Annotated in this window: 61 protein-coding genes (2 of these 61 only partly in view); 32 read left to right on the plus strand and 29 right to left on the minus strand. The window is 63.3% G+C overall.

From position 1 onward, the window contains the following. Positions 1–194 carry the end of a lysophospholipid acyltransferase gene (locus ABE528_RS05495; protein WP_346652397.1) on the plus strand. The gene continues 694 nt to the left of window position 1, outside the view, so 194 of the gene's 888 nt are visible here — the last part of the coding sequence; its start codon lies beyond the left edge, outside the window; the stop codon is at positions 192–194. A gap of 178 nt (positions 195–372) precedes the next feature. Here ABE528_RS05495 and ABE528_RS05500 read toward each other — a convergent pair whose 3' ends face one another. The 5 genes from ABE528_RS05500 to def form a co-directional block, all read right to left on the minus strand. Then, complete coding sequence (locus tag ABE528_RS05500; RefSeq protein ID WP_152959272.1) at positions 373–681, minus strand: tetratricopeptide repeat protein; 309 nt, start codon at positions 679–681, stop codon at positions 373–375. A gap of 11 nt (positions 682–692) precedes the next feature. Next, positions 693–2,066 carry a Trk system potassium transporter TrkA gene (trkA, locus tag ABE528_RS05505; RefSeq protein WP_152959273.1) on the minus strand — a complete coding sequence of 458 codons (1,374 nt, stop codon included), beginning with the start codon at positions 2,064–2,066 and terminating at the stop codon, positions 693–695. 23 nt (positions 2,067–2,089) lie between these two features. Then, a complete protein-coding gene (rsmB, locus tag ABE528_RS05510; protein ID WP_346652398.1) occupies positions 2,090–3,400 on the minus strand; it encodes a 16S rRNA (cytosine(967)-C(5))-methyltransferase RsmB in 1,311 nt (436 codons plus the stop codon). Then, complete coding sequence (gene fmt / locus ABE528_RS05515; RefSeq protein ID WP_152959275.1) at positions 3,397–4,329, minus strand: methionyl-tRNA formyltransferase; 933 nt, start codon at positions 4,327–4,329, stop codon at positions 3,397–3,399. Before fmt ends, rsmB begins: the two co-directional genes overlap by 4 nt. 61 nt (positions 4,330–4,390) lie before the next feature. Further along, entirely contained in the window at positions 4,391–4,897 is a 507-nt protein-coding gene (gene def, locus ABE528_RS05520; RefSeq protein WP_016712797.1) for a peptide deformylase, read from the minus strand. 207 nt (positions 4,898–5,104) lie between these two features. On the opposite strand from def, the gene dprA reads away from it, so the two are divergent. The 3 genes from dprA to ABE528_RS05535 all read left to right on the plus strand — a co-directional run bounded on the left by dprA (position 5,105) and on the right by ABE528_RS05535 (position 7,089). Continuing rightward, positions 5,105–6,202, plus strand: a complete 1,098-nt coding sequence (gene dprA, locus ABE528_RS05525) for a DNA-processing protein DprA (RefSeq protein WP_152959276.1) — start codon at positions 5,105–5,107, stop codon at positions 6,200–6,202. Between the two features lie 42 nt (positions 6,203–6,244). Further along, a complete protein-coding gene (locus ABE528_RS05530) occupies positions 6,245–6,802 on the plus strand; it encodes an L-threonylcarbamoyladenylate synthase (RefSeq protein WP_152959277.1) in 558 nt (185 codons plus the stop codon). 155 nt (positions 6,803–6,957) lie between these two features. Next, positions 6,958–7,089, plus strand: a complete 132-nt coding sequence (locus ABE528_RS05535; RefSeq protein WP_256669538.1) for a hypothetical protein — start codon at positions 6,958–6,960, stop codon at positions 7,087–7,089. Positions 7,090–7,235: 146 nt separating this feature from the next. Here the strand turns inward: ABE528_RS05535 and ABE528_RS05540 are convergent, their stop codons facing one another. Next, positions 7,236–8,213 carry an NADPH:quinone reductase gene (locus tag ABE528_RS05540; RefSeq protein ID WP_346652399.1) on the minus strand — a complete coding sequence of 326 codons (978 nt, stop codon included), beginning with the start codon at positions 8,211–8,213 and terminating at the stop codon, positions 7,236–7,238. Positions 8,214–8,348: 135 nt separating this feature from the next. Between ABE528_RS05540 and hemF the strand changes: the two genes are divergently transcribed. Together hemF and aroE are read left to right on the plus strand one after the other, a co-directional pair. Beyond that, complete coding sequence (hemF, locus tag ABE528_RS05545) at positions 8,349–9,260, plus strand: oxygen-dependent coproporphyrinogen oxidase (RefSeq protein WP_110638928.1); 912 nt, start codon at positions 8,349–8,351, stop codon at positions 9,258–9,260. Positions 9,261–9,285: 25 nt separating this feature from the next. Continuing rightward, complete coding sequence (aroE, locus tag ABE528_RS05550) at positions 9,286–10,110, plus strand: shikimate dehydrogenase (protein ID WP_346652400.1); 825 nt, start codon at positions 9,286–9,288, stop codon at positions 10,108–10,110. Positions 10,111–10,231: 121 nt separating this feature from the next. On the opposite strand, the gene choX is transcribed toward aroE, so the two are convergent. Both choX and betC read right to left on the minus strand, forming a co-directional pair. Then, positions 10,232–11,155, minus strand: a complete 924-nt coding sequence (gene choX, locus ABE528_RS05555; protein WP_346652401.1) for a choline ABC transporter substrate-binding protein — start codon at positions 11,153–11,155, stop codon at positions 10,232–10,234. A gap of 14 nt (positions 11,156–11,169) precedes the next feature. Next, positions 11,170–12,687, minus strand: a complete 1,518-nt coding sequence (gene betC / locus ABE528_RS05560) for a choline-sulfatase (protein ID WP_346652402.1) — start codon at positions 12,685–12,687, stop codon at positions 11,170–11,172. Positions 12,688–12,795: 108 nt separating this feature from the next. On the opposite strand from betC, the gene ABE528_RS05565 reads away from it, so the two are divergent. Then, positions 12,796–13,695, plus strand: a complete 900-nt coding sequence (locus ABE528_RS05565; protein WP_152959282.1) for a LysR family transcriptional regulator — start codon at positions 12,796–12,798, stop codon at positions 13,693–13,695. A gap of 32 nt (positions 13,696–13,727) precedes the next feature. Here the strand turns inward: ABE528_RS05565 and ABE528_RS05570 are convergent, their stop codons facing one another. Continuing rightward, positions 13,728–14,273: an NADH-flavin reductase gene (locus tag ABE528_RS05570; RefSeq protein WP_346652403.1), complete on the minus strand. Its 546-nt coding sequence runs from the start codon at positions 14,271–14,273 to the stop codon at positions 13,728–13,730. A gap of 55 nt (positions 14,274–14,328) precedes the next feature. Here ABE528_RS05570 and ABE528_RS05575 point away from each other — a divergent pair, with 55 nt between their 5' ends. Further along, entirely contained in the window at positions 14,329–14,661 is a 333-nt protein-coding gene (locus tag ABE528_RS05575) for a DOPA 4,5-dioxygenase family protein (RefSeq protein WP_346652404.1), read from the plus strand. A gap of 40 nt (positions 14,662–14,701) precedes the next feature. On the opposite strand, the gene trpA is transcribed toward ABE528_RS05575, so the two are convergent. Both trpA and trpB read right to left on the minus strand, forming a co-directional pair. Beyond that, positions 14,702–15,511, minus strand: coding sequence for a tryptophan synthase subunit alpha (trpA, locus tag ABE528_RS05580; protein WP_346652405.1), 810 nt, complete (start codon positions 15,509–15,511; stop codon positions 14,702–14,704). Beyond that, positions 15,508–16,725, minus strand: a complete 1,218-nt coding sequence (trpB, locus tag ABE528_RS05585; protein WP_346652406.1) for a tryptophan synthase subunit beta — start codon at positions 16,723–16,725, stop codon at positions 15,508–15,510. The genes trpA and trpB overlap by 4 nt, the downstream gene beginning before the upstream one ends. 110 nt (positions 16,726–16,835) lie before the next feature. On the opposite strand from trpB, the gene ABE528_RS05590 reads away from it, so the two are divergent. Continuing rightward, a complete protein-coding gene (locus tag ABE528_RS05590; RefSeq protein ID WP_152958478.1) occupies positions 16,836–17,732 on the plus strand; it encodes a LysR family transcriptional regulator in 897 nt (298 codons plus the stop codon). Here ABE528_RS05590 and ABE528_RS05595 read toward each other — a convergent pair. Further along, positions 17,729–18,052, minus strand: a complete 324-nt coding sequence (locus ABE528_RS05595; RefSeq protein WP_027917148.1) for a DUF883 family protein — start codon at positions 18,050–18,052, stop codon at positions 17,729–17,731. The two genes, ABE528_RS05590 and ABE528_RS05595, sit on opposite strands and share 4 nt — an antisense overlap. Before the next feature lie 150 nt (positions 18,053–18,202). On the opposite strand from ABE528_RS05595, the gene ABE528_RS05600 reads away from it, so the two are divergent. Next, entirely contained in the window at positions 18,203–18,418 is a 216-nt protein-coding gene (locus tag ABE528_RS05600; RefSeq protein WP_003253076.1) for a dodecin, read from the plus strand. A gap of 103 nt (positions 18,419–18,521) precedes the next feature. Continuing rightward, the gene (locus tag ABE528_RS05605; RefSeq protein ID WP_152958476.1) at positions 18,522–18,743 is read left to right on the plus strand and encodes a DUF1161 domain-containing protein; all 222 of its coding nucleotides are present in this window, start codon (positions 18,522–18,524) and stop codon (positions 18,741–18,743) included. Positions 18,744–18,780: 37 nt separating this feature from the next. Here ABE528_RS05605 and ABE528_RS05610 read toward each other — a convergent pair whose 3' ends face one another. Continuing rightward, positions 18,781–19,785, minus strand: a complete 1,005-nt coding sequence (locus tag ABE528_RS05610; protein ID WP_152958474.1) for an LLM class flavin-dependent oxidoreductase — start codon at positions 19,783–19,785, stop codon at positions 18,781–18,783. A 153-nt stretch (positions 19,786–19,938) separates the two neighbouring features. Between ABE528_RS05610 and ABE528_RS05615 the strand changes: the two genes are divergently transcribed. Further along, positions 19,939–20,364, plus strand: a complete 426-nt coding sequence (locus tag ABE528_RS05615) for an OsmC family protein (RefSeq protein WP_152958472.1) — start codon at positions 19,939–19,941, stop codon at positions 20,362–20,364. A 73-nt stretch (positions 20,365–20,437) separates the two neighbouring features. Next, a complete protein-coding gene (locus tag ABE528_RS05620; RefSeq protein WP_152958470.1) occupies positions 20,438–20,671 on the plus strand; it encodes a DUF1161 domain-containing protein in 234 nt (77 codons plus the stop codon). Between the two features lie 31 nt (positions 20,672–20,702). Here the strand turns inward: ABE528_RS05620 and ABE528_RS05625 are convergent, their stop codons facing one another. Next, a complete protein-coding gene (locus tag ABE528_RS05625) occupies positions 20,703–21,116 on the minus strand; it encodes a hypothetical protein (RefSeq protein WP_054884397.1) in 414 nt (137 codons plus the stop codon). Between the two features lie 55 nt (positions 21,117–21,171). Then, entirely contained in the window at positions 21,172–21,585 is a 414-nt protein-coding gene (locus ABE528_RS05630) for a hypothetical protein (protein WP_152958468.1), read from the minus strand. Between the two features lie 67 nt (positions 21,586–21,652). Between ABE528_RS05630 and ABE528_RS05635 the strand changes: the two genes are divergently transcribed. Continuing rightward, positions 21,653–22,735 carry an aminopeptidase gene (locus ABE528_RS05635; protein ID WP_346652407.1) on the plus strand — a complete coding sequence of 361 codons (1,083 nt, stop codon included), beginning with the start codon at positions 21,653–21,655 and terminating at the stop codon, positions 22,733–22,735. A 37-nt stretch (positions 22,736–22,772) separates the two neighbouring features. On the opposite strand, the gene ABE528_RS05640 is transcribed toward ABE528_RS05635, so the two are convergent. Together ABE528_RS05640 and ABE528_RS05645 are read right to left on the minus strand one after the other, a co-directional pair. Continuing rightward, entirely contained in the window at positions 22,773–23,423 is a 651-nt protein-coding gene (locus tag ABE528_RS05640; protein ID WP_152958464.1) for an HAD family hydrolase, read from the minus strand. Between the two features lie 20 nt (positions 23,424–23,443). Next, the gene (locus tag ABE528_RS05645) at positions 23,444–23,992 is read right to left on the minus strand and encodes a gamma carbonic anhydrase family protein (protein ID WP_346652408.1); all 549 of its coding nucleotides are present in this window, start codon (positions 23,990–23,992) and stop codon (positions 23,444–23,446) included. A 66-nt stretch (positions 23,993–24,058) separates the two neighbouring features. Between ABE528_RS05645 and prlC the strand changes: the two genes are divergently transcribed. The 6 genes from prlC (at position 24,059) to ABE528_RS05675 (ending at position 32,436) form a co-directional block, all read left to right on the plus strand. Next, complete coding sequence (gene prlC / locus ABE528_RS05650) at positions 24,059–26,146, plus strand: oligopeptidase A (protein ID WP_152958461.1); 2,088 nt, start codon at positions 24,059–24,061, stop codon at positions 26,144–26,146. Next, positions 26,143–26,424 (plus strand): YheV family putative zinc ribbon protein, encoded by a 282-nt coding sequence (locus tag ABE528_RS05655; RefSeq protein WP_054884391.1) that lies wholly within the window; start codon positions 26,143–26,145, stop codon positions 26,422–26,424. The genes prlC and ABE528_RS05655 overlap by 4 nt, the downstream gene beginning before the upstream one ends. 126 nt (positions 26,425–26,550) lie before the next feature. Further along, positions 26,551–28,572, plus strand: a complete 2,022-nt coding sequence (locus ABE528_RS05660; RefSeq protein WP_346652409.1) for a M3 family metallopeptidase — start codon at positions 26,551–26,553, stop codon at positions 28,570–28,572. A 79-nt stretch (positions 28,573–28,651) separates the two neighbouring features. Beyond that, a complete protein-coding gene (locus ABE528_RS05665; protein WP_346652410.1) occupies positions 28,652–29,710 on the plus strand; it encodes a PA0069 family radical SAM protein in 1,059 nt (352 codons plus the stop codon). Positions 29,711–30,003: 293 nt separating this feature from the next. Continuing rightward, complete coding sequence (locus ABE528_RS05670; protein WP_152958455.1) at positions 30,004–30,723, plus strand: carbonic anhydrase; 720 nt, start codon at positions 30,004–30,006, stop codon at positions 30,721–30,723. Positions 30,724–30,918: 195 nt separating this feature from the next. Further along, on the plus strand, positions 30,919–32,436 hold the full coding sequence (locus tag ABE528_RS05675) for a SulP family inorganic anion transporter (protein ID WP_346652411.1): 1,518 nt from the start codon (positions 30,919–30,921) through the stop codon (positions 32,434–32,436). Positions 32,437–32,438: 2 nt separating this feature from the next. Here ABE528_RS05675 and ABE528_RS05680 read toward each other — a convergent pair whose 3' ends face one another. Both ABE528_RS05680 and ABE528_RS05685 read right to left on the minus strand, forming a co-directional pair. After that, positions 32,439–33,527: a hypothetical protein gene (locus tag ABE528_RS05680; RefSeq protein ID WP_346652412.1), complete on the minus strand. Its 1,089-nt coding sequence runs from the start codon at positions 33,525–33,527 to the stop codon at positions 32,439–32,441. Between the two features lie 101 nt (positions 33,528–33,628). Next, positions 33,629–34,273 (minus strand): hypothetical protein, encoded by a 645-nt coding sequence (locus tag ABE528_RS05685; RefSeq protein WP_152958450.1) that lies wholly within the window; start codon positions 34,271–34,273, stop codon positions 33,629–33,631. Positions 34,274–34,641: 368 nt separating this feature from the next. Here ABE528_RS05685 and coxB point away from each other — a divergent pair, with 368 nt between their 5' ends. Genes coxB through ABE528_RS05705 form a run of 4 tightly spaced genes read left to right on the plus strand, consistent with a single transcriptional unit; the run spans position 34,642 to position 38,883 of the window. Beyond that, on the plus strand, positions 34,642–35,769 hold the full coding sequence (coxB, locus tag ABE528_RS05690; RefSeq protein ID WP_346652413.1) for a cytochrome c oxidase subunit II: 1,128 nt from the start codon (positions 34,642–34,644) through the stop codon (positions 35,767–35,769). Positions 35,770–35,812: 43 nt separating this feature from the next. Next, positions 35,813–37,402, plus strand: a complete 1,590-nt coding sequence (ctaD, locus tag ABE528_RS05695; RefSeq protein ID WP_110639500.1) for a cytochrome c oxidase subunit I — start codon at positions 35,813–35,815, stop codon at positions 37,400–37,402. Between the two features lie 10 nt (positions 37,403–37,412). Then, entirely contained in the window at positions 37,413–37,979 is a 567-nt protein-coding gene (locus tag ABE528_RS05700; protein WP_152958447.1) for a cytochrome c oxidase assembly protein, read from the plus strand. Positions 37,980–37,995: 16 nt separating this feature from the next. After that, positions 37,996–38,883: a cytochrome c oxidase subunit 3 gene (locus ABE528_RS05705; RefSeq protein WP_294325991.1), complete on the plus strand. Its 888-nt coding sequence runs from the start codon at positions 37,996–37,998 to the stop codon at positions 38,881–38,883. Here the strand turns inward: ABE528_RS05705 and ABE528_RS05710 are convergent, their stop codons facing one another. Beyond that, positions 38,884–39,087: a twin transmembrane helix small protein gene (locus ABE528_RS05710; RefSeq protein WP_060507818.1), complete on the minus strand. Its 204-nt coding sequence runs from the start codon at positions 39,085–39,087 to the stop codon at positions 38,884–38,886. A gap of 63 nt (positions 39,088–39,150) precedes the next feature. Here ABE528_RS05710 and ABE528_RS05715 point away from each other — a divergent pair, with 63 nt between their 5' ends. The 5 genes from ABE528_RS05715 to ABE528_RS05735 are packed head-to-tail and all read left to right on the plus strand — an operon-like array spanning position 39,151 to position 43,034. Continuing rightward, positions 39,151–39,888 (plus strand): SURF1 family protein, encoded by a 738-nt coding sequence (locus tag ABE528_RS05715; protein WP_152958444.1) that lies wholly within the window; start codon positions 39,151–39,153, stop codon positions 39,886–39,888. Continuing rightward, positions 39,857–40,438: a hypothetical protein gene (locus tag ABE528_RS05720; RefSeq protein WP_152958442.1), complete on the plus strand. Its 582-nt coding sequence runs from the start codon at positions 39,857–39,859 to the stop codon at positions 40,436–40,438. The genes ABE528_RS05715 and ABE528_RS05720 overlap by 32 nt, the downstream gene beginning before the upstream one ends. A gap of 9 nt (positions 40,439–40,447) precedes the next feature. Then, positions 40,448–41,527 carry a COX15/CtaA family protein gene (locus ABE528_RS05725; RefSeq protein ID WP_152958440.1) on the plus strand — a complete coding sequence of 360 codons (1,080 nt, stop codon included), beginning with the start codon at positions 40,448–40,450 and terminating at the stop codon, positions 41,525–41,527. Next, complete coding sequence (gene cyoE / locus ABE528_RS05730; protein ID WP_346652414.1) at positions 41,512–42,405, plus strand: heme o synthase; 894 nt, start codon at positions 41,512–41,514, stop codon at positions 42,403–42,405. The genes ABE528_RS05725 and cyoE overlap by 16 nt, the downstream gene beginning before the upstream one ends. Beyond that, positions 42,402–43,034 (plus strand): SCO family protein, encoded by a 633-nt coding sequence (locus tag ABE528_RS05735; RefSeq protein WP_346652415.1) that lies wholly within the window; start codon positions 42,402–42,404, stop codon positions 43,032–43,034. Before cyoE ends, ABE528_RS05735 begins: the two co-directional genes overlap by 4 nt. Positions 43,035–43,097: 63 nt before the next feature. Here ABE528_RS05735 and ABE528_RS05740 read toward each other — a convergent pair whose 3' ends face one another. The 3 genes from ABE528_RS05740 to ABE528_RS05750 form a co-directional block, all read right to left on the minus strand. Next, positions 43,098–43,871, minus strand: a complete 774-nt coding sequence (locus ABE528_RS05740; protein ID WP_152958436.1) for a MetQ/NlpA family ABC transporter substrate-binding protein — start codon at positions 43,869–43,871, stop codon at positions 43,098–43,100. A 64-nt stretch (positions 43,872–43,935) separates the two neighbouring features. Then, complete coding sequence (locus tag ABE528_RS05745; RefSeq protein WP_152958434.1) at positions 43,936–44,607, minus strand: methionine ABC transporter permease; 672 nt, start codon at positions 44,605–44,607, stop codon at positions 43,936–43,938. Beyond that, positions 44,607–45,614, minus strand: a complete 1,008-nt coding sequence (locus ABE528_RS05750; protein WP_346652416.1) for a methionine ABC transporter ATP-binding protein — start codon at positions 45,612–45,614, stop codon at positions 44,607–44,609. The genes ABE528_RS05745 and ABE528_RS05750 overlap by 1 nt, the downstream gene beginning before the upstream one ends. A gap of 225 nt (positions 45,615–45,839) precedes the next feature. On the opposite strand from ABE528_RS05750, the gene katE reads away from it, so the two are divergent. Beyond that, entirely contained in the window at positions 45,840–47,969 is a 2,130-nt protein-coding gene (gene katE / locus ABE528_RS05755) for a catalase HPII (protein WP_346652417.1), read from the plus strand. Between the two features lie 42 nt (positions 47,970–48,011). Here katE and ABE528_RS05760 read toward each other — a convergent pair whose 3' ends face one another. From ABE528_RS05760 to zur, 4 genes are all read right to left on the minus strand, one after another. Further along, positions 48,012–48,719, minus strand: a complete 708-nt coding sequence (locus ABE528_RS05760) for a PA5502 family lipoprotein (protein WP_346652418.1) — start codon at positions 48,717–48,719, stop codon at positions 48,012–48,014. Positions 48,720–48,846: 127 nt separating this feature from the next. Next, positions 48,847–49,629: a zinc ABC transporter permease subunit ZnuB gene (gene znuB, locus ABE528_RS05765; protein WP_152958429.1), complete on the minus strand. Its 783-nt coding sequence runs from the start codon at positions 49,627–49,629 to the stop codon at positions 48,847–48,849. Beyond that, entirely contained in the window at positions 49,622–50,395 is a 774-nt protein-coding gene (gene znuC / locus ABE528_RS05770) for a zinc ABC transporter ATP-binding protein ZnuC (RefSeq protein ID WP_152958427.1), read from the minus strand. Before znuC ends, znuB begins: the two co-directional genes overlap by 8 nt. Next, positions 50,392–50,877: a zinc uptake transcriptional repressor Zur gene (zur, locus tag ABE528_RS05775; RefSeq protein WP_152958426.1), complete on the minus strand. Its 486-nt coding sequence runs from the start codon at positions 50,875–50,877 to the stop codon at positions 50,392–50,394. The genes znuC and zur overlap by 4 nt, the downstream gene beginning before the upstream one ends. A gap of 18 nt (positions 50,878–50,895) precedes the next feature. Here zur and ABE528_RS05780 point away from each other — a divergent pair, with 18 nt between their 5' ends. Beyond that, positions 50,896–51,852, plus strand: a complete 957-nt coding sequence (locus tag ABE528_RS05780) for a zinc ABC transporter substrate-binding protein (RefSeq protein WP_152958425.1) — start codon at positions 50,896–50,898, stop codon at positions 51,850–51,852. A 50-nt stretch (positions 51,853–51,902) separates the two neighbouring features. On the opposite strand, the gene ABE528_RS05785 is transcribed toward ABE528_RS05780, so the two are convergent. After that, complete coding sequence (locus tag ABE528_RS05785) at positions 51,903–52,853, minus strand: homoserine kinase (RefSeq protein ID WP_152958424.1); 951 nt, start codon at positions 52,851–52,853, stop codon at positions 51,903–51,905. Between the two features lie 71 nt (positions 52,854–52,924). Continuing rightward, positions 52,925–53,212, minus strand: a complete 288-nt coding sequence (locus ABE528_RS05790; protein WP_152958423.1) for a DUF2782 domain-containing protein — start codon at positions 53,210–53,212, stop codon at positions 52,925–52,927. A gap of 74 nt (positions 53,213–53,286) precedes the next feature. On the opposite strand from ABE528_RS05790, the gene polA reads away from it, so the two are divergent. Beyond that, positions 53,287–53,929, plus strand: partial view of a DNA polymerase I gene (polA, locus tag ABE528_RS05795; RefSeq protein ID WP_152958422.1) — the 5' end (the start) only. It continues 2,105 nt past the right edge of the window; only the first 643 of its 2,748 coding nucleotides appear in the window; it begins with the start codon at positions 53,287–53,289; the stop codon falls past the right edge of the window.

The raw sequence follows: 53,929 nt of genomic DNA on the forward strand, positions 1-53,929 counted from the left end.
GGCTGCCGGACGGATCGGGCTTCAAGGTGTTCCTGGAAGCTGCCCCTGAAGAGATGTACAGCACCGACGTGAACGTGTCGGCGGCGGCCATGAGCAAGGTGGTCGAGCGCTATGTGCGCGAGTACCCGAGCCAATACATGTGGAGCATGAAGCGCTTCAAGAAGCGCCCGCCTGGCGAGCCGCGCTGGTACTGAGATTGTTGGGGGCGCTTTGCGCCCCTTTCGCCGGCAAGCCAGCTCCCACACCGACCGCATCGACCTGAGGTTATGCTTTAACCTCAGGAAGCCAGGGTTTGCCCAGAATCCAAGAGCCTGCTCGGTCCCTGTGGGAGCTGGCTTGCCTGCGATGGGCTGCAAAGCAGCCCCGGCGATCTCAAGCCTTGTTCAGTTTCTTCAGGAAAACAGCCATCTCTTTCTCGGCCTGCTTGTCCCCATGGGCCTGCGCCGCAACGATCCCATCTTCCCAAGCCTTGCGCGCCGCGGCCAGGTCACCGACCAGCTGATAAGCCTTCCCCAGCAGCTTCCAAGCCGCCGAATACTTGGGATCCTGCTCCACGCACCGTGCCAGGTGTATCGCCGCCTCAGCGCCATTGCCCTCATCCAGCCAGGCCTTGCCCAGGCCAAACCTGAGCAGCGGGTTATCCACACCCTTGGCCAGCATCTTCTCCAGCGATTCGCGCATGCCCTCTTCTCCTAGAAGAAACTCAAGCCGACGTGGAACAGCTTCTCCACATCCCGAATGTGCTTTTTATCCACAACGAACAGGATTACATGGTCACCCGACTCGATCACCGTGTCGTCGTGGGCGATCAGCACTTCCTCATCGCGGATGATGGCGCCGATGGTGGTACCCGGTGGCAGCGCAATGTGCTCGACGGCCTTGCCGACCACCTTGCTCGACTTCGAATCACCGTGCGCCACCGCCTCGATGGCCTCGGCCGCGCCGCGGCGCAGCGAGTGCACGCTGACGATATCGCCACGGCGCACGTGCGCCAGCAAAGTGCCGATGGTGGCCAGCTGCGGGCTGATGGCGATGTCGATTTCGCCGCCCTGCACCAGGTCGACATAGGCCGGGTTGTTGATGATGGTCATGACCTTGCCCGCGCCAAGGCGCTTGGCCAGCAGCGACGACATGATGTTGGCCTCGTCGTCGTTGGTCAGGGCCAGGAAGATGTCGGCGTCGGCGATGTTCTCTTCGAGCATCAGGTCCTTGTCCGAGGCACTGCCCTGCAGCACCACTGTGCTTTCAAGGGTATCGGAGAGGTGCCGGCAGCGGGCCGCGCTCATCTCGATGATCTTCACCTGGTAGCGGCTTTCGATGGCTTCGGCCAGACGCTCGCCGATCTGCCCGCCCCCGGCGATGACAATGCGCTTGTTGGTCTCGTCGATACGGCGCAGCTCGCCCATCACGGCGCGGATGTCCTTCTTGGCGGCGATGAAGAACACTTCGTCGTCAGCTTCGATCACGGTGTCGCCACGCGGGGTGATCGGCCGGTCGCGGCGGAAGATGGCCGCCACGCGGGTATCGACGTTAGGCATGTGCGCGCGGATCTGGCGCAACTGCTGGCCCACCAGCGGGCCGCCGTAATAGGCCTTCACCGCCACCAGCTGGGCTTTGCCCTCGGCGAAGTCGATGACCTGCAGCGAGCCTGGGTGTTCGATCAGGCGCTTGATGTAGTTGGTCACTACCTGCTCGGGGCTGATCAGCACGTCTACCGGGATATGGTCGTTGTCGAACAACTCTTCGCGGGTCAGGTAGGCCGACTCGCGCACCCGGGCGATCTTGGTCGGAGTGTGGAACAGCGTGTAGGCCACCTGGCAGGCGACCATGTTGGTTTCGTCGCTGTTGGTGACCGCCACCAGCATGTCGGCGTCGTCGGCACCGGCCTGGCGCAGCACCGTCGGCAGCGAGCCGCGGCCCTGCACGGTGCGGATGTCCAGGCGGTCGCCGAGGTCGCGCAGGCGGTCGCCATCGGTGTCGACCACGGTGATGTCGTTGGCTTCGCTGGCCAGGTGTTCCGCCAGCGTACCGCCTACCTGCCCTGCGCCGAGGATGATGATCTTCATCCGCTACTCCCTACCCTGTGTGCTTACCCGCGCGAGGCGGCGATCTTGATCAGCTTGGCATAGTAGAACCCGTCGTGGCCGCCTTCCTGGGCCAGCAGTTGGCGGCCGTGGGGCTGGCGCAGGCCGGCCTCGGTGGCCAGGTCCAGCTCACGGGCGCCCGGGGTGCGGGCGAGGAAGGCGTCGATCACTTCGGTGTTCTCGGTGGGCAGGCTGGAGCAGGTGGCGTACAGCAGCATGCCGCCCACTTCCAGGGTCGGCCACAGGGCATCGAGCAGTTCGCCTTGCAGCGCGGCCAAGGCCGGAATGTCCTCGGCCTGGCGGGTCAGCTTGATGTCCGGGTGGCGGCGGATCACGCCGGTGGCCGAGCACGGTGCATCGAGCAGGATGCGCTGGAACGGCTTGCCGTCCCACCAGTTGGCAGTGTCGCGGGCATCGCAGGCGATCAGCTCGGCGTCCAGTTGCAGGCGGTCGAGGTTTTCGCGCACGCGGGTCAGGCGCTTGGCTTCGAGGTCGATGGCCGTCATGTGGGCCAGGCCCGGTTCGGCTTCAAGCAGGTGGCAGGTCTTGCCGCCAGGGGCGCAGCAGGCGTCGAGCACGCGCTGGCCGGGGGCCAGTTCGAGCAGGTCGGCGGACAGTTGCGCGGCCTCGTCCTGCACGCTGACCCAGCCTTCGGCGAAGCCTGGCAGGCCGCGCACATCGCAGGCTTCGGCCAGCACGATGCCGTCACGGCTGTACTGGCAGGCGCTGGCGCCGATGCCGGCTTGCGCCAGCAGCGCCAGGTAGTCGTCACGGCTGTGGTGGCGACGGTTGACCCGCAGGATCATCGGCGGGTGGGCGTTGTTGGCGGCGCAAATGGCTTCCCACTGCTCTGGCCAGAAGGCCTTCAGCGACTTCTGCAACCAGCGCGGGTGGGCGGTACGCACCACCGGGTCGCGCTCCATGCCGGCGAGCAGTTCCTCGCCCTCACGCTGGGCGCGGCGCAGCACGGCATTGAGCAGGCCCTTGGCCCAAGGCTTCTTCAGCTTGTCGGCGCAGCCGACGGTCTCGCCGATGGCGGCATGGGCTGGAATGCGGGTGTAGAACAGTTGGTACAGGCCGACCAGCAGCAGCGCCTGCACATCGGCGTCGGCGGCCTTGAACGGCTTCTGCAGCAGTTGTGCGGCCAGCAGATCGAGGCGTGGCTGCCAGCGGGCGGTGCCGAACGCCAGGTCCTGGGTCAGGCCCCGGTCGCGTTCTTCGACTTTGTCCAGCTGCGCCGGCAGCGAGCTGTTCAGCGAGGCCTTGCCACTGAGTACAGCGGCAAGGGCACGGGCGGCGGCGAGGCGTGGGTTCATTGGCCCAGTACCTTGCCGGCGGCGAATTTCTCGCGGCGGCTGTTGAACAGGTCGCTGAAGTTCAGCGCCTTGCCGCCGGGCAATTGCAGGCGGGTCAGGCTCAGCGCCTGGTCACCGCAGGCGACGACGAGACCGTCCTTGCTGGCGCAGAGGATCTCGCCCGGGGCACCTTTGCCTGTGGACAAGTTGGCGGCGAGCACCTTCACGCTTTCGCCATCCAGGGTGCTGTGGCACACCGGCCACGGGTTGAAGGCGCGGATCAGGCGTTCCAGCTCGACGGCCGGGCGGCTCCAGTCGATGCGCGCTTCGTCCTTGTTCAGCTTGTGGGCATAGGTGGCCAGGGCATCGTCCTGGACTTCACCGTGCAGCGAACCGTCTGCCAGGCCGGCGATGGCCTGGACTACAGCCGGGGGGCCCATTTCGGCGAGGCGGTCGTGCAGGCTGCCGCCGGTGTCTTCGGCGCTGATCGGGGTGACCACCTTGAGCAGCATCGGCCCGGTATCCAGGCCGGCTTCCATGCGCATCACGGTCACGCCGCTCTCGGCATCGCCCGCTTCCACGGCGCGCTGGATTGGCGCCGCTCCGCGCCAGCGTGGCAGCAAGGAGGCGTGGCTGTTGATACATCCCAGCCGCGGGATGTCGAGGACGACTTGCGGCAGGATCAGGCCATAGGCGACCACCACCATCAGGTCCGGCTTCAGCGCCGCCAGTTCGGCCTGGGCTTCGGCGTTGCGCAGCGTCGGCGGCTGGAATACCGGGATGTCATGGGCCACGGCCAATTGCTTGACCGGGCTCGGCATGAGCTTCTGGCCACGGCCGGCGGGGCGGTCGGGCTGGGTGTAGACGGCCACGATCTCGTACGGGCTGTCGAGCAGGGCCTTGAGGTGTTCGGCGGCAAACTCTGGAGTGCCTGCAAAGACGATGCGCATGGAGTTCTCGCTTGCAAAAAGAAAAAAGGCTTGCCGGAGCAAGCCTTCTGGGAGGTGGGGATCAGGCTTGCTGGCGGTGCTGCTTTTCCAGCTTCTTCTTGATCCGGTCGCGCTTGAGCTGCGACAGGTAGTCGACGAACAGCTTGCCGTTCAGGTGATCGAACTCGTGCTGCACGCACACCGCCAGCAGGCCTTCGCATTCCAGTTCGTACGGCTTGCCGTCGCGGTCCTGGGCCTTGACCCGTACACGCAGCGGGCGGTCGACGTTCTCGTAGAAGCCCGGTACCGACAGGCAACCTTCCTGGTACTGGCCCATGTCGTGGGTCAGCTCTTCGACCGTCGGGTTGATGAAGACGCGCGGCTCGCTGCGGTCTTCGCTGAGGTCCATGACCACGACCTGCAGGTGCACGTTGACCTGAGTGGCGGCCAGGCCGATGCCGGGGGCTTCGTACATGGTTTCAAACATGTCATCGATCAGCTGACGCAGGGCGTCGTCGAACACCGTTACCGGTTTGGCAATGGTGCGCAGGCGCGGGTCGGGGAATTCGAGAATGTTCAAGATGGCCATAAGGTCAGGCAGTCACTGTGCGGTCGGTTGAAAACTGAGCACACATAATAAAGGGAAACGGGGATTTCAGCACCTGTGAAAGCTCGTCTAGGGTCTCTATAGGCCTGATAGCCGCCAAATCATGGACAGCTTTTCAAAGTGTTACCCACAAACTTATCCACAAGTTGTGCCACGTAGATGGCCCTGTTTTGATCAAGGATGATCCCCATGCCGACTTACCATTCGTCGCCTTGTCCGCCTGCCGAACTGGAGGCGCGGTTACGCCTGCATCGCCTGCCAGAGACAGGATTGCGACGCTTTCACACCTTGCTGGAGGCCTTTGGCAGTGCATCTTCGGCGCTGAGTGCGCCGGGCTCGGCCTGGCGCGCGTTAGGCATCGGGCAGACCACCATCGATGCCCGGCGCAGCGCCGAAGTGCGCGATGGCGCGCTGGCCGCAATGGCCTGGCTAGAGCGCCCGGGCCAGCATTTACTGATGTGGGACGGCCCTGACTACCCGGCACTGCTTAGGGAAATCGACGATGCCCCACCGCTGCTTTTCGTGGCTGGCAATACAGCACTGCTCGACCGACCTCAGCTGGCCATTGTGGGCAGCAGGCGTGCCACACCTCCGGCACTCGATACGGCCAGGGCATTTTCCCGTTATCTGGCGCAGGCCGGTTTCACCATCACCAGCGGGCTGGCCTTGGGCATCGATGGTGCCGCTCATCGGGCGGCGCTAGAGGTCGGCGGGGGTACCATCGGTGTGCTGGGAACAGGCTTGCAAAAACTTTATCCACAGCGCCACCGCGACCTTGCGCGGATGATGATCGACATGGACGGTGCACTGGTGTCCGAGTACCCGCTCGATGCCGGGCCGTTGCCAGGCAACTTCCCGCGGCGCAATCGCATCATCAGCGGCCTGTCGCTCGGTGTGCTGGTGGTCGAGGCCAGCCTTGCCAGCGGCTCGTTGATCACCGCCCGCCTGGCGGCTGAGCAAGGTCGCGAGGTGTACGCGATTCCAGGTTCGATCCACCACCCGGCGGCCAAGGGCTGCCATCAGCTGATTCGTGATGGCGCACTGCTGGTGGAAAGCGTGGAACAGATACTGGAAAGCCTGCGCGGTTGGCAGAACCTGCCGCCCGCTGTGGTAGAGAACCCGCCGCATCCACTGCTTGCCCTGCTGCATGCCGCGCCACAGACTAGCGAGAACCTGGCCCACTTCAGCGACCAGCCGCTGGCCGAGGTGTTGGCGCAGCTGACGGAACTGGAGCTTGAAGGCCGGGTCAGCAATGTCGGCGGGCGTTGGTTTGCCCGCGCTGGCTAAGTACACTGCGCGCAAGCAAGGTTAAAAGGCGGAGAGACGCAAATGGTGAGCAGTTTTCGTGTGCAACAAGCCGCACGTGAGATCCGGGCGGGCGCAGTCATCGCCTACCCGACGGAAGCGGTCTGGGGCCTGGGCTGCGACCCATGGAACGAGGACGCGGTGTATCGCCTGCTGGCACTGAAGTCGCGGCCTGTGGATAAAGGGCTGATCCTGATTGCCGACAACATCCGCCAGTTCGATTTCCTGTTCGAAGATTTTCCCCAGGACTGGATTGATCGCATGGGCAGCACCTGGCCGGGGCCGAACACCTGGCTGGTGCCGCACCAGGACCTGTTGCCGGAGTGGGTGACCGGGCAGCATGACACCGTGGCATTGCGGGTCAGTGATCATCCCCAGGTGCGCGAGCTGTGCGCATTGGTTGGGCCGCTGATTTCCACCTCGTGCAATCCGGGCGGGCGCCCGGCGGCGAAGAGCCGGTTGCGGGTGGAGCAGTATTTCCATGGCCAGCTGGACCTGGTGCTCGGTGGGGCGCTGGGGGGGCGGAAGAATCCGAGTGTGATTCGCAACCTTGCTACTGGCGAAGTCGTTCGCCCGGGCTGATACCTACACACAGGCCTGGCGGGTGGACTTGGTCCCTTGTGGGAGCGGGCGTGCCCGCGAAAAATCCAGCGCGGTACATGGCATGGGCTTCGCCCGTGTTCGCGAGCATGCCCGCTCCCACAGGTTAGGGCCAAGCCTGCGCCGATTTTTCTAACATGCGCGAAGAAGGCCGCGGCATGTTCTGGTCGAACCTGCATGCGATTGAAATGGCGGAGGGTGTGATTGAAGCGATTCTCGATGGTATCGAGACGACACCAACATCGGCGAAGCAGCCCTCACAGGGGTAGCGCTGTACTCAAGGCAGATGCTGGACTTGTGGGCGGGTTCACCCGCGAACACCGGCGAAGCCGGTGCCATGCTCCGCGGCGCCTTCTTCGCGGGTGAACCCGCTCCCACAGGGGGAGTATCTACTGGCTTGAGAGCAGTGTTCGGCTCAAGGCAGCAAAACGGTAGAGCCGACGGTCCTGCGCGCCGACAGCTCCGCCTGCGCCTTCGCCGCCTCACTCAACGGATACCGTTGCTGGATATCCACAACCAGCTTGCCACTGCCAATCATCGCAAACAGGTCATCCGCCATAGCCTGGGTGTTCTCGGCATTATTCGCATAGGTCGCCAATGTCGGCCGGGTCACATACAGCGACCCCTTAGCCGACAAAATTCCCAGGTTCACCCCACTCACCGCGCCCGAGGCATTGCCGAAACTCACCATCAACCCGCGCGGGCGCAGGCAGTCCAGCGAGGTCAGCCAGGTGTCGGCACCGACGCCGTCATACACCACCGGGCACTTCTGGCCATCGGTCAGTTCCAGCACCCGCTTGGCCACGTCCTCGCGGCTGTAGTCGATGGTCGCCCAAGCCCCTAGCGCCTTGGCCCGCTCAGCCTTTTCGGCGGAGCTTACGGTACCGATCAGCTTGGCGCCCAAGGCCTTGGCCCATTGGCACGCCAGCGACCCCACGCCACCTGCGGCGGCATGGAACAGGATCACGTCACCCGGTTTTACCTCATAAGTCTGTTTCAGCAGGTACTGCACGGTCAGCCCCTTGAGCATCACCGCTGCCGCCTGCTCGAAACTGATGTTGTCAGGCAGCTTGACCAGATTGGCCTCCGGCAGCGTATGCACTTCGCTGTAGGCACCAAGAGGGCCACCGGCATGGGCCACGCGGTCGCCAACTTTCAGGCGGGTCACGCCCTCGCCCACTGCCTCGACCACGCCCGCCGCTTCAGTACCCAGGCCAGAAGGCAGGGACGGCGGTGCATACAGCCCGCTGCGGAAGTAAGTGTCGATGAAGTTCAGGCCGATCGCATGGTTACGCACGCGCACCTGCTGCGGCCCGGGTGGGGCGGGTTCGAATTCCACAAGCTGCAGCACTTCCGGGCCGCCATGCTGGCTGAACTGGATACGCTTGGCCATCTCGCACTCCTGTTGTCGGGATCGGGAAAAGGCCTTCTATCGGACGCCTTTGCTTGATCGCCGTCAACTGCGGCGCGCGCGCCGGCGGTGGTATGCTACGCGGCGAATTCTTCCCTGCCCGTTCCTGGTGACCCGATGACTAGCCGCACCGAGGCCGTGAAAGCCTACCTGCTCGACCTGCAAGACCGCATCTGCTCTGCCCTCGAAGCCGAAGACGGCGGCGCCCGCTTCGTCGAGGATGCCTGGGTGCGCGAAGCCGGTGGCGGGGGCCGTACGCGGGTGATCGGCGACGGTAAGTTGATCGAGAAAGGCGGGGTCAACTTCTCCCACGTGTTCGGCGCCGGCTTGCCGCCGTCGGCCAGCGCCCACCGCCCGGAACTGGCGGGTCGTGGTTTCGAGGCCTTGGGCGTGTCGCTGGTGATCCACCCGCACAACCCGCATGTGCCGACGTCCCATGCCAACGTGCGCTTCTTCATCGCCGAGAAGGAAGGTGAAGAGGCGGTCTGGTGGTTCGGCGGCGGCTTCGACCTGACCCCGTACTACGGCAACGAGGAAGACTGCATCCACTGGCACCGCGTGGCCGAACAGGCCTGCGCGCCGTTCGGCGCCGACGTGTACCCGCGCTACAAGGCCTGGTGCGACCGTTACTTCCACCTCAAGCACCGCGGCGAGCCGCGTGGCATCGGCGGCCTGTTCTTCGACGACCTGAACGAGTGGGACTTCGACACCTGCTTCGCCTTCCTGCGCGCCATCGGTGACGCCTACGTCGAGGCCTACCTGCCGATCGTCCAGCGCCGCAAGAACACCCCCTTCACCCCGCAGCAGCGCGAGTTCCAGGAATACCGCCGCGGCCGCTACGTGGAGTTCAACCTGGTCTATGACCGTGGCACCCTGTTCGGCCTGCAGTCTGGTGGCCGTACCGAGTCGATCCTCATGTCGCTGCCGCCGCAAGTGCGCTGGGGCTACGACTGGAAGGCCGCGCCCGGTAGTGAGGAAGCACGCCTGACCGAATACTTCCTGCAGGACCGCGACTGGCTCGGCCAGTAAGCCTGTGGATAAACAAGGAATCGCCATGGACCAGTACGTTGTTTTCGGTAACCCCATCGGCCACAGCAAGTCGCCGCTGATCCACCGCCTGTTCGCCGAACAGACCGGCCAGGACCTGGAGTACTCGACCCTGCTGGCACCGCTGGACGAGTTCAGTGACTGCGCACGCGGCTTCTTCAAGCAAGGTAGCGGTGGCAATGTCACCGTGCCGTTCAAGGAAGAAGCCTACCGCCTGTGCGACAGCCTGACCCCGCGGGCCCAGCGTGCAGGTGCGGTGAACACGCTGAGCAAGCTGGCCGACGGCACCCTGCAGGGCGATAACACCGACGGCGCCGGCCTGGTGCGCGACCTGACGATGAACGCCGGGGTCGAACTGGCCGGCAAGCGCATTCTCATCCTCGGGGCTGGCGGTGCCGTGCGCGGCGTGCTGGAGCCGATCCTGGCGCACCAGCCGCAGTCGCTGGTAATCGCCAACCGTACCGTGGAAAAGGCCGAGCAATTGGCGCGGGAGTTCGATGAACTGGGGCCCGTGGTGGCAAGCGGGTTTGCCTGGTTGCAGGAGCCGGTGGACGTGATCATCAACGCCACTTCGGCAAGCCTGGCCGGTGAGCTGCCGCCGATTGCCGACAGCCTGGTCGAGGCGGGGCGCACGGTGTGCTACGACATGATGTATGGCAAGGAGCCGACGCCGTTCTGCCAGTGGGCCACCCAGCTGGGTGCGGCCAAGGTGCTGGATGGCTTGGGGATGCTGGCTGAGCAGGCGGCTGAGGCCTTCTTTATCTGGCGTGGAGTACGGCCGGATACGGCACCAGTGCTTGCTGAACTGCGCCGCCAACTCGCTCGGGGCTGAGATTGTCGGGGCCGCTTTGCGGCCCATCGCAGGCAAGCCAGCTCCCACAGGTACAGTGCCAACTTCAGGTATTGTGATATCCCTGTAGGAGCCGGCTTGCCGGCGATGAGGCCGGTGCAGGTCAAAGCTTGGCTTTGACGGCCTCAAGAGCATCGCCACCGGCTTTGGTGGTCACCCCGGCCAACCATCCTTCCAGCCGCTCGGGATGCTGCTTGATCCAGGCCTTGGCTGCCTCATCGTAGCTCACCTTCTTATCCACAACCTCGGCCATGATGGTGTTTTCCATGTCCAGGGTGAAACTCAGGTTGCCCAGCAGCTTCGCTGCATTGGGGCAGGCTTGTGGATAACCCTTGCGGGTCAGCGTGAACACCTCGCCCTTGCTGCCAAACCACTTCTCCCCGCCAGTCAGGTAATGCATCTTCAGCTTCACGTTCATCGGATGCGGCGTCCAGCCGAGGAAGGTGATGAACTGTTGCTTCTTCACCGCCCGGTCGACCTGCGCCAGCATCGCCTGCTCACTGGACTCCACTAGTTTCCACTGGCCAAGGTTGAATTCGTTCTTGTCGATGATCTCCTTCAGCGACAAGTTCGCAGGCGCGCCTGAGCCGATGCCGTACAGCTTCTTGTCGAACTGGTCGGCGTGCTTCTGCAGGTCGGCAAAATCCTTCACCCCGGCATTCCATACGTAATCCGGTACCGCCAGGGTGAACTCGGTGCCTTCCAGGTTGCGCGACAGCTGCTGCACATCGCCATTGGCGATGAACTTGTCATGGAAACCTTGCTGCGCCGGCATCCAGTTGCCTAGGAAGGCATCGACCCGGCCGTCCTTGAGGCCGCCGTAGATGATCGGCACCGCCAGGCTGTCGATCTTCACCTGGTAGCCGAGGCTTTCCAGCAGCAGCCGGGCGACAGCGTTGGTCGAGGCGATGTCGCTCCAGCCGGGGTCGGCCATTTTCACGGTGCTGCATTGTGCGTCGCCGTCGGCGGCATGGGCCGTGGCAGTGGCTAGCGCCACGGCGAATACGATGGTGGAGAACTTGTGCATGGCGGCCTCTCTTCTCAATCCATAGGTGCGGGCTGTGGATAACGTGCCTTGCGCTCGAGGTCGTCGAGATCGATATGGTTGCGCATGTACTGTTGGCTGGCATCCACCAGGGGTTGGTGGTCCCAGCTTTTCAGTTTGCCGATGGCCAGCGCCTCGGCCACCAGTCGACGGCGGCGTTGGCTGGCCAGGACTTGCTGGCGGAGGGTGGGAATATCCCAGCGCTGGCGTGCTTCATCGACGAATGCCTGCAGCAGCGCCTGATGGTCCGGGCTGCCGGTGAGGTTCTCCCGCTCGTGCGGGTCGCGGCTCAGGTCATAGAGTAGGCAGGGGTCATCTTCGCTGTACACGAATTTGTACGGCCCACGGCGGATCATCATCAGCGGGCCGACGGTGCCTTCGGCCATGTATTCACCGATGACCTCGTCGTGGCCATCTTGCCCTTGCAGGTGGCCGAGCAGTGAGCGGCCATCCAGGTGCAGCTGGTTATCCACAGCACCGCCGGCCAGTTCCACCAGGGTTGGCAGCAGGTCGCAGGTCGATACCGAGGCACCGATCCGGCTTGCGGCGAAGCGTTTGGGTGCGTGGACCAGCAACGGTACACGCGCCGACATTTCGAACCAGTGCATCTTGTACCAGAGCCCACGCTCGCCGAGCATGTCGCCATGGTCACCGGAGAACACGATCAGGGTGTCGTCGGCCAGGTTGCATTCTTCCAGGGTCTGCAACAGCTGGCCGATGTTGTCGTCGATGTAGCTGCAGGCGCCGAAGTAGGCGCGGCGGGCGTCGCGGATCTTGTCCACAGGCAGCGGTTTGTTCCACAGGTCGTAGACCTTGAGCAGGCGTTGCGAATGCGGGTCGAGTTCGGTCTGGCTGAATTCGGCGTGGGGCATGGGGATATCCACAGCCTCGTAGCGATCCCAGTAGCGCTTGGGGATGGTGTACGGGTCGTGCGGATGGGTCATGGACACGGTCAGGCAGAACGGCCGGCCATCGTTTTCGCGCACATGGTCGTAGAGGTACTGGCGTGCTTTGAAGACGACCTCCTCGTCGAAGTCCAGCTGGTTGGTACGCACGCAGGGCCCAGCCTGTAGCACCGAGGACATGTTGTGGTACCAGCTCGGGCGCACGTCCGGCTCATCCCAGTTCACCGCCCAGCCGTAGTCAGCCGGGTAGATGTCGCTGGTCAGGCGCTCCTCGTAGCCGTGCAACTGGTCCGGGCCGCAGAAATGCATCTTGCCCGACAGCGCGGTGCGGTAGCCCAGGCGGCGCAGGTAGTGTGCATAAGTCGGCACGTCAGCGGGGAAATCGGCCGCGTTGTCGTAGGCGCCGATGCGACTCGGCAGCTGGCCGCTGACCAGGGTGAAGCGTGACGGTGCGCACAGCGGGCTGTTGCAGTAGGCCGAGTCGAACACCACTGCCTGCTTGGCGAGGCGGCTCAGATGGGGCATCTGGATCGGCGAAGGGCCGTAGATCGGCAGCAGGGGCGCGGCCATCTGGTCGGCCATGATGAACAGGATATTCGGGCGCGTCATGGTGGCTTCCATCGTTTAGGGTTATGCGAACCGCTTGCCTACCAAGATGCGACTGTGGATAACATGGGTAAAGCCCATGGCGGGCAATGTCTGGGATTAGCTGAGCTTATGTTTGATCACCTTGCCGAGTTGTCGCTGGATGCCTTGCGTGTGTTCGAGGCCGCAGCCCGCTTGCGTGGGTTTACCGCAGCGGCGCTGGAACTGGGCACTACGCAACCGGCGGTTAGCCAGCAGGTGAAGCGCCTGGAGGCGCAGCTGGGCACACGCCTGTTCGACCGTATCTACCGCGGCATCGAGCTGACCGAGGCGGGCCAGCTGCTGTTCGAGCAGGTGCATCAAGGTTTGCAAGCCATGGATGACGGCATTGCCTTGGCCAGTGGGCGTGGCCAGCGGGAAGTGCTGCAGGTGGCCACCGACTTTGCTTTTGCGGCGTTCTGGCTGATGCCACGGCTGCAGCGCTTTCACGAAGCTTATCCACAGGTCGATGTGAGCCTGGTGACGGGTGAGCGCAGCCAGGGGATGCTACGCCCGGATATCGATGTGGCGGTGCTGTTCGGCGATGGGCGCTTTCATCAGGGCGAAAGCCGCTGGTTGTTCGATGAGGAGGTTTTCCCGGTCTGCAGCCCGCGGCTGATTCATGGCAAACCCTTGTCAGCCGTGGCTTTGCAGCGATTGCCGTTGCTCCACTTGCGCGGTGAGCAGGCTAGTCGCTGGTTTGACTGGGCGGGGGTGTTTCGCGGCTTTGGCGTGGCCAGCCCACCGCCGGCTGGGCAGTTGCGGTTCGATAACTACACACTGCTGATTCAGGCGGCGATTGCCGGGCAAGGAGTGGCGATTGGCTGGGGCCACCTGGTTGATGGGCTGGTGGAGCAAGGGTTGCTGTGTCGGCCGTTGGAGGGGAGTTTGCGGTCGGCGCGGGGGTATTACGCGGTGCTGCCGCCGCGTAAACGGCGTGGGGCGTTGATCGAGCGGTTTGTGGATTGGCTGGAGCGAGAGCGCAGCCTGTGACATCCGTGGGGGGCTGCGCAGCTCCCGGTAAGCTAGACCACGAAGTTCAAATGCTCGCCCCGATGCAGGTCCAGTTCCAGCATATCCACCATCCCCGCCGCCACGCGTGCCAGGCCCTCATCCGCAAGCGTTGGCGGCATGTTGATCAGCGTCCAGTGCAACGCACTGCGCTGCAGCCTATTGACCACTTCATCAACCGCTTCGCGCTGTTCTTCGCTGTACTTACCCGGCACATCCAGCACATCAAAATCGCCCACCAGCAACAGCCGGCGTATAGTCGTGCGGGCAAGCCCGACCACTAGCGCTCCGCTCGCCCGCGCCTGCGCCGCCAGATCGCCCGGCGCCAGCAGGGCAATCACTGCGGAGCCCCCTGCCGCGCCCTGCTCCGCCTGGTCGGCATCGCCCAGCCCGCCTATCTTGAAATGCAGGCCAGGGCGCGGCGCATGGCGGTTGAGGTCGTCGACTACCGCAATGACTTCGTGCTGGCGCGCCAGCAACTCGATCATCAGGGCGTTGCCCAGGCTGCTTTCAGCCCCGAACAACACCAGTTTGAACACTGGGGTTTCGGCATTTTTCACCGCATCACTCCCTTTGCAGGTGGGGGTGATGGTTGGACCGCAATCAGGAGTTATCGTGCAGAGGATCAAGGGCTACCACGCCCACGTGTACTACGACGCATCCACCTTCGAGCAGGCCCGTGAGCTGTGCGAGGAGGCGGCGCGGCTGTTTCCCGTGACCATGGGGCGTATGCACCAGAAACCGGTCGGCCCGCACCCGGATTGGAGCTGCCAGCTGGCTTTCGAGCCGGAGTTCGTAGGGGTGGTACTGCCTTGGCTGGCGCTGTATCGGAAGGGCTTGGTGGTGTTTCTGCATCCGCTGACCGGGGATGAGCTGGCGGATCACCGGGATCATGCGATCTGGATGGGGGCTGTGAGGCCGCTGGATCTGTCGATCTTCGGGGGCTAGATCTTCATCGCCGGCTTGCCGGCGATGAAGGCGAGGTGGATCAGCGGCGAGCGCCGCGCACCCCTTCAGCCAGTGCCGAGCACAGGCTCAGCACGTCTTTGACGGCCTGACCGGGTTCCTTGGCCTGGGCAATCTTGTCCACCAGCGCCGAACCTACCACCACACCATCGGCCAAGCGTGCGATCGCGGCAGCCTGCTCCGGAGTACGGATACCGAAACCGACGCTGATCGGCAGGTCGGTATGCCGACGCAGGCGGGCAATCGCCTCGGTCACGTGTTCGGTAGTCGCGGAACCGGCACCGGTCACGCCCGCCACCGACACGTAGTAGACGAACCCGGAGCTGCGCTCCAGTACGCGCGGCAGGCGTGCATCGTCGGTGGTCGGGGTGGTCAGGCGGATGAAGTCGATGCCTGCAGCCTGGGCCGGGGTGGCCAGCTCGGCGTCGTGCTCAGGTGGCAGGTCGACGATGATCAGGCCATCGACGCCGGCAGCCTTGGCTTCGGCAACGAACTTATCCACACCGAAGCGGTGGATCGGGTTGTAGTAACCCATCAGCACGATCGGCGTGGTGTGGTTATCCACACGGAATTCGCCAACCATCTGCAGGGTCTTGGCCAAGGTCTGGCCGGCTTCCAGGGCGCGCAGGGTGGCGAGCTGGATGGCCACGCCATCGGCCATCGGGTCGGTGAACGGCATGCCCAGTTCGATCACATCGGCGCCGGCAGCCGGCAGGCCCTTGAGGATCTGCAGCGAAGCGTCATAGCCCGGGTCACCAGCAGTGACGAAGGTGACCAGCGCGGAGCGGCCTTCGGCCTTCAGCTGCGCGAAGCGTTGTTCAAGACGGCTCATGCCTGTTTCTCCTGGGCTGCCATGTGGTTCATCACGGTTTGCATGTCTTTGTCGCCGCGGCCGGACAGGCAAATCACCATCAGGTGATCCTTGGGCAGGTTCGGTGCGCGCTTGATCGCTTCGGCCAGGGCGTGGGAGCTTTCCAGGGCCGGAATGATGCCTTCCAGACGGCAGGTAGCATGGAACGCATCCAGTGCTTCGTCGTCGGTGATGCTGACGTACTCGACGCGCTTCACTTCATGCAGGTAGGCGTGCTCCGGGCCGATGCCCGGGTAGTCGAGGCCGGCGGAAATCGAGTGGGCGTCAGTGATCTGGCCGTCTTCGTCCTGCAGCAGGTAGGTGCGGTTGCCGTGCAGTACGCCCGGTACCCCGCCGTTCAGGCTGGCGGCGTGCTTGTCGGTGTGCACGCCGTGGCCGCCGGCTTCGACGCCGATGATCTGCACGCTTGGTTCTTCGAGGAATTCATGGAACAGGCCCATGGCGTTGGAGCCACCGCCCACGCAGGCAATCAGGCTGTCTGGCAGGCGGCCTTCCTTCTCTTGCAGCTGGGCGCGGGTTTCCTTGCCGATGATCGACTGGAAGTCGCGGACCATCGCCGGGTACGGGTGCGGGCCGGCCACGGTGCCGATCAGGTAGAAGGTGTCGTCGACGTTGGTGACCCAGTCGCGCAGGGCCTCGTTCATGGCGTCTTTCAGGGTGCCGGTGCCGGCGGTGACCGGGACGATCTCGGCGCCCAGCAGCTTCATGCGGAACACGTTGGCCTGCTGGCGCTCGATGTCGGTGGCGCCCATGTAGATCACGCAAGGCAAACCGAAGCGCGCAGCCACGGTGGCGGTGGCCACGCCGTGCATGCCGGCGCCGGTTTCGGCGATCAGGCGCTTCTTGCCCATGCGCTTGGCCAGCAGCACCTGGCCGATGCAGTTGTTCACCTTGTGTGCGCCGGTGTGGTTGAGCTCTTCACGCTTGAAGAAGATCTTCGCGCCGCCGCAGCGCTCGGTCAGGCGCTCGGCGAAGTACAGCGGGTTCGGGCGGCCGATGTAGTCGCGCTGGAAGTAGGCCAGTTCTTCGAGGAACTTGGGGTCGGCCTTGGCCGCTTCGTATTCGCGGGCCAGGTCCAGCACCAGCGGCATCAGGGTTTCGGCCACGTAGCGGCCGCCGAACGAGCCGAACAGGCCGTTGGCGTCGGGGCCGGGACGGTATTGGGACTGGGTCATGGGGCGCTCCAAGGCGTAATCAATGAGTGATGGGCTTTACTCTAACCACGGCAAGCCCGGCTGAAAACCGATAAGATTGCGTAAACTTGTCAGAAAAACTCACAGGTAAAATGGCCCACGACCTCCCTCCCCTCAACGCCCTGCGGGCCTTCGAGGCCACTGCCCGGCTCAACAGCGTCAGCCAGGCGGCCGAAGTGCTGCACGTCACCCATGGCGCCGTCAGCCGGCAGATCAAGGTGCTTGAAGAGCACCTGGGCGTGGCCCTGTTCATCAAGGACGGGCGCGGCATCAAACTCACAGATGCCGGCATGCGATTGCGTGATGCCAGCGGCGAGGCGTTCGACCGCCTGCGCAGCGTGTGCGCCGAGTTGAGCCGCGATGTGAGCGAGGCGCCGTTTGTGCTGGGCTGTTCCGGCAGCCTGCTGGCGCGCTGGTTCATCCCCAGGTTGGGGCGGCTGAAGGCTGACTTGCCCGAGTTGCGCCTGCACCTGTCGGCGGGTGAAGGCGACCTCGACCCGCGCCGGCCTGGGCTGGATGCGTTGCTGGTGTATGCCGAACCGCCGTGGCCAGCGGACATGCAGGTGCATGTGCTGGCGCAAGAGCGCATCGGCCCTGTGCTGAGCCCGCATTTCGCCGGTTTCGACCGCTTGCAGGCAGCACCCGCCAAGGCCCTGCTGGACGAAGCCCTGTTGCATACCACTTCACGCCCGCAGGCGTGGCCCACCTGGGCATCTGAACAAGGTCTGGACGCTGGCGCGTTGAAATACGGCCAGGCGTTCGAGCATCTGTATTACTTGCTGGAGGCAGCGGTTGCCGGCCTTGGGGTGGCGATTGCTCCCCAACCACTGGTTGCCGATGACCTGCGAGCCGGACGTTTGAGTGCACCGTGGGGCTTTTCGCCGACGCCTGCAGCGCTGGCGTTGTGGGTGCCTCGGCGCGCCGCAGATGGGCGCGCCGAGCAACTGGCGCAGTGGCTACGCGCCGAACTGGCCAGGCAGAGCGCTTAGTTGCGCTTGCACAGCAGGTACGCCGCCAGCAGGCCAAGCGCGCCAATGGCAACGCCTGCGGTGGTGTACGGGTGCTCCTGGGCGTAGTCGCGGGTGGCGATACCGGTCTGGCGGGTGCGTTCTTTCACCTCTTCATAGGCATCGCTGATAAGGCTGCGTGAATGGCGCAGCGCGCTTTCGGCGTTGCTGCGCATCGCCTTCACTGACTTCTGGGTTTCCTCGGAGGCATCGTGCTTCAGGTTCTCCAGGCTTTTCAGGAGGCTTTCGATCTCCGCTTCCATGCTTTCCAGGGACGTTTTACGCAGCGAGTTGCGGTGCATGTTGACTCTCCTTTGCAGTATGGACTGTAAGGATTGCGACCCCGGGGGTGCGCAAAAGTGCGATCGAACTTTGGCAAAGGGCAGCCGCTCGCAGGTAAACCGGGCTTGCACTGCTAGGCTCAATCTCACTGTCACCCAAGGAGAACGCTCATGACCGATCATCACACTTACAAGAAGATCGAGCTGGTGGGTTCCTCGCCCACCAGCATCGAAGAGGCGATCAACAATGCCCTGGCCGAAGCCGGCAAGAGCATCAAGCACCTGGAGTGGTTCGAAGTGGTCGATACCCGTGGCCATATCCGCGACAACAAGGCGGCGCATTTCCAGGTCACGCTGAAGGTTGGCTTCCGCATCGCCAACAGCTGAAACATTCCCGGGCTGGAATAGCCCTGCGTGATGGCGTTATAACACCGGAGGGCGCCTTGGCGGCGCCCTTCTGGTCTTCTCATCTGTACAAGGAATGCGATCGATGAAGAAACTGATGCTGGCGTTGGGTTTGATGGTGCTGGCCGGTGGGGCGATGGCCGCCGGCAAACCCTGTGAAGAGCTCAAGGCCGAGATCGCCTCGAAGCTCGATGCCAAGGGTGTGAAGGGTTACAAGCTGGAAATCGTCAAGAAAGGTGAGCCGGCTGGCAAGGTAATCGGCAGCTGTGAGGGCGGTAGCAAGGAGATTGTCTACCGCCGCGGCTAATGCGCTGGATTCTTCGCGGGCTTGCCCGCGAAGATACTTACTCGGCCTTCAGCGCCTGTGCCATCAGCTCATACGACCGAATCCGGTCCGCATGTTCATACAGATCACAGGTGAAGATCAGCTCATCCGCCCCAGTCTGCTCCAGCAGCACTTCCACTTTGGCCCGTACCTTCTGCGGGCTGCCGATCATCGCCAGGCCGAGGAAGCTCCCCACGGCATCGCGCTCATGGGGCAGCCATAGCCCGTCCATGCTGGGTACTGGCGGTTTTTGCATCAGGCTCTGGCCACGGATCAGCGCCAGGATTCGCTGGTACACCGAGGTTGCCAGGTATTCGGCTTTTTCGTCGGTTTCCGCCACAACCATCGGAATCCCCAGCATCACATAGGGCTTGTCCAGCGTGGTCGACGGCTTGAAATGGTCGCGATAGATGCGGATCGCCTCATGCATGTAGCGCGGGGCGAAATGCGAAGCGAAGGCATACGGCATGCCGCGCATGCCGGCCAGTTGCGCGCTGAACAGGCTGGAACCGAGTAGCCACAGGGGCACGTTGGTGTCGTGACCGGGCACAGCGATCACTTTTTGATCATCGGTCCGCGGGCCAAGGTAGCGCGACAGCTCCTCGACGTCATCCGGGAAGTCATCGGCGCTGCCGGCGCGGTCGCGGCGCAAGGCGTAGGCAGTCATCTGGTCGGAGCCTGGTGCACGGCCCAGGCCCAGGTCGATACGCCCGGGATACAGGCTGGCCAATGTGCCGAACTGCTCGGCGATCACCAGCGGCGCATGGTTGGGCAGCATGATGCCGCCGGAGCCGACGCGAATGGTTGAAGTGCCGCCGGCCAGGTAGCCGATGAGTACCGAGGTGGCCGAGCTGGCGATGCCGTCCATGTTGTGGTGTTCGGCCACCCAGAAGCGGTTGTAGCCAAACCGCTCGACATGCCGGGCCAGGTCCAGCGAGTTGTGCAGCGATTGCGCCGGGCCTTGGTCGGCGCGCACCGGCACCAAGTCAAGGGTGGATATCTTCAGGTCACGCAGCTGCGTCATTGGAGCCTCCGCAAGAGTGGTTGGCCCGGAGGCCTTTAGAACTCTGTATGGGCAGATTCGAAGGATTCAATGCTCACTGTGTGATTGCTCTGAACTTGCTGTAAGACGCAGGCCTCGAAAATGTAGGTAGTAACCCTATGACCAGGAGGCATCATGAAAAAGACAGCATCGGCGATCTGGCAAGGTGGCCTGAAGGATGGCAAAGGCCTGCTTTCCACCGAAAGCGGGGCACTCAAGCAGAACCCTTATGGCTTCAACACCCGTTTCGAGGGCTCGCCGGGGACCAACCCGGAAGAGCTGATCGGCGCTGCCCATGCCGGCTGCTTCTCGATGGCCCTGTCGATGATGCTCGGTGAGGCCGGGCTCACTGCGGATCGCATCGATACCATTGCCGAAGTCACGCTGGACAAGCAACCCGACGGCTTTGCCATCACCGCCGTGCACCTGATCCTCAAGGCCAAGGTGCCGGGGGCCAGCGAGGCGCAGTTCCTCGAAATCGCCAACAAGGCCAAGGCCGGTTGCCCGGTGTCGAAAGTGCTCAACGCGAAGATCACCCTGGACGCTGCATTGGTGGGCTAGGCGGCGCAACGGCGACGGTTTGCTGTAGTCTAAACAGCGTCGGCAGCGCAGCTGCCTTGCCAGGAGCCGTTCCATGATTCGCGTAGCAATCGCCGTGCTGGCTTCGCTTGTGGCCACTTCTGCATTGGCGGCGGTGAAACCGTGCGAAGAACTCAAGGCTGAGATCGAAGCCAAGATCCAGGCCCAGGGTGTGACGTCCTATACCCTGGAAATCGTGCCCAACAGTGAGGTCAAGGATCAGAACATGGTCGTTGGCAGCTGTGAGGGCGGGACGAAGAAGATCATTTACCAGAAGAACGACCGATAAATGATTGGGGCCGCAAATGCGGCCCCAGTGCTTAGGGTATGCAGAACACGTCGCTTGGCTCGTTCACCACTACCTTGCGGCTGGCGTCGTACAGCAGCACCTGCGGGTCCATCACCGGTGCCCGAGCCTCCAGGCGATAGCGCTCGCCGGCCTTGAAGTCATCGAAGCGAACGGTCAGGTAGCAGGTCCGTTCCTTGGGGCTGGTGAGCATGCCGCCGGCATAGATTTCATAGTCGAACCGCACCACCAGTTCATGCTTGCCGGGGGTTAGCTGGAAGTAGCGGCCATCGTCCAGGCGCTGGCCGTCGAGGCGGTCGGCCATGAGTATGCGGCCAGGCGTGACGGTGTAGAGGTCGACCCACGCCTTGGCGGGGTCTACGGGCGGCAAGGGGCTGGCGCAAGCCCCCAGTGCACTGAGGGCGATCAGCATCATGGGCTGGCGCATGGCAAAACTCCCACTCGCGATACACAAGTTACAAGCATAGCGCCGTTTGTGCGGTTCAGGTGCGTTGGCAACCCGCTGGCAGGCCCTGCCCGACCAGTTTTTGCTGGTGGTCGTACAGCTTGATCCATGGCCGGAAGCCGATACTGCCGGCCTGCAGCTGGTAGCGCTGGCCGGCGCTGAAGTCCTTGAAGGTCAGCTTGACCTGGCAATCACGCCACAAGGGTTCGCCGACCGGGCCGATATTGCTTGGCGTGACCGGGAACTGGTAGCGCACGGTCAGCTCGTGGCTGCCGGGCGGCACCTCGAAATAGCGCGTATCAGCCCAGTCGCGCTCGTCCACCTGCTTGGCGTCCAGCGAGGCATCGTCATAGGGGGTGAGGTCGACCCAGGCCAGGTTCGGGTCCGGGTCGGGCAGGGTTGAACAGGCAGAAACCAGCAGCAGTGAGCCGGTGACCAACAGTGCACGCATGGCGAAAGTCCCCCTTGGCGAGATAGTCTTGGAGCGCATTGGCCGTGAGCGAGTTGGATAGCCCCAGATGGATCTCTTTGTTCTTTTCAAGCGCTCAGGCCCTGGGCCACTCGACTGTGTTTTCAGGCGTTTGGTTCCCCTGCTGGGCGCCTTTCTGCTGAACGGTTGCAGCACCGTGGGCTATTACGGCCAGTTGGCCGAGGGGCAATGGCAGCTGTTACGGGCGCGCCAGCCTGTGGACAAGGTGATTGCCGACCCGGCCAGCAGCCCGCGCTTGCGCACTCGCCTGGCCCATGCCGAAGAGGCGCGGGTGTTTGCCAGCGAACAGCTCAAGCTGCCGGACAACCGCAGCTATCGGCTCTACGCCGATCTGCAACGCCCCTACGTGGTGTGGAACGTGTTTGCCACGCCTGAACTGTCACTGCAGCCGGTAACCCACTGTTTCCCCATTGCCGGCTGCGTCGCCTACCGCGGCTATTACCGCCAGGGTGCGGCGCGTGGTGAGGCGGCGTTGATGCGCCAGCAAGGCCTGGACGTGTACGTGAGCGGTGTCGAAGCCTATTCGACGCTGGGCTGGTTCGATGACCCGATCCTGTCTTCGATGCTCGGTTGGGGGGATGAGCGGCTGGCCACGCTGATCTTCCATGAGCTGGCTCATCAGCGCTTTTATGTGCAGGACGACACCGAGTTCAACGAGTCGTTTGCCACCTTCGTCGAGCAGGAAGGCACGCGGCAATGGCGCGCAGCACGTGGGCTTGCGGCGATCGGGGCGGATCAGTCGCAGCAGAGCGACCAGTTCACCCGGTTGGTGCTGGCCAGCCGTGAGCGGTTGCAGGCGATTTATGCAGGGCCGTTGGACGATGTGCACAAGCGGGCGGCCAAGCAGGCGGAGTTCGAGCGCTTGCGCAGTGAGTACCAGCAGGTGCGGGACAGCCAGTGGAATGGGGACAAGCGCTATGACGCCTGGATCTATGCGCCGTTGAGCAATGCCAAGCTGTTGCCGTTCGGGCTTTATGACCAGTGGGTGCCGGCGTTTGCGGCCCTGTTCCGGGAGGTGGATGGGGATTGGGGGCGGTTTTACGGGCGGGTCGAGCAGCTTGGGCGATTGCCGGCTGCCGAGAGGAAAGCAGTTCTGCAGCAATTGATGTGAGCCGGTGATTTGGGGCCGCACAGCGGCCCCATTGCCCTCAGCCCTGGATAAAGGCCTGATGCATATCGGCCACAGTAGCGAAGTGGAAGGCCGGCGCCTCGGCCACCAGCTCTTCCTGGCTACCGAACCCATACCCCACCGCCACTGCCTGCAGGCCATTACTGCGAGCACCGATCAGGTCATGCTTGCGGTCGCCGATCATCAACGTCTGCGAAGGATCCAGCCCTTCCTCATCCAGCAGATGGCGGATCAGCTCGACCTTGTTGGTCCGCGTGCCATCCAGCTCGCTGCCATAGATCACCTTGAAATGGTGATCGAAAGCAAAATGCCGAGCAATTTCCCGGGCGAACTCCCACGGTTTGGACGTGGCGATATACAGCGTCCGGCCTTGGCCATTCAGGGCTTCGAGCAGTTCAGGCACCCCTTCGAACACCAGGTTCTCGTACAAGCCCGTGACTCGGAAGCGTTCCCGGTAGAAGTTCACTGCTTCCCACGCCTTGGCTTCATCGAAGCTGTAGAACTGCATGAAGGCCTGTAGCAGTGGCGGGCCGATGAAGTGTTCGAGGCGGGTCAGGTCGGGTTCGTCGATACCCAGCTTGGCCAGGGCGTACTGGATCGAGCGGGTGATGCCCAGACGTGGGTCGGTCAAGGTGCCGTCGAGGTCGAAGAGGATGTTCTGCTGGTGCATGTTCGTCTCGGTAGTCGGGATCATTGCGGTTGGTCGTAGCCTTCGGCCAGGTGCTGGTCCTTGAGCTTGACGTAGTTGCCGGCGCTGTAGGGGAAGAAGGCGTGTTCCTGATCGTTCAGCGGGCGCACCTGCTTCACCGGGCTGCCCATGTACAGGTAGCCACTGATCAGGCGCTTGCCGGGCGGCACCAGGCTGCCGGCACCGATGATCACTTCGTCTTCGACGATGGCGCCATCCATGATGGTGCTGCCCATGCCGACCAGGATACGGTTGCCCAGGGTGCAGCCATGCAGCATGACCTTGTGGCCGATGGTCACCTCGTCGCCGATGATCAGCGGGAAACCGTCAGGGTTGAACGGGCCGGCGTGGGTGATGTGCAGCACGCTGCCATCCTGCACGCTGGTGCGGGCGCCGATGCGGATGCGGTGCATGTCGCCGCGGATCACCGTCAGCGGCCAGACAGAGCTGTCCTCGCCGATTTCCACGTCACCCAGGACCACCGCCGAACGGTCGACGAACGCCCTGAGTCCCACTTTCGGAGTGTGTTGCTGGAAGCTGCGGATGGCCATGATAGCGTCTCTCATCTGTGCCGATAGGCAGGCTGCCTGCTGCGGTCGGCGTCGATTGTAATTAAGATGGGGCAGTGTTTCTTCTGCCAAGGTATCCGAACCGTGAGTGCGAACAACCCGCTTCTGCAGTCCTACGATCTGCCGCCCTTCTCGCAAATCCGTGCCGAACACGTGTTGCCGGCGATCGAAGCGATCCTGGCCGACAACCGTAAAGCCATTGCCGAGATCCTCGAACAACAGGGCAACAACCCTACCTGGGCCGGCCTGGTGCTGGCCATGGACGAACTGAACGACCGCCTGGGCGCCGCCTGGAGCCCGGTCAGCCACCTCAATGCGGTGTGCAACAGCCAGGAACTGCGCGAGGCCTATGAGTCCTGCCTGCCCGCGCTGAGTGCCTACTCTACCGAACTGGGCCAGAACCGTGCGCTGTTCGAAGCCTATCAGGCACTGGTCAACAGCCCGGAAGCCGCCAGCTTCGACGTGGCCCAGAAGACTATCCTCGAGCACGCCCTGCGTGACTTCCGCCTGTCGGGCATCGACCTGCCGGCCGACCAGCAGCAGCGTTATGCCGAAGTGCAGAGCAAGCTCAGCGAGCTGGGCAGCCGCTTCTCCAACCAGCTGCTCGACGCCACCCAGGCCTGGACCAAGCACGTCACCGACGAAGCCGCACTGGCCGGCCTGACCGATTCTGCCAAGGCGCAGATGGCGGCTGCTGCCCAGGCCAAGGGCCTCGACGGCTGGTTGATCACCCTGGAATTCCCCAGCTACTACGCGGTGATGACCTACGCCAGTGACCGCGCCCTGCGCGAAGAGCTGTACGCCGCCTACTGCACCCGTGCCTCGGACCAGGGCCCGAACGCCGGCCAGTTCGACAACGGCCCGGTCATGCAGCAGATCCTCGACCTGCGCCAGGAACTGGCCGGGCTGCTGGGCTACAAGAATTACGCCGAGCTGAGCCTGGCGACCAAGATGGCCGAGTCCAGCGACCAGGTGCTGAGCTTCCTGCGTGACCTGGCCAAGCGCTCCAAGCCGTTTGCCGCCCAGGACCTGCAGCAGCTCAAGGCCTACGCTGCCGAGCAGGGCTGCCCTGAGCTGGCCAGCTGGGACGCCGGTTACTTCGGCGAGAAGCTGCGCGAGCAGCGTTACAGCGTGTCGCAGGAAACCCTGCGCGCCTACTTCCCGATCGACAAGGTGCTCAGCGGCCTGTTCAGCATCGTCCAGCGCCTGTACGGCATCGAGATCGCCGAACTCAAGGGCTTCGACAGCTGGCACCCGGACGTGCGTCTGTTCGAGATCAAGGAAAACGGCCAGCACGTCGGTCGCTTCTTCTTCGACCTCTACGCCCGCGCCAACAAGCGTGGCGGTGCCTGGATGGACGGCGCCCGCGACCGTCGCCGTACTGCTGGCGGCGAGCTGCAGAGCCCGGTGGCCAACCTGGTGTGCAACTTCACCCCGGCCGCACCTGGCAAACCTGCGCTGCTGACCCACGATGAAGTCACCACGCTGTTCCACGAATTCGGCCACGGCCTGCACCATATGCTGACCCGCATCGAACATGCCGGTGTGTCCGGCATCAACGGCGTGGCCTGGGACGCGGTCGAGCTGCCAAGCCAGTTCATGGAAAACTGGTGCTGGGAGCCGGAAGGCCTGGCCTTGATCTCCAGCCACTACGAAACCGGCGCGGCTCTGCCCCAGGACCTGCTGGACAAGATGCTCGCGGCGAAAAACTTCCAGTCGGGCATGATGATGGTGCGCCAGCTGGAGTTCTCGCTGTTCGACTTCGAGCTGCACGCCAGCCACGGCGACGGCCGCAGCGTGCTGCAGGTACTTGAAGGTGTGCGCGATGAGGTTTCGGTAATGCGCCCGCCGGCGTACAACCGCTTCCCCAACAGCTTCGCGCATATCTTCGCTGGCGGTTACGCGGCGGGCTACTACAGCTACAAATGGGCTGAAGTGCTGTCGGCCGATGCCTTCTCACGCTTCGAGGAAGAAGGCGTGCTGAATGCCGAGACCGGCCGCGCGTTCCGTGAAGCGATCCTGGCCCGTGGCGGTTCGCGCGAACCCATGGAGCTGTTCGTGGACTTCCGTGGGCGTGAGCCTTCCATTGATGCATTGCTGCGCCACAGTGGCCTGACCGAGGACGCTGCGGCATGAGCGAGGTAGCTGTGAACAAGACCAAGAAACGCTTTATCGCCGGGGCGGTGTGCCCGGCGTGCAGCGAGCCCGACAAGCTGATGATGTGGAGCGAAGACGACGTACCGCACCGCGAGTGCGTGGCGTGTGGCTTTACCGACACCCTTAATGAGCAAGGCCTGTCGGTGCCCAAGGAGCTCGGTACGCGGGTCAACCAGCTGGCGCCGAAGGCAGCGCCGGCCAAGGTCCAGACCGTGCAGTTCTTCCCTAACCCGAAGTTGAAAAAACCGGCTGAGTGAAGCCGTCGTGCCGCCCGGGCCTGGTGCCCGGGCTGGCATGTGCTTGGGGTGTTAGATATGTAGCCCCCGCTTTTTCCCTGGCATAGCACGCTCGCTTGTTCCTCGAACAGAACAAGGTGATGTGCCATGCAAAACTCCAATCCATTGCTGCAAGGCAGCGGTGCACCGGTCGATTATGCGGCGGTGACGCTGGATAACCTGCGCGCTGCGTTCGATCTGGCGCTCGATGCCCATCAGCAGGGCATCGTGCGGATCATCGCTGCGCAACAAAGCTTGCCGACCTGGGACGATCTGGTGCTGGCGGTGGATGCACTGGATGCGCAGCTGCAGGCTGTGCTGTTCGCTGCCTCCCCGCTTACCTTCAAAGGTGATACCTGGGCCGCGCTGCTGGGTGAGCTGTATGGCAAGCTGATACTCCGCTATGAACAGAAACTGTCGAACAAGGCGCTGCGGGCTTGCTACATGCAGTTGGCGCAGAGCCCCCAGGGCCAGAACCTGGATGCCCATGAACGCGCAGTCATCCAGTGGTACATCAGGCAATTCACGCTCAAGGGCGCCTTGCTCGATGAGGCCGAGTTGCAAGTGCTGGCGGATGCGCAAGCCAGGGTCCAGGATCTGGAAGCTCGCTACCGGGCCAACATCGCCCGGGACGGCGTCCATGTGTCGGATGAGCAGCTGCTGGGTGGTTTCAGCCCGCGCATGCGCGAAGAACTGCGCGCCAACGCCGAAGCTTCCGGTACGCCAGGCTGGCTGATCCCGGCGGACGACCACTGGACTCGTGACGTGATGGCCGTGGCCAGCAATCGGGAACTGCGCGAAGCCGTCTATCGCCGATACCACACGCGTGGAGTCAGCGCGGACAATTCGCAGGACAACGGGAAAATCCTTGCAGAGCTGGCCACCGTTCGCGCAGAGAAAGCGAAATTGCTGGGCTTTTCCGATCACGCATCGCTGAGCCTGCGCGAGAAAAGTGCTGGCAGCCTTGATCAGGTACAAGGGTTCCTGCAGACCTTGGCCGGCAACATCAAACCCGCCATGGGCCAGTTGCGCCTGCTGCTGGATGCTCGCGCCGAGGGTCTCGGGATCGACCAGGTGCGGCCCTGGGATCGGCTGTATGTACACAGGGCTGGCGACACCGCGCAGGCGTCGCTGCCAATGGCAACGTTTCGCGAGTATTTCCCGCTGGCCAATGTCGTCGCCAGCCTGGCACACATGGCGCAGCAGGTGTTTGGCTTGACGCTCAAGGCCGGTAACGACGCCAGCCCGATCGCGACCTGGCACGAGAGCGTGATGGCTTTTGAAGTCTGGCAAGACCATGCCTACCTTGGCTTGCTGTATCTGGATGCTGTTCAGTACCCCGGCAAGCAGGCCGATCTGGTCGAAACGCGCTATGTGCGCAATCGCCGTGTCGATGCCGAAGGTGTCTATCAGGCGGCGGTAGTGATGGTGTTTACCGATGTGCCTGCTGGTCTCGGCCAAGAGCCGCCACTGCTCGACCACCTGGCACTGCGCAAGATCCATCACGAATTCGGGCACGCATTGCACCATCTGCTGGTGCGTACCACGACCCACGTCGGCTCTGCGGTGAGCCTGTTGGGTACCGATGGTGTGGAGGTGTATGGCAAGCTGCTGGAACGCTGGGCGTGGGAGGCGGATTATCTGGTTGATATCTCGTCACACAAGGATTCCGGCGAGAAACTGGGCCTGGAAGAAACAAGGACATTGCTGGCTGCACTGCAGCGCGAAGAGGTCGAAGGTGCGGCGCAGAACCTGGTGATGGCATTGTTCGACCTCGACCTGCATGCCTCGCCTGATGACGGCAAGAGCCTGCAGCAGAGGCTGGATGCTGCACGGGAGCTATGCGGCTATTGGCCCCTGGAGGATTTCGAGCACCCGGCGCATGCATTCGATTACCTGGTCAACCACTACGACGCCGGCTACTACGCGTACGTGTGGTCCGATGTGCACGCTTTCGATCTGTTCTCGCGGTTCAGGGCAAACGGCTTGCTGGACCGTGCGACGGGGCGGGCACTGCAAGACGAACTGCTCGCCCATGGCTCGGCGCGTCCATTGTTGACCGGCATCGAGGCGTTTCTCGGGCGACCGGTTGACCTCGGGCCCTATCTGCACTGGCATGGTTTGGCCTGAGGAGGCTGCGCTGACCAGAGGTGCTGGAAAGATCATTAAAGCCCGTATACTGTTTGTATATACAGTATGAGGCCTGCCGATGATCCATCCTGCAGCAAAAAAGGGCCGTGGCACGGCGCACAATCCGCACAACCGCTTCGCCCCGCGCCATTCGGTCGCGGAGGATGACGGCTGGTACCAGGAGGTGCCGCTCACCCAGGGCACCGAAGTGCGGATCGAGACAGCCAGGTCGGTGATCAGCCGCAACACCTCCCCCGACCTGCCTTTTGACCGCTCCATCAATCCTTACCGTGGCTGCGAACACGGTTGTATCTACTGCTATGCCCGCCCTTCTCACGCCTACTGGGACCTGTCGCCTGGTCTGGATTTCGAGACCAAGCTGATCGCCAAGACCAACGCCGCGGAGGTGCTCGCCCAGCAACTGAGTAAACCGGGTTACGTCTGCGCACCCATCAACCTGGGTTCGAATACCGACCCTTATCAGCCAATCGAACGTGAACAGCAGCTCACCCGGCGCCTGCTGGAGGTACTGCTGCGCTTCCGCCACCCGGTGACCATCGTCACCAAGGGCGCGCTGGTGCTGCGTGACCTCGACTTGCTGGCAGAAATGGCCAGCCTGCGCCTGGCGCGGGTGATGATCAGCCTCACCACGCTGGATGACGACCTCAAGCGCGTGCTCGAACCACGCGCGGCATCACCAGGTGCCCGCTTGCGCGCCATCCGGGTTTTGCGTGAGGCCGGCGTACCGGTGGGCGTGCTGTGTTCGCCGATGATTCCGATGATCAACGACAGCGAGCTGGAGCGTTTGCTGGAAGCTGCCAGGCAAGCGGGCGCTCAGAGCGCTGCCTACATGATGCTGCGCCTGCCATTGGAAGTGGCGCCATTGTTCGAACAGTGGTTGCAGGATCATTACCCACAGCGGGCGGCCCATGTGCTCAGCCTGATTCGCCAGAGCCGCGGCGGCGAACTTTACGACAGCCGCTTCGGGGCACGCATGCGTGGCGAGGGCGTATTCGCCGAGTTGCTGGCGCAGCGCTTTGCCAAGGCGATGAAGCGGCTGGACTTCGAGGGGCGGGAAGCGCAGGCGCTGGATTGCACGGCCTTTTGCCCGCCAGGTGGCCAGATGGCGTTGTTCTGACAGCAGGTGGCGCCTGCAGGCATCCCCAGTGTCACTCATTCAAGCAAATAATCTGAGTAATGGCGCTTGGCAGCTGATGCTTTTTTGCTATTATTCGGTTCCCGCCTTTTATATCTGGAACACCCGTTCTAGAGCCTCCGAATTAAGTTTCAGTTAAGTTTTCCCCGCTAGCGTAGGAATCCAGTCAGCGAAGACTGTGATCTATCGCCCGTGCGCGTCATCTAAATCTGCGCATAGCCAGAATCTTTCACCGGTAAAATGGATTTACCTTCACACCGTCAAGAGGATGAATCATGCCCGTAAAGGACCCATCCAAGGTCGTTCCGCCAGCTCCAGCGGAGAGCGCCGATGCCGCCCTGAAGCACATCGTCGACGGCTTCCTGCGCTTTCACCATGACGTCTTCCCCGAGCAGCAAGAGCTGTTCAAGAAGCTCGCCACTGCGCAAACCCCGCGCGCCATGTTCATCACCTGTGCCGACTCGCGCATCGTCCCCGAGCTGATTACCCAGAGCTCGCCGGGCGACCTGTTCGTGACCCGTAACGTCGGTAACGTGGTTCCGCCATATGGCCAGATGAACGGCGGCGTTTCCAGCGCGATCGAGTACGCAGTGCTGGCGCTGAAGGTGCACCACATCATTGTCTGCGGCCACTCCGACTGCGGTGCCATGCGTGCCGTGCTGAACCCGCAATCGCTGACCAAGATGCCGACCGTTTCCGCCTGGTTGCGTCACGCCGAAGTGGCCCGCACCGTGGTCGAGAACAATTGCTCGTGCGGCAGCGAGCACGAAACCATGCAGGTGCTGACCAAGGAAAACGTCATCGCCCAGCTGCATCACCTGCGCACCCACCCGTCGGTGGCTTCGCGCCTGGCAGCGGGTGAGCTGTTCATCCACGGCTGGATCTACGACATCGAGACCAGCAAGATCGAAGCCTACGACGCCGTCAGCGACAGCTTCCTGCCCCTGGCCGCTGGCCAGCCGGTGCCAAGCGCCACTCCGAGAGGCCGCTACTAAGCGACCCGTCCACAGCTGAACCTTGAATAGCCGGCTGCACCCAACACGGGTGCGGCGCGGCCTTCGGCTGCCTTGAACATGCCCTGACTACCCTGCCGGCGATTCCCGCTGGCGGCCCGCGCCTGCGCGCTCGTCAGGAACCAAACGTGCCCACGGCCAGGGGAATGGCCGTGCGTCAGAGAAAGGAGAAACACGGTGAACATTACACAGTTGAAAGCGGCCCTGCCGCGTGAGTTGCTGGCGTCGGTGGTGGTCTTCCTGGTCGCCCTGCCGTTGTGCATGGGCATTGCGATCGCCTCGGGCATGCCGCCGGCCAAGGGCCTGATCACCGGTATCATCGGCGGTATCGTGGTCGGCTTCCTGGCGGGCTCGCCGTTGCAGGTCAGCGGCCCGGCGGCGGGCCTGGCGGTGCTGGTGTTCGAATTGGTGCGTCAGCATGGCATGGCCATGCTTGGGCCTATCCTGCTGCTGGCGGGGATTCTGCAATTGCTGGCCGGGCGCTTGCGCCTGGGTTGCTGGTTCCGTGTCACCGCGCCAGCGGTGGTGTATGGCATGCTCGCCGGTATCGGCGTGCTGATTGTGTTGTCGCAGGTGCATGTCATGTTCGACACGGCGCCGCAGCCGTCGGGCATGCAGAATCTGTTGGCGTTTCCCGCCACCGTGAGCGCCGCCCTGCCCCTGGAGGATGCAGGCTCTGGTTGGATAGCCGGCGCACTTGGGCTGGGTACCATTGCCATCATGTGGGCCTGGGAGCGCCTGCGGCCACAGAAGCTGCGCTTCGTTCCCGGTGCATTGCTGGGCGTGGCAGCGATGACCGCCGTCGCCATGTGGCTGGCACTGCCGGTGAACCGCGTGCAAGTTCCGGCAGACCTGTCCGAGGCGATCGACTGGATCCGCCCGGACGACCTGATGAAGCTCGCCGACCCGACCCTGCTGGTGGCGGCTTTCGCCCTGGCCTTCATCGCCAGTGCCGAGACGCTGCTGTCGGCGGCCGCGGTCGATCGCATGCACAGCGGCCAGCGTTCGGACTTCGATCGTGAGCTGTCGGCACAAGGGATCGGCAACATGCTCTGCGGGTTATTGGGAGCCTTGCCGATGACCGGCGTGATCGTGCGCAGCTCGGCCAACGTCCAGGCCGGCGCGCAAACCCGTGCCTCCGCCATCCTCCATGGTGTGTGGCTACTGGCGTTCGTGGTGGTACTCAGTAGCGTGCTGCAGCAGATTCCGGTGGCGAGCCTGGCAGGCGTATTGGTTTACACCGGCATCAAACTGGTCGATTTCAAGGCGCTGCGAGGTTTGCGTCGCTACGGTCGGATGCCGATGTTCACCTATGTGGCGACCGCCATGGCAATCATCTTCACCGACCTGTTGACCGGTGTGCTGCTGGGCTTTGCCCTGACACTGCTGAAACTGGCATTCAAGGCGGCACGCTTGAAGATCTGCCTGATTCAGCTGGCATCCAGCGGGCATATGGAACTGCGCCTGAGTGGCGCGGCAACGTTCCTCAAAGTACCTGCGCTGACTCAGGTGCTCGACACCGTGCCCGCCGGTACCACCTTGCATGTGCCACTGGCCAACCTGACCTACATCGACCATTCATGCCTGGAATTGCTGGAGGATTGGAGCAAGAGCAGCGGGTCTATCCTGCGCATCGAGCCGCGAGGGCTCAAGCGCAGGGTTGAGGGCCGTTTACGCAGCGTTGCTGGCACCTGAAGTCAGCGTTTTACTTCGGCCATCTGCGGCGCGCCCGGCCAGGTACCGGTGAGGTTCACCGTACGGGTGCCGCCCAGCCACTCGCTGGCGGGCGTGTTCCACCTCAGCGATTTACGTATATTGGAACCGATGCTGATGAACTCTGCAGTTAACGTCATCTCGGTGGCGGTCAGGGGAATTTCTCCGAAGCTGGTCGAACTGCCACCAATCACGGTCCTGGATTCTTCGACCGGGCCGGTGGGGGTCTGGTAGGAGAGTGTGACCTTGGTACTGTAGGTGGTGAAGGACGAAGCCTTGCTATCCACCAGCAGGTTCAGCACGCCGATCTTGCCGACCCAGCTCGGAATCAGCACTCGGCTGCCCGCGAACGAGGCAAAGGTATAGGCGACGGGCAGCGGTTCGGTTGCCACTTCACCGCTTTTTGCCGGCAAGGTATGCGTCTCGACTTCACTGGAGTTGCTGCTGAACACGTAGCTTGCCTTGCCTTTGCCATTGATGCCGTCCTCACCAAGCAGGCGGTTGAGGCCGCTTGCGCTACCTGAGACGGTGAAGCTGGCTTTGCTCTTCTTCGACACTGCGTTGAGGCCACTGCTGGCGTAGATGACTGAAGTCACCACGCCAAACCCCTCGGAGATACCGGCGCCGGTCGCCATGTTCAAATTGCGCGCCTGGGCGAGCAGCCAATCGTACTGGTCGTTCAGGATGGCAAGGTTGCTGACGGTGTGTTCACCGCTGATGGCGAATTCCGAGGTGATGGAATTCTCCTTGTCGAAGGACCATTCCAGCGTGGCATCAGGTTTGACCTCGGCACCAGTGTTCGGGTCGAAGATCAGCCCTGCGACGCTGGTGTTGATACTCCTGCAGGTCACGCCAGTGGACTTGAAGTCCCACTTGCGACTTTGCTGGTTCTTGCTGATCTCGACGCCGGGCAGGCATTCGGCCACAAGCTTGAAGTCGCCGGAGTCGGCATCAATGATACCGACTGCGCCCGGCTTGATGGCGGGATTGAGCCCCCAGTTGCCCCATATCGTGCGATAGGTGCCCCGTAGCAGGTCGGTGTAGATCCGGTTTCTACTGATCGTCATTGTCATCACCTTGAAATGGAAAAGGCCGCCCTGAGGCGGCCGGATGACAGTAATGATCGAAGGCGGGGGGCAGCAGCGGGAGCGCTTTCCCTCGCCCGCGCTGCAGATCAGGCGCTGGCCTGGCCGAATTCCACGTTCAACTGGCGCGACAGGCACGGCCAGCGTCGCCAGGCATCGCCGGTCTGCGGGCTGCTGAGGGTTTCACGATAGGCTTCCACCGACTCGGCGGCGAAGCTTTCGTCGTCCAGCATCTCGTCCACCGAATGGTGCACCACTTCGTCCAGCTGGTTGGCGAAGGTTTCGCCGATCAACTGGTGAGCGATCAGGTTGGCCACCGTGGTGTCGACCGGAATCAGGGGTTGCTGGAAGTGGCGGATGTACAGGTCGTTGACTTCCTCGACCAGGCGGTGCGCCAGGTAGGCCTCGTCCAGCAGGCAATCCAGGCCCACATGCCCCTGCATCACGCTCGGTGGCTGCAGGAAATAGGCCTCGGCAATTTTCAGCACAGGCTTGATCTGGGATTCGATCCCCGCTTCGCGGGCCACGGTGTGGGCGGCTTCCAGCAGCTCCGGAACCTGATTGATGTAAGCGCTGACGAAGCGCGCCAAAGTACCCTGGGCGTCCTGCTCAGGCAGTTGGATCGAGGGGTGCAGGTGAGGCAGTTGCAGCTCGAGACGCTCTTTCAGTTGGCCGGTGCGGCCTTCGTGATCGTGGGCTTGGCTAATTTGCTCGCGTACAGCAGCGATGTTCATGACAACTCCAGGGACAAGATGTTTCAAACGGAAGACACTAAGTTAGCTCGGTATACAGAATACCTAAGACGCATTTGTTATAAACCTCGCAAACGTGTGCGCAGTTAGGTATATCGCGGTGCCATTATTTTGCCATAACCCATCAAGCCCGGGCTTTTGCAGCCTTTTCCCTATTTCTTGAAGTTCATTTTGCCAGCGTCGTTGCGTGCCGTTGGTCGCTGTCTATACTCCCGTTGAACGTGATTCGTTGATGAGGCCCGACTGCTTTTGCAGGGGCTCGGTCGTCGAAGCCAGGCAGTCTTGACCGCCGTTCCCTCTTGCCGCAGGCCACGCCTCCGGGACTACAAGAACGAGAAGGGGAACCCGCAATGATGCGACATCCACATGTCTGGATGGGCCTCCTGTTGTGGTCGGTTTTTGGTCAGGCCAACGCTGCCTGGACCGTGAACATGCACCCGGGGGCGACGGAAGTCTCCAACGCCGTGTTCGACCTGCACATGACGATCTTCTGGATCTGCGTGATCATCGGCATCGTGGTATTCGGTGCGATGTTCTGGTCCATGGTCATCCACCGCCGTTCTACCGGCCAGCAGCCCGCGCATTTCCACGAGCACACCTGGGTGGAAATCCTCTGGACCATCGTCCCTTTCCTGATCCTCGTGGCCATGGCCATTCCAGCCACCAAGACCCTGATCGACATCTACGACGCCAGTGAATCGGACATCGACATCCAGGTCACCGGTTACCAGTGGAAGTGGCACTACAAATACCTGGGCCAGGACGTGGAGTTCTTCAGCAACCTGGCCACCCCCGCCGATCAGATCCACAACAAGGCACCCAAGGACGAGCACTACCTGCTTGAAGTCGACCAGCCGCTGGTGCTGCCGGTGGGTGCCAAGGTGCGCTTCCTGGTGACCGCCGCCGACGTCATCCACTCCTGGTGGGTGCCGGCCTTTGCGGTCAAGCGTGACGCCATCCCCGGCTTCGTCAACGAAGCCTGGACCCGCATCGAGAAGCCCGGCATCTACCGCGGCCAGTGCACCGAGCTGTGCGGCAAGGACCACGGCTTCATGCCGGTGGTGGTCGAGGTCAAGTCCAAGGCCGACTACGACACCTGGCTCGGCGAGCGCAAGGCCGAGGCAGCCAAGCTCAAGGAACTGACCAGCAAGGATTGGACACTCGAAGAGCTGGTCGAGCGTGGCGACAAGGTCTATCACACCACCTGCGTGGCCTGTCACCAGGCCGAAGGCCAGGGCCTGCCACCCATGTTCCCGGCGCTCAAGGGCTCGAAAGTGGCCACCGGGCCGAAGGAAGAGCACCTGAGCGTGGTATTCCACGGCCGCCCGGGCACGGCGATGGCCGCGTTCGGCAAGCAGCTCTCGGAAGTCGACATCGCCGCCGTGGTCACCTACGAGCGCAACGCCTGGGGCAACAACAAGGGCGACATGGTCACGCCGAAGGACGTGCTGGCGATCAAGCAGGCGCAAGCCAAGTGAACCGGGTTACTCGCGGCAATCAATGGATTGCAGGAGACAGGACATGAGTGCAGTGATCGACGACCACGCCCACGGCCATGAGCACGCCCACGGCCCGGCCAAGGGCCTGATGCGCTGGGTGCTGACCACCAACCACAAGGACATCGGCACGATGTACCTATGGTTCGCCTTCATGATGTTCCTGCTCGGCGGCTCGTTCGCCATGGTCATCCGCGCCGAGCTGTTCCAGCCTGGGCTGCAGATCGTCGAGCCGGCGTTCTTCAACCAGATGACCACCATGCATGGCCTGATCATGGTGTTCGGCGCGGTCATGCCAGCCTTTGTCGGCCTGGCCAACTGGATGATCCCGCTGATGATCGGCGCGCCCGACATGGCCCTGCCGCGGATGAACAACTTCAGCTTCTGGCTGCTGCCCGCAGCCTTCCTGCTGCTGGTCTCGACCCTGTTCAGCCCGGGCGGCGGGCCGAACTTCGGCTGGACCTTCTACGCCCCGCTGTCGACCACCTATGCGCCCGCCAGCGTCACCTTCTTCATCTTCGCCATCCACCTGATGGGCATCAGCTCGATCATGGGCGCGATCAACGTGATCGCCACCATCCTCAACCTGCGCGCCCCGGGCATGACCCTGATGAAGATGCCGCTGTTCGTCTGGACCTGGCTGATCACCGCATTTCTGCTGATCGCGGTGATGCCGGTGCTGGCCGGCGTGGTGACCATGATGCTGATGGACATCCACTTCGGCACCAGCTTCTTCAGTGCCGCCGGCGGCGGTGACCCGGTGCTGTTCCAGCATGTGTTCTGGTTCTTTGGCCACCCCGAGGTGTACATCATGATCCTGCCGGCCTTCGGCGCGGTCAGCTCGATCATCCCGGCGTTTTCGCGCAAGCCGCTGTTCGGCTACACCTCGATGGTGTACGCCACCGGCGCCATTGCCTTCCTGTCGTTCATCGTCTGGGCCCACCACATGTTCGTGGTCGGCATCCCGGTGGTCGGCGAGCTGTTCTTCATGTACGCCACCATGCTCATCGCGGTGCCCACAGGCGTGAAGGTATTCAACTGGGTCAGCACCATGTGGGAAGGCTCGCTCAGCTTCGAGACGCCGATGCTGTTCGCCATCGCCTTCGTCATCCTGTTCACCATCGGTGGCTTCTCCGGGCTGATGCTGGCCATCGCCCCGGCGGACTTCCAGTACCACGATACCTACTTCGTGGTGGCGCACTTCCACTATGTGCTGGTACCCGGGGCGATCTTCGGCATCTTTGCCTCGGCCTACTACTGGCTGCCGAAGTGGACCGGCCACATGTATGACGAAACCCTCGGCAAGCTGCATTTCTGGCTGTCGTTCGTCGGCATGAACATGGCCTTTTTCCCGATGCACTTCGTGGGCCTGGCTGGCATGCCGCGGCGTATTCCCGACTACAACCTGCAGTTCGCCGACTTCAACATGGTGTCGTCGATCGGCGCCTTCCTGTTCGGCACCACCCAGCTGTTCTTCCTGTTCATCGTCATCAAGTGCATCCGTGGCGGCGCACCCGCCCCGGCCAAGCCCTGGGACGGCGCCGAGGGCCTGGAATGGTCGATCCCTTCGCCAGCGCCTTACCACACCTTCCAGACCCCGCCGGAAGTGAAGTAGGAGCGCTGCCATGAAAGGCTCGCCTCTCAAGCAGCTGGTCACCCGCCTGCTGCTGCTGACAGTGGTGATGTTCGGCTTCGGCTTTGCCCTGGTGCCGATGTATGACGTGATGTGCAAGGCCTTCGGCATCAATGGCAAGACTGGCGGGCAGTACGAGGGCAGCCAGGTCAGCGACCCGACGCGCTCGGTGCGGGTGCAGTTCATGTCGACCAACGCCAGCGACATGGTCTGGGACTTCTACTCCACCGGTGACGAGCTCGAGGTCAACCCGGGGGCGGTGAACCAGATGATCTTCGTCGCGCACAACCCGACCAACCGGCCGATGAGTGCGCAAGCGATACCCAGCATTACCCCGGCTGAGGCCGCGGCGTATTTCCACAAGACCGAGTGCTTCTGCTTTACCCAGCAGGTGCTGCAGCCCGGCGAACGCATCGAGATGCCGGTGCGCTTCATCGTCGACCGCGATCTGCCGGCCAGCGTGAAGCACCTGACACTGGCCTACACCTTGTTCGACATCACTGCGCGTCACCCGCCGGTTGCCCATGCCGCGGTACAGGACGTCCAGGGCGCCCGTTGAGGGAAGGAGAACAGCAATGGCAAGTCATGAGCACTACTATGTTCCGGCGCAGAGCAAGTGGCCGATCATCGCCACCATCGGCATGTTCATCACGGTGTTCGGCCTGGGCACCTGGTTCAACGACATCAAGGCCGGTCACCCGTCCTCGCACGGGCCGCTGATCTTCTTCGTTGGCGCGCTGTTCCTGGCCTACATGCTGTTCGGCTGGTTCGGCTCGGTGGTCCGCGAGAGCCGCGCCGGGCTTTACAGCCCGCAGCTGGACCGCTCGTTCCGCTGGGGCATGAGCTGGTTCATCTTCTCGGAAGTGATGTTCTTCATGGCCTTCTTCGGCGCGCTGTTCTACGTGCGCGTGCTGGCCGGGCCCTGGCTGGGTGGCGAGGGGCACAAGGGCATCGCCCACATGCTGTGGCCGAGCTTCGAGTTCGCCTGGCCGTTGCTGCACACACCGGACCCGAAACTGTTCCCGCCGCCCAAGGAAGTGATCAACCCGTGGCACCTGCCGTTGATCAACACCATCCTGCTGGTCAGTTCCAGCGTGACCATCACCATCGCTCACCACGCCCTGCGCCGTGACCATCGTGGTCCGCTGAAATTCTGGATGGCGCTGACCATCCTCCTGGGTATCAGCTTCATCACCCTGCAGGCCTACGAGTACCACGAGGCCTACACCAAGCTGGGGCTGACCCTGGGCTCGGGCATCTATGGCGCGACGTTCTTCATGCTCACGGGTTTCCACGGGGCCCACGTGACCTTGGGCACGATCATCCTGATCGTGATGTTCGTGCGCATCCTGCGCGGGCACTTCAACCCCGACAAGCACTTCGGTTTCGAGGCGGCGAGCTGGTACTGGCACTTCGTCGATGTGGTGTGGGTGGGGCTGTTCATCTTTGTGTATGTGCTGTGATCAGAACGGTGCGTGAGACACCAGCTGACCACTGATGAAGCCCCAGGCCACCAGGCCGATGGTCAGGGTGGCGAGGGCCACCCGCACGGTCAGGGCTTTTAGCAGGCGGGTCGAGTTTTCATCGTCCTTGACCAGGAACACCAGGCCACTGAACAGGCTGGCAACCGTGGCCAACAGCATCAGGACAATCGCGGCCTTGAGCATGGCGCTTCTCCGGGGGGATGCGGTGATGTGGATAAGTATAGCGATTGGCCCGGCGAGGCTGCGATGAGGCGGTTTCGCCCAGGCTGGATACCGACCCTGGTGGTGCTTGCGCTGCTGCCGGGGTTGATTGCGCTTGGCTGCTGGCAGCTCGGCCGGGCCGAAGAGAAGCGCGTCCTGCTGGAGACCTATGCCCAGCGTGAGGTCGACGCCCCGCTGGCCACCACTCAGCTGCTGCAGACCCAGGACTCTGCCTTCCGGCGGGTGCATCTCTATGGTCGCTTCGACGCCGAACACAGCGTGTTGCTGGACAACCGCGTACGTGATGGCCAGGCCGGTGTCGAGCTGTTGCAGCCCTTCCATGACCAGGCCAGTGGCCTGTGGCTGCTGGTCAACCGCGGCTGGCTGGCGTGGCTGGACCGCCGCGTGCCGGTGCATTTCGACACCCCCGACCAAGCCCTGGCGCTGAACGCGACCGTGTACGTGGCACCGGGCAGTACCTTCCAGCTGCACCCCGACCCGGCCGGTGGGCAATGGCCGCACCTGCTCACTGCGGTCGACGCTGCGCACGTGTGGCAGCAACTTGATCGCGAAGGCTTCGCCCATGAGTTACGCCTGCAGCCCGGCCCGGCTGCTTATCGGCTGGACTGGCCGGTAGTCGCGATGGGCCCGGAAAAACACCTCGGTTACGCCGTGCAGTGGTTTGCCCTGGCCACTGCGCTGGTGCTGCTCTACCTCTATTTCGGCTGGCATAACAACAAGGAGAAACAGCATGGCCACCGCCACTCCACTGGACCTGCCTGAACGTAGCAAGCCCAGAGCCCGCGGGCGTTTGCAGCTGATTCTGATTCTGCTGGTGGTACTCGGGCCGATGATCCTGGCCACCTGCATGTACAAGCTCCAGTTCTGGGTGCCGGAGGGCCGTAGCTACCACGGCGCGATGATTGGCAACGGCGAGAGCCGTGCCGATATCGGCATTGCGGGCGAGGACGAACGCTGGCAGCTGCTGGTGAGTGCGCCCGAGGCCTGCGCCGAGGATTGCCAGCGCCTGGTGTACCTGGTGCGGCAGATCCAGGTCGGCCTGGGCCGCGACGCCAGCCGCGCCAGCCACGCCTTGGCCACTGCCCAGCCACTGGCCAGCGACTACCAGGCGCTGCTGGGGCGAGAGTATCCACAGCTGCAACGCTATTCACTGGATGCCCAGCGCTATCTGCAGAAGGTTGGCGAACCCGGCCCGCAACTGTGGATTGTCGACCCGCACGGCAACCTGGTGTTGCGCTACGACGGCAAGGTCAATGGCAAGCACGTGCTCGACGACCTGCGTCACCTGCTCAAGCTGTCCAACATCGGCTAGGAGCCTGCCATGGCCAGACCCGGATTCCGCATCGCTGTGTTCGCCACGCTGCTGGCACTGCTGGTCGTGCTGCTCGGTGCCTATACCCGCCTGACCCACGCCGGGCTAGGTTGTCCTGATTGGCCCGGCTGCTATGGCTTCATCAGCGTGCCCAACAGCGAAGCGCAGCTGGCCCATGCCGAGCTGCACTTCCCCGACCACCCGGTGGAAGAGGCCAAGGGCTGGGCCGAGATGGTCCACCGCTACTTCGCTGGCACCCTCGCCGTGGTGATCGCCCTGCTCGCCTTGCAGGCGCTGCGCCGGCATGCCCGCGATGGCCAGCCTTATCGCCTGCCCTTGTTGTTGCTGGGCGTGGTGCTGGCTCAGGCAGCGTTTGGCATGTGGACGGTCACACTCAAGCTGTGGCCGCAAGTGGTCACCGCGCACCTGCTCGGCGGTTTTACCACCCTGAGCCTGCTGTTTTTGCTATCCCTGCGTCTATCGCGGGCCTTTGCGCCCTTGCCGAAACTGCCGCTCAGCCTACGGCGGATAGCCGCGCTGGCCTTGCTGGTAGTGATCGGCCAGATCGCCCTGGGTGGCTGGGTCAGTGCCAACTATGCGGCGGTCGCCTGCATCGACCTGCCCACCTGCCATGGCCAGTGGTGGCCGGCGGCAGACTTCAGCAACGGCTTCCACTTGACCCAGCATGTCGGCCCCAACTACCTCGGTGGGCAACTGGACAGCGATGCGCGCACGGCCATTCACATCAGCCATCGCCTGGGTGCACTGTTGGTGACCTGCGTGCTGTTGATGCTCAGCTGGAAGCTGCACCGCTGTGGCCTGACCGGCCTGGCTCGATGGGTATTGCTGGCGCTGGCGCTGCAGGTCGGCCTGGGCATCAGTAACGTGCTGTTCCACCTGCCGCTGGCCGTGGCCGTCGCGCATAACGCTGGCGGTGCGTTGCTGCTGCTGAGCATGGTGCTGGTGAACTACCGCATCCGTGTGGTCGACAAGGTCCGCGTCGGCGTCGGCCAGGGTTGGCGCCTGCGGCCTGTAGCCGGGGTAAGCATCAGCCATCACATGAGGAACGATTCGTGGCGACGCTTCTGAGCGCACGGCGTGCCGGCTGGCGCGATTACCTGGAGCTGACCAAGCCCAAGGTGGTGGTGCTGATGCTGATCACTTCGCTGGCGGGCATGTTCCTGGCGACCCGCGCCGGGGTCAGCGCAAGCGTGCTGCTGTTCGGCAACCTGGGTATCGCCCTGTGCGCGGGCAGCGCGGCAGTGGTCAACCACGTGGTGGACCGGCGCATCGACGCGCTGATGGCGCGCACCCACAAGCGCCCATTGGCCCAGGGCCGGGTCGAGCCGTTGCCGGCGTTGCTGTTCGCCCTGGCCCTGGCGCTGCTTGGCATGGCCCTGTTGCTGGTGTTCACCAACGCCCTCACCGCCTGGCTGACCCTGGCCTCCTTGCTCGGCTACGCGGTGCTCTACACCGGCTTTCTCAAGCGTGCCACACCGCAGAACATCGTTATTGGCGGCCTGGCCGGCGCCGCACCGCCGCTGCTTGGCTGGGTCGCCGTGAGCGGCCATGTCAGCGCCGAGCCCCTGCTGCTGGTGCTGATCATCTTCGCCTGGACGCCACCGCACTTCTGGGCCTTGGCCATCCACCGCAAGGAAGAGTACGCCAAGGCCGATATCCCGATGCTGCCGGTCACCCATGGCGAGCGATACACCAAGCTGCATATCCTGCTGTACAGCCTGATATTGCTGGCGGTGAGCCTGCTGCCGTTTGCCATCCACATGAGTGGCCTGTTGTACCTGGCCTGCGCCCTGGTACTGGGCCTGCGCTTCCTGCATTGGGCCTGGGTGTTGTACCGTGGCAGCCAGCCGCACGCGGCGATCGGCACCTTCAAGTACTCCATCGGCTACCTGTTCGCGCTGTTCATCGCGTTGCTCGTCGACCACTACCTGTTGCTGAATCTATGACCCGAACCCAGAAAACCGTCTTCATCCTCGTCGCCCTGGTCGCGTTGATCCTGGGCCTTACCGTCAACAAGGTGCTCAATGGCCGTGGTCAGCTCAACCCGGCCGAGCTGATCGACGCCGGCATCATTCTGTTGCCGCAGAGCCGCGCGGTGGCCGACGTGACCATGACCAACCAGGATGGCCAGCCGGTGCAGCTGGACGACCTGAAGGGCAAATGGTCACTGTTGTTCTTCGGCTACACCTACTGCCCGGACATCTGCCCAACCACCCTGGCCCAGTTGCGCCAGGTGAAGAGCGAGCTGCCCAAGGAGGCAGTGGACCGGTTGCAGGTGGTGTTGGTGAGCGTGGACCCGAACCGTGATACGCCCAAGCAGCTGAAGCAGTACCTGGGCTATTTCGACAAGGATTTCGTCGGCGTGGCGGGGTCGATCGACGATACCCAGAAGCTGGCCAATGCCTTGAGCATTCCGTTCATTCCGGCGGATACCAGCAAGCCGGGGTATACCGTGGATCACAGCGGCAACCTGGCGATCGTCGGGCCGGATGGCCGTCAGCGGGGGTTCATTCGGGCGCCGTTCAACAACCAGAAGCTGGTGGCGCAGTTGCCCGGCCTGGTAAAGCGGGATTGATGATGGCCTGTCAGGGCCTCATCGCTGGCCAAAGGGCCGCAGAGCGGCCCCGTGGGTTTCGGATCAGAACGCCGGAACCACAGCGCCTTTGTACTTCTCGTTGATGAACTGCTTCACCTCAGGCGAGTGCAGCGCTGCTGCCAGCTTCTTCATCGCGTCCGAGTCCTTGTTGTCCGGGCGGGCAACCAGGATGTTCACGTATGGCGAGTCGCTGCCTTCGATGGCCAGGGCGTCTTTTTCCGGGTTCAGCTTGGCTTCCAGCGCGTAGTTGGTGTTGATCAGGGCGATATCGACCTGGGTCAGCACGCGCGGGATGGTGGCCGCTTCCAGCTCACGGAATTTCACGCTTTTCGGGTTTTCGGCAACGTCCTTCACGGTCGACAGGATGTTGGTGTTGTCCTTCAGCTTGATCACACCGGCCTTGTCCAGCAGCAGCAAGGCGCGGCCGCCGTTGGTGGCGTCGTTGGGGATGACCACGGTGGCGCCGGAGGACAGCTCATCGAGCTTCTTGATCTTGGCCGAGTACACGCCCAGCGGCTCGATGTGCACGCCGGCTACGCTGACCAGGTGGGTACCCTTGGCTTTGTTGAACTCATCCAGGTACGGCTGGTGCTGGAAGAAGTTGGCGTCCAGGCGCTTTTCGGCGACTTGTACGTTCGGCTGGATGTAGTCGGTGAATTCCTTGACCTTCAGCTCCACGCCCTCTTTCGCCAGCTGAGGTTTGACGAAGTTGAGGATCTCGGCATGCGGCACCGGGGTGGCGGCGACGGTGAGGGTTTCGGCGGCATTGGCCGAGAAGGCCGCGACAGCGGCGACAACAGCAAGCAGCTTCTTCATGAATCACTCCTTGTGAGGGCCGCGACGGCCCCCGAACGGGTCGGCCGGGCCGACCCCATTGGGGTTACTTACGGGAAAAATGCACGACCAGTTTGTCGCCCACGCTCTGCAGGACTTGAACCAGCACCAGCAACAGCACCACGGTCACCACCATCACGTCGGTCTGGAAACGCTGGTAACCGAAGCGGATGGCCAGGTCGCCCAGGCCGCCAGCGCCGACCACGCCGGCCATGGCGGTGTACGACACCAGGGTGATGGCGGTGACGGTAATCGCCGCGAAGATGCCCGGGCGGGCTTCCGGCAGCAGCGCGCTGGTGATGATCTGGCGGGTGGTGGCGCCCATCGACTGGGTGGCCTCGATGATGCCGCGGTCCACCTCACGCAGGGCGGTTTCTACCAGACGCGCGAAGAACGGCGTGGCCCCCACCACCAGCGGCGGGATGGCACCGGCGACACCCAGCGAGGTGCCGGTGATCAGTACGGTGAACGGGATCATCACGATCAGCAGGATGATGAACGGCAGCGAGCGCAGGATGTTGACCACCAGCGACAGCAGCGCATACACGCCCTTCTGCTCGAACATCTGCTTCGGCCCGCAGAGGAACAGCAGCACCCCCAGTGGCAGGCCGAGCAGCACGGTGAAGAACAGCGAGCCGAACAGCATGATCATGGTATCGACGGTGGCCAGCCAGATTTCGCTCCAGTCGACATTGGCGAAGAAATTCAGGGCGTCCATCAACGCAGTACCTCCATATGTACGTCAGCTGCCTTGAAGCGGGCGAACGCCGCTTCCATGTCACCGCCGATCAGGGCGAGGGTGAGCTGGCCATAGGGGACATCCTTGATGCGGTCGATACGCCCGGCGAGGATGCTGTAGTCCACACCGGTTTCGCGGGCTACGGTGCCCAGCAGCGGGGCGTAGGTGGCGTCGCCCTGGAAGGTCAGGCGCACGATACGGCCCGGCACATGGGCGAAGTCGTCGCGCTGCTCGCCTTCGTCGACCTGCTCGTCTTCCTGGACGAAGCGCTTGGTGGTCGGGTGTTGCGGGTGCAGGAACACCTCGGCCACCGAGCCTTGCTCGACGATCTGGCCGGCATCCATTACTGCCACACGGTCGCAGACTCGGCGGATCACGTCCATTTCATGGGTGATCAGCACGATGGTCAGCTTCAGCTCACGGTTGATCTCGGCCAGCAGCTGCAGCACCGAAGCGGTGGTCTGCGGGTCGAGGGCGCTGGTGGCTTCGTCGCACAGCAGGATCTTCGGGTTGGTCGACAGGGCGCGGGCGATACCGACGCGCTGCTTCTGGCCGCCGGAAAGCTGCGCTGGGTACTTCTTGGCGTGGTCCGAAAGGCCGACACGGGCCAGCAGCTCGGTGACACGCTGGTCGATTTCACTGCGCGACAGCTCGCCAGCGAGGGTCAGCGGCAGGGCGACGTTGTCGGCGACAGTCTTGGAGGCCAGCAGGTTGAAGTGCTGGAAAATCATGCCGACCTGCTGGCGGAAGCCGCGCAGCTGGCTGGCGTTGAATGCGGTGACATCCTCGCCGTCGACGATGATCGTGCCGCCCGAAGGCTCTTCGAGGCGGTTGATCAGGCGCAGCATGGTGCTCTTGCCGGCGCCGGAATGGCCGATCAGGCCGAACACCTGGCCATCTTCGATGGTCAGGCTGGTCGGATTCAGTGCGGGGATTTCCTTACCGGCGACGCGGTAGGTCTTGTGTACCTGTTGGAACTCGATCACGTAGCGAACCTTGTGGGGCGCATGGAATTTGGGGCAGCGGTTAGCTGGGGTCGCGTATTTTAGCCTTTTCCCATAGCTGTTCTTAGCATTTATTTCGTAATGCACCAATCCCTAGGGCATATCGCGACAACCGGTAATCCTGATTGAACGCTCGGCAAAGCTCTCCAGTCACTACTTGCACAAGCCCGACACGGGCACGCCTGAAGACTGATAAGGAGAGCCGTGATGCCCAGCAAGAAACCGGATTCGCCGAAACAGAGCCAGCTCGCCGGTACCGACACCCCCGACCGGGCCAATACCAACAGCAAACTGCAGGCCCTGGAGGCGGCGCGCAGCGATGCCACCGGCCAGGCCCTGCGGACCAACCAGGGCGTGCGCATCGCCGACAACCAGAACACGCTCAAGGCCGGCCCGCGCGGGCCGTCGCTGCTCGAAGACTTCATCATGCGCGAGAAGATCACCCACTTTGACCACGAGCGCATCCCTGAACGTATCGTGCATGCCCGTGGCACCGGCGCGCATGGCTTCTTCCAGAGCTACGGCAATCACGCCGAGTTGACCAAGGCGGGCTTCCTTCATGACCCTGAGAAGATCACCCCGGTGTTCGTGCGTTTTTCCACCGTGCAAGGGCCACGCGGGTCGGGCGACACGGTGCGCGACGTGCGCGGGTTCGCCGTGAAGTTCTATACCGATGAAGGAAACTTCGACCTGGTGGGTAACAACATGCCGGTCTTCTTCATCCAGGACGCGATCAAGTTCCCGGACTTCGTGCACGCGGTAAAGCCGGAGCCACACAATGAAATCCCCACCGGTGGATCGGCCCACGACACGTTCTGGGACTTCGTCTCGTTGGTGCCCGAATCCGCCCACATGGTCATCTGGGCCATGTCCGATCGCGCCATTCCGCGCAGCCTGCGGATGATGGAAGGCTTTGGCGTGCATACCTTCCGCCTTATCAATGCCCAGGGCGTGGCGAGTTTCGTCAAGTTCCACTGGAAGCCGCGCCAGGGCGTGCACTCCCTTTTGTGGGACGAGGCCCAAAAACTTGCAGGCAAAGACACCGACTTCCAGCGCCGGGACCTGTGGGAAGCCATCGAGACCGGCGATTATCCGGAATGGGAACTGGGCGTGCAGATCGTGCCAGAGGCGGATGAACACAAGTTCGACTTCGACCTGCTCGACCCGACCAAGATCATTCCCGAAGAGCTGGTGCCGGTTACGCCACTGGGCAAGATGGTGCTCAACCGCAATCCGGACAATTTCTTCGCCGAGGTTGAACAGGTTGCTTTCTGCCCTGGCCATATCGTGCCGGGGATCGATTTCACCAATGACCCGTTGCTGCAGGGCCGCCTGTTCTCCTACACCGACACGCAGATCAGCCGCCTTGGCGGGCCGAATTTCCACCAGATCCCGATCAACCGGCCCGTTGCGCCAAACCACAACAATCAGCGCGATGCGCTGCACCAGCATGTGGTGCACAAGGGGCGAGCTTCCTATGAGCCTAATTCGATCGACGGCGGCTGGCCGAAAGAAACGCCACCGGCTGCTCAGGATGGGGGCTTCGAGAGCTACCAGGAGCGCATCGACGCGCACAAGATCCGCCAGCGCAGCGAGTCGTTCGGCGATCACTTCTCCCAAGCGCGGCTGTTCTTCCAGAGCATGAGCCCGACCGAGCAACAGCACATCATCAAGGCCTACAGCTTTGAGCTGGGCAAGGTGGAGCGGGAACACATTCGTGCGCGCCAGGTGAATGAGATTCTTGCCAACATCGACCTGAAGCTGGCCGCTGCAGTCGCTGCCAACCTTGGCTTGCCGGCACCCAAGGCCGGTACGGTGCAGGTCAAGGGTAGCCAGCTGGCTAAATCGCCGGCCTTGAGCCAGATGAACCACCCTGGCGTGGTCGGCATCAAGGGACGCAAGATCGCGGTGCTGTTAGCCGATGGCGTAGACGGCGCGAGCGTCGACAAACTGGTCAAGGCGCTGGAAGCCGAAAGCGCCAGGCCGATGCTGCTGGGGCCGACTTCGGCGCCGGTGAAGGCGGCGGATGGCAAGGCATTGGCGGTGGATGCGTCGATGGAGGGGATGCCGTCGATCATGTTCGACGGGATTGTCGTGCCCAAGGGGGTGGACAAGGCCTTGGCTTCAAGCGGGCTGGCGAAGCACTTCTTGCTCGAAGGCTACAAGCATCTGAAGGCCATGGTGTTGACCAAGGACTTGTTGAACAGTCTTGGGCTCAAGGAGGATAAGGGATTGCTGCTGGGGGATGAGCAAAAGGCTGTGGATGCCTTTGTCAAAGCGGTCGAGGGGCATCGGGTTTGGGAGCGGGAAGCAGCTGCCGAGGCTGTGCCAGCCTAGGGGCTACTTTGTATAGGGGGCTGCAAAGCAGCCCCCGGCTTCTCAGCGCTGATGCGGGACGAGGACCACCTGAGCCGGCATTGACCGCTGAATCTCATGCTTCTGCTTCAGCTTGAACCCGCTGTCGATCTTGTGAACGCGCTTCTGAAGCAGATTCTTGAGCCAGGGCGCATCTTGGGTGCGCGGCACCTGGAACACCACCTCGCACTCATAATTGACCACGTCCTTGGCAATCTCGTCGAGCTGGCGGCGCATCGCATTGATGTCGGTGGTCTTCAGCGCGATCACGGTGCTCGGCGCCGTTGGGTCGATCACCCGCGCCTGGGGCTTGGCCTCGGCAGCCTTCAGGGCCGCTTCGGCCTTCTCCAGCTCGGCCTTGCGCGCCTGGGTCACGGCGTCGCCGCCGGTCACGGCCGGTGCCTGCGGCATCAGCGCCCGGGCCCGCGCCAGCGCGGTGGCAGCCGCATTGACGTCGCCCTTCTGCAGCACGATCTGGCTGCGTTTCAGATAGGCCTCGGCCAGCTGGCGCTGGTTTTGCTCCAGGCGAGCGTCATCAGGCGACTGCGCCTGCAGGGCAGCCAGCTGGTCTTCGGCGGTGGCCAGCTCGTTGCTGGCGATACTCTGTTGCAGCTGCTGCCAGGCATCGGCTTGGGCAGGTGCATCGGCCTGCTCGACCGGCGCGCTGGAACACGCGGCCAGGAACAGGGAAAACGCGGCAACAAGCAGATAACGGGATGCGAACGGCTTCATTCCTGCGACTCTCTATTTGCGCAAAAAGCGAGCAAGTCTACACCCAGGTGCGCACGCTCGAAAATAAGTCTTACAGACCCTTTACCCGCGGAAAGGTTGCAGGGTGCACCTGTGTGCACCCCGTTTTTCAGCGTTTTGGCAGGGCCAGGCTCAGCAAGAATAGCACCGCCGCGCAGACCACGATCGATGGCCCGGCCGGGGTGTCCTTGAACCAGGACATGGCCAGGCCACCGCACACCGAGGTGATGCCGATCAGGGTTGCGGCCAGCGCCATCTGTTCTGGCGAGCGGGCGTGCCGCTGTGCCGCGGCAGCGGGAATGATCAGCAGCGAGGTGATCAGCAACACACCGACGATCTTCATGGCCACGGCAATGACCACCGCGATCAGCAGCATCAGGGCCATGCGCAGGCCCGCCACTGGCAGGCCCTCGACCATGGCCAGTTCTTCGTGCACGGTGATTGCCAGCAATGGCCGCCACAGCACGGCGAGCAGCAGCAGGACCAGCGCGCTGCCGCCCAGGATCCAGGCCAGGTCGGTGGTGCTGATGGCCAGCAGGTCGCCGAACAGATAGGCCATCAAGTCGATGCGCACGTCATGCATGAAACTCAGCACCACCAGGCCCAGCGACAGGGTGCTGGGGGCGAGGATGCCGAGCAGGGTGTCGGAGGCCAGCGGCTGGCGTTGCTGCAAGGTCACCAGCAAAATCGCCAGCAACAGGCAGCCCACGGTCACCGCCAGGGCCGGGCTGACATCCAGCACGAAGCCCATGGCCACGCCCAACAGGGCGGCGTGGGACAGGGTGTCGCCGAAGTACGCCATGCGCCGCCACACCACGAACGAGCCAAGCGGGCCTGCCACCACCGCCAGGGACAAACCCGCAAGCAAGGCGTAAAGAAGAAAATCAGCCATGCTTGCAGTGCTCTCCGTGAACATGGGCGCCAGGGGCGACGACCGAGCCATGCAGGTCGTGGCTGTGGTCGTGATGGTGGTGGTAGACAGCCAGGCTCGGGGCGTTCTGGCCGAACAGCTCGACAAAGGCCGGGTCGTTGCTGACTTGCTCGGGGTGGCCCGAGCAGCACACGTGGCGGTTCAGGCAGACCACCTGGTCGGTGGCGCTCATGACCAGGTGCAGGTCATGGGAGACCATCAGCACACCGCAGCCGTGGCGGTCGCGCAAACGGGTGATGAGGTTGTACAGCTCGGTCTGGCCGACCACGTCGACACCTTGTACCGGCTCGTCGAGCACCAGCAGCTGTGGCTCGCGCAGCAGCGCCCGGGCCAGCAGCACGCGCTGCATCTCGCCGCCGGAAATGGTCTGGATCGGGCTGTCGATGACCTGCTCGGCACCCACTTCCTGCAGTGCCGACAAGGCAGCCGCACGGTCTACCCCGGGCACCAGGCGCAAGAAGCGCAGCACCGACAGCGGCAGGGTGGCGTCCACCTGGATTTTTTGCGGCATGTAGCCGATGCGCAGCTTCGGCTTGCGCCAGACCTTGCCTCGGTGCGGCTTGAGCAGCCCGAGCACGGCGCGCACCAGGGTGGTCTTGCCGGCGCCGTTGGGGCCGATCAGGGTGACGATCTGGCCGGGCGCCACCGACAGGTCGATGTTGTCGAGCACCGCCTCGCCGGCGAAGCTGACACCGACCTGCTCCAGGCGGATCAGGGCGTCGCTCATGCTGCGCTCCGGCAGTTGGCGCACAGGCCGACGATTTCCACCGTCTGGGTTTCGACGCTGAAGCCCACGCCCTTGGCGCTGTGGATGATGGCGTCGCTGATGCTGTCCTGCTCCAGTTCGATGGCCACATGGCATACACGGCAGATCAGGAACTGGCCCTGATGCGCGTGCTCTGGGTGGCTGCAACCGATGAAGGCGTTGAGCGAGGCGATGCGGTGCACCAGGCCGTTTTCCAGCAGGAAGTCCAGGGCGCGGTACACGGTCGGCGGCGCGGCGCGGCGGCCATCCTGCTCGCTGAGCACGGCAAGGATGTCGTAGGCGCCCAGCGGCTTGTGGCTCTGCCACACCAGCTCCAGCACACGCCGGCGCAGTGCGGTCAGGCGCAGGCCCTGGCGCGTGCACAGGGCATCGGCTTCGGACAAGGCGCTGTGCACGCAATGGGAATGATCGTGGGGACGGTGAGCCAGCGGCGTGATGGACATGGGCAGCGACGGTTCTGGATGGAGACGTTATTATGTTACCTGTTTATCACGAGTCGAGTATTCATCGTGTCCCGATTCCTAGTGCTTTTTGTCGCTTTCATCGCCTGCTCGGCACAGGCTGACGTGCGTGTACTGACCAGTATCAAACCGCTGCAGCAGATTGCCGCTGCCGTGCAGGACGGCGTGGGCAACCCGGACGTGCTGTTGCCGCCGGGCGCTTCACCGCACCACTACGCCCTGCGCCCGTCCGACGTGCGCAAGGTGGGTGATGCCGACCTGCTGTACTGGATCGGCCCGGACATGGAGAACTTCCTGCCGCGGGTGCTGGGCAGCCGCAGCAAGCCGACGGTGGCCGTGCAGTCGCTTTCAGGCATGAAGCTGCGTCACTTTGGTGAGGACAGCCACTCCCATGAGGAGGCGGACCAGGACGACCACGACCACGATCACCGCCCGGGTAGCCTGGATGCGCACCTGTGGCTGTCTTCGGTCAACGCCCGGGTCATCGCGACGAAGATGGCGGCGGACCTGGCGGCGGCCGACCCGGCCAATGCGGCGCGCTACCAGAGCAACCTGAAGGCCTTCATCGAGCGCCTGGATGCGTTGGATGCGCGGATCAAGGCGCGGGTAGCCGGGATCGCCAGCAAGCCCTATTTCGTGTTCCACGAGGCGTTCGACTACTTCGAGTCGGCCTATGGCCTGCAGCACACCGGCGTGTTCAGCGTGGCGTCCGAAGTACAGCCGGGCGCGCAGCATGTGGCGGCGATGCGCAAGCGCTTGCAGGAAGTGGGCAAGACCTGTGTGTTCAGCGAGCCACCGTTGCGGCCGCGTCTGGCCGAGACCCTGACGGCCGGGTTGCCGGTGCGCCTGGCGGAGCTGGATGCCCTGGGTGGCACCGACCCGGTGGATGCCAAGGGCTATGAGCGCCTGCTCGAGAAGCTGGGTGGTGACCTGGCTGGGTGCCTGGAGCAGTTGTAAGCCTGTACCGGATTCTTCGCGGGCTTGCCCGCGAAGAATCAGAACAGGAACTAGAGGGCGAACGGCAAGTGCAACGCCACTTGCTGGCGCTGCGCCAGGCGCACTTCGAACTCGCTCGGGTCGTGGATCATCACATCCATCCCGGCAAACGATTCCGCCGCAATCAGGCGCGACAGCCAGAAGCGCACGCAGCCTACCCGCAACATCTCCGGCCACAGCTCGGCTTCGGCTGCGGTAAACGGCCGCAACGCCGCATAGGCCGCCAGCAGTGCCTGAGCGCGCGGCACATCGATCGCGCCGTGCTCATTCAGGCACCAGTCGTTCACGGTGATGGCGATGTCATACAGCATCGGCCCGGAGCAGGCGTTGTAGAAGTCGATCACACCGGTCAGGTGGGTACCTTCGAACATCACGTTGTCGCGGAACAGGTCGGCATGCAGGTTGGCCCGTGGCAAGGCCAGGATCTGCGCCTTGTGCGCGGTGATCTCGTCCAGCGCAGGCTGCAACAGTGTGACCTGCTCGGCGCTCAGGCGCGGCAGCAGCTCGGCACCGGATGCCAGCATCCAGTCCAGGCCGCGGTCGGTGCGGCGCTCGATGATGTGCTCGCGGGTGGCCAGGTGAATGTGCGCCAGCAGTTCGCCGACCTGGGCGCAGTGCTGGGCGTTCGGCGCCTTGATGTGCTTGCCCGACAGCCGCGGTTGCAGCAATGCCGGCTTGCCGCACAGCTCGCGCAGGGCATTGCCGTCACGGTCACGCAGGGCATAGGGCACCGGCATGTCGGCAGCGTGCAGCACGTCCAGCAACTCGATGAAGAACGGCATGTCCTCGACCGGGCCGCGCTCGACCAGCGTCAGGACGAACTCACCCTGTTCGAGGCTGACGAAGAAGTTGCTGTTCTCGGTACCGGCGGCGATGCCCTGGAAGTCGAGCAGACGGCCCAGCTCGTACGGTGCCAGAAAGGTTTCCAGCTCAGGCCGGGTCACGGGGGTGAAGACTGACATGATGAAAAAAAGCCCATACGGGCACTTCCGCCGGGAAGTGCCGGGTTGATGTGAACGGTGCGCGCGTCAGCTTACCACTCGAAAATCTTCCAGGACGGGATCAGCATGTCCGGCTGGTCGGAACGAATGAAATTGGCATCGGTGCCATCGGCGCGTACCAGGAAATACGGCTTGCCGTGTTTCGGCGTGATCTTGATCGCATACAGGAAGCCATTTTGCCGGTATTCCTGGATGGTTTTATCGCCTTCCGTGCGAATGGTCACCTCGGGATCGGCCGAGGGGGCGTCTTCCGCCGCCAGGGTGACGACCGGCATGGTTGCCAACAGGCCGAGCAGTAACAGGCGATTGAGTTTACGCATGATAACCTAGTCCCTTTGTCGTCATTGATCCGGCTATTCTAGCTCCGGACCCGCCGAAAAGGTTGATTCTGCTCATGAGCCAAGCGCCCCTCGTCCTGGTGGACGGTTCCTCCTACCTGTACCGCGCCTTCCATGCGCTGCCGCCGCTGACCACTTCCAAGGGCATGCCGACCGGGGCGGTCAAGGGTGTGCTGAACATGCTCAAGAGCCTGCGCAAGCAATACCCCGACAGCCTGTTCGCGGTAGTCTTCGACGCCAAGGGCGGGACCTTCCGCGATGCCATGTTCGCCGAGTACAAGGCCAACCGCCCGAGCATGCCCGACGACCTGCGGGTGCAGGTCGAGCCGCTGCACGCCAGCGTCCGGGCACTGGGGTACCCGCTGCTATGCGTAGAAGGCGTCGAGGCCGATGACGTGATCGGCACCCTCGCCCGCAGCAGCGCGACCCGGGGCCGCCCGGTGATCATCTCGACCGGCGACAAGGACATGGCACAGCTGGTGGACGGCCACGTGACCTTGGTCAACACCATGACCGGCAGTGTGCTGGACGTGGCCGGTGTGCACGAAAAGTTCGGCGTTGGCCCGGAACACATCATCGACTTCCTCGCCCTGATGGGCGACAAGGTCGACAACATCCCGGGCGTGCCTGGCGTCGGTGAGAAAACCGCTGTTGGCCTGCTGACCGGAATCGGCGGTGGCCTCAGCGACCTGTACGCCA

The organism is Pseudomonas sp. TWI628 (assembly GCF_039673865.1).
Lineage (GTDB): Bacteria > Pseudomonadota > Gammaproteobacteria > Pseudomonadales > Pseudomonadaceae > Aquipseudomonas.

Bases quoted from the DNA above. Each gene is read 5' to 3' on its own strand.
- ABE528_RS05500 (WP_152959272.1), bottom strand. From the start codon at position 681: ATGCGCGAATCGCTGGAGAAGATGCTGGCCAAGGGTGTGGATAACCCG.
- trkA (WP_152959273.1), bottom strand. From the start codon at position 2,066: ATGAAGATCATCATCCTCGGCGCAGGGCAGGTAGGCGGTACGCTGGCG.
- rsmB (WP_346652398.1), bottom strand. From the start codon at position 3,400: ATGAACCCACGCCTCGCCGCCGCCCGTGCCCTTGCCGCTGTACTCAGT.
- fmt (WP_152959275.1), bottom strand. From the start codon at position 4,329: ATGCGCATCGTCTTTGCAGGCACTCCAGAGTTTGCCGCCGAACACCTC.
- def (WP_016712797.1), bottom strand. From the start codon at position 4,897: ATGGCCATCTTGAACATTCTCGAATTCCCCGACCCGCGCCTGCGCACC.
- dprA (WP_152959276.1), top strand. From the start codon at position 5,105: ATGCCGACTTACCATTCGTCGCCTTGTCCGCCTGCCGAACTGGAGGCG.
- ABE528_RS05530 (WP_152959277.1), top strand. From the start codon at position 6,245: ATGGTGAGCAGTTTTCGTGTGCAACAAGCCGCACGTGAGATCCGGGCG.
- ABE528_RS05535 (WP_256669538.1), top strand. From the start codon at position 6,958: ATGCGCGAAGAAGGCCGCGGCATGTTCTGGTCGAACCTGCATGCGATT.
- ABE528_RS05540 (WP_346652399.1), bottom strand. From the start codon at position 8,213: ATGGCCAAGCGTATCCAGTTCAGCCAGCATGGCGGCCCGGAAGTGCTG.
- hemF (WP_110638928.1), top strand. From the start codon at position 8,349: ATGACTAGCCGCACCGAGGCCGTGAAAGCCTACCTGCTCGACCTGCAA.
- aroE (WP_346652400.1), top strand. From the start codon at position 9,286: ATGGACCAGTACGTTGTTTTCGGTAACCCCATCGGCCACAGCAAGTCG.
- choX (WP_346652401.1), bottom strand. From the start codon at position 11,155: ATGCACAAGTTCTCCACCATCGTATTCGCCGTGGCGCTAGCCACTGCC.
- betC (WP_346652402.1), bottom strand. From the start codon at position 12,687: ATGACGCGCCCGAATATCCTGTTCATCATGGCCGACCAGATGGCCGCG.
- ABE528_RS05565 (WP_152959282.1), top strand. From the start codon at position 12,796: ATGTTTGATCACCTTGCCGAGTTGTCGCTGGATGCCTTGCGTGTGTTC.
- trpA (WP_346652405.1), bottom strand. From the start codon at position 15,511: ATGAGCCGTCTTGAACAACGCTTCGCGCAGCTGAAGGCCGAAGGCCGC.
- trpB (WP_346652406.1), bottom strand. From the start codon at position 16,725: ATGACCCAGTCCCAATACCGTCCCGGCCCCGACGCCAACGGCCTGTTC.
- ABE528_RS05590 (WP_152958478.1), top strand. From the start codon at position 16,836: ATGGCCCACGACCTCCCTCCCCTCAACGCCCTGCGGGCCTTCGAGGCC.
- ABE528_RS05595 (WP_027917148.1), bottom strand. From the start codon at position 18,052: ATGCACCGCAACTCGCTGCGTAAAACGTCCCTGGAAAGCATGGAAGCG.
- ABE528_RS05600 (WP_003253076.1), top strand. From the start codon at position 18,203: ATGACCGATCATCACACTTACAAGAAGATCGAGCTGGTGGGTTCCTCG.
- ABE528_RS05605 (WP_152958476.1), top strand. From the start codon at position 18,522: ATGAAGAAACTGATGCTGGCGTTGGGTTTGATGGTGCTGGCCGGTGGG.
- ABE528_RS05610 (WP_152958474.1), bottom strand. From the start codon at position 19,785: ATGACGCAGCTGCGTGACCTGAAGATATCCACCCTTGACTTGGTGCCG.
- ABE528_RS05615 (WP_152958472.1), top strand. From the start codon at position 19,939: ATGAAAAAGACAGCATCGGCGATCTGGCAAGGTGGCCTGAAGGATGGC.
- ABE528_RS05620 (WP_152958470.1), top strand. From the start codon at position 20,438: ATGATTCGCGTAGCAATCGCCGTGCTGGCTTCGCTTGTGGCCACTTCT.
- ABE528_RS05625 (WP_054884397.1), bottom strand. From the start codon at position 21,116: ATGCGCCAGCCCATGATGCTGATCGCCCTCAGTGCACTGGGGGCTTGC.
- ABE528_RS05630 (WP_152958468.1), bottom strand. From the start codon at position 21,585: ATGCGTGCACTGTTGGTCACCGGCTCACTGCTGCTGGTTTCTGCCTGT.
- ABE528_RS05635 (WP_346652407.1), top strand. From the start codon at position 21,653: ATGGATCTCTTTGTTCTTTTCAAGCGCTCAGGCCCTGGGCCACTCGAC.
- ABE528_RS05640 (WP_152958464.1), bottom strand. From the start codon at position 23,423: ATGCACCAGCAGAACATCCTCTTCGACCTCGACGGCACCTTGACCGAC.
- ABE528_RS05645 (WP_346652408.1), bottom strand. From the start codon at position 23,992: ATGGCCATCCGCAGCTTCCAGCAACACACTCCGAAAGTGGGACTCAGG.
- prlC (WP_152958461.1), top strand. From the start codon at position 24,059: ATGGGGCAGTGTTTCTTCTGCCAAGGTATCCGAACCGTGAGTGCGAAC.
- ABE528_RS05655 (WP_054884391.1), top strand. From the start codon at position 26,143: ATGAGCGAGGTAGCTGTGAACAAGACCAAGAAACGCTTTATCGCCGGG.
- ABE528_RS05660 (WP_346652409.1), top strand. From the start codon at position 26,551: ATGCAAAACTCCAATCCATTGCTGCAAGGCAGCGGTGCACCGGTCGAT.
- ABE528_RS05665 (WP_346652410.1), top strand. From the start codon at position 28,652: ATGATCCATCCTGCAGCAAAAAAGGGCCGTGGCACGGCGCACAATCCG.
- ABE528_RS05670 (WP_152958455.1), top strand. From the start codon at position 30,004: ATGCCCGTAAAGGACCCATCCAAGGTCGTTCCGCCAGCTCCAGCGGAG.
- ABE528_RS05680 (WP_346652412.1), bottom strand. From the start codon at position 33,527: ATGACAATGACGATCAGTAGAAACCGGATCTACACCGACCTGCTACGG.
- ABE528_RS05685 (WP_152958450.1), bottom strand. From the start codon at position 34,273: ATGAACATCGCTGCTGTACGCGAGCAAATTAGCCAAGCCCACGATCAC.
- coxB (WP_346652413.1), top strand. From the start codon at position 34,642: ATGATGCGACATCCACATGTCTGGATGGGCCTCCTGTTGTGGTCGGTT.
- ctaD (WP_110639500.1), top strand. From the start codon at position 35,813: ATGAGTGCAGTGATCGACGACCACGCCCACGGCCATGAGCACGCCCAC.
- ABE528_RS05700 (WP_152958447.1), top strand. From the start codon at position 37,413: ATGAAAGGCTCGCCTCTCAAGCAGCTGGTCACCCGCCTGCTGCTGCTG.
- ABE528_RS05705 (WP_294325991.1), top strand. From the start codon at position 37,996: ATGGCAAGTCATGAGCACTACTATGTTCCGGCGCAGAGCAAGTGGCCG.
- ABE528_RS05710 (WP_060507818.1), bottom strand. From the start codon at position 39,087: ATGCTCAAGGCCGCGATTGTCCTGATGCTGTTGGCCACGGTTGCCAGC.
- ABE528_RS05715 (WP_152958444.1), top strand. From the start codon at position 39,151: ATGAGGCGGTTTCGCCCAGGCTGGATACCGACCCTGGTGGTGCTTGCG.
- ABE528_RS05720 (WP_152958442.1), top strand. From the start codon at position 39,857: ATGGCCACCGCCACTCCACTGGACCTGCCTGAACGTAGCAAGCCCAGA.
- ABE528_RS05725 (WP_152958440.1), top strand. From the start codon at position 40,448: ATGGCCAGACCCGGATTCCGCATCGCTGTGTTCGCCACGCTGCTGGCA.
- ABE528_RS05735 (WP_346652415.1), top strand. From the start codon at position 42,402: ATGACCCGAACCCAGAAAACCGTCTTCATCCTCGTCGCCCTGGTCGCG.
- ABE528_RS05740 (WP_152958436.1), bottom strand. From the start codon at position 43,871: ATGAAGAAGCTGCTTGCTGTTGTCGCCGCTGTCGCGGCCTTCTCGGCC.
- ABE528_RS05745 (WP_152958434.1), bottom strand. From the start codon at position 44,607: ATGGACGCCCTGAATTTCTTCGCCAATGTCGACTGGAGCGAAATCTGG.
- katE (WP_346652417.1), top strand. From the start codon at position 45,840: ATGCCCAGCAAGAAACCGGATTCGCCGAAACAGAGCCAGCTCGCCGGT.
- ABE528_RS05760 (WP_346652418.1), bottom strand. From the start codon at position 48,719: ATGAAGCCGTTCGCATCCCGTTATCTGCTTGTTGCCGCGTTTTCCCTG.
- znuB (WP_152958429.1), bottom strand. From the start codon at position 49,629: ATGGCTGATTTTCTTCTTTACGCCTTGCTTGCGGGTTTGTCCCTGGCG.
- znuC (WP_152958427.1), bottom strand. From the start codon at position 50,395: ATGAGCGACGCCCTGATCCGCCTGGAGCAGGTCGGTGTCAGCTTCGCC.
- zur (WP_152958426.1), bottom strand. From the start codon at position 50,877: ATGTCCATCACGCCGCTGGCTCACCGTCCCCACGATCATTCCCATTGC.
- ABE528_RS05780 (WP_152958425.1), top strand. From the start codon at position 50,896: ATGGAGACGTTATTATGTTACCTGTTTATCACGAGTCGAGTATTCATC.
- ABE528_RS05785 (WP_152958424.1), bottom strand. From the start codon at position 52,853: ATGTCAGTCTTCACCCCCGTGACCCGGCCTGAGCTGGAAACCTTTCTG.
- ABE528_RS05790 (WP_152958423.1), bottom strand. From the start codon at position 53,212: ATGCGTAAACTCAATCGCCTGTTACTGCTCGGCCTGTTGGCAACCATG.